Here is a 56980-nt window from a genome sequence, read left to right on the forward strand (position 1 = left end):
CACAGGCTGCTAAAAAACTGCACCACAAAAAAGCCGCTAAGAAAGCTGCTAAATAAGAGTTTAAACGGGCCTTCACCTTAGTCTGTTAACACAAACACCCGGTACGTCCGGGTGTTTCTTTTCTGGAGTATCGAATGATGGTGCGGCGCTATTTATTCGAAATTATCCTGGGTTTTATGATCATCTGTGGCCTGATCGCCTTCAGTTTTTACCTGTAACTGGCGCAGTCTGAACTTCCCTTTTAGCACTATCCGTCTATAGTTACTGGGTTATTACCCCCTGCACCGTCCTTAAAATCCTCCACTCAGAGAGAGATATGCGCCTGAAAGCTGTTTTTTTAATAGGATGTTTAGCTTTTTCATTTTGTAGCCACGCTGATGATGATGCTGAAAGCGCCCGGGACGTCACCACGCTATTTTTTGGCAAGGACGATCGCCAGCCGGTAACCGAAACAGCAAGCCAGCCGTGGGAAGCCATTGGCCAGCTGGAAACCGCCAGCGGCAATCTGTGCAGCGCCACGCTGATTTCTCCCCATCTGGCCCTGACCGCCGGACACTGTCTGCTGGCACCGCCCGGCAAGATCGATAAGGTCATTGCGATACGCTTTATTGCCCATAACGGCAACTGGCGCTATGAAATTCACGATGTAGAAACGCGAGTCGATCCCGCTTTAGGCAAAAAACTCAAGGCTGACGGCGACGGCTGGATCGTGCCTTCTTCTGCCGCGCCTTATGACTACGGCCTGGTTATTCTGCATAACCCTCCTTCCGGCATTACGCCCGTACCGCTGTTTGACGGCAGCCGCAGCGAATTAACCGCCGCGCTGAAAACGCAGCAGCGTCGCGTGACCCAGGCCGGCTATCCCGAGGATCACCTGGATACGCTTTACTCACACACTAACTGCCTGATCACGGGATGGGCGCAGAAAAACGTCTTGTCGCACCAGTGTGATACATTGCCAGGCGACAGCGGTTCACCGCTGCTGTTAAAAAGCGATAACGGCTGGCAGCTGATTGGCGTGCAGAGTTCAGCGCCGGCGGCAAAAGATCGCTATGAAGCCGACAATCGGGCGATTGCCGTTACCGCCTTTCGCGATAATCTGGAAGCGCTGGCGCAATGATGATCGGTAAATGTTTTTACGGCACAGCTTAAGCTTGTCGGCACACTATCGTACTCCAGCCAGGCAGTTGCTAACTGGAGTACGAATCAGCTCCCTTTTTTATATCACACCATCCATTTTTATCTGAAATAATAAACAGAGAAAATCGGCAATCCTCTCCTGGCTGTACATCATCTTAATTAAGAGAATTAAATTTATTTTAAATTTTATTTCCACTCTTTCACCAGATATAGTAAACAAACCAGAATCACCATTACTTTTCTCATAACCTACACGGTATAAGGTGAATTAAGCAATTATCACCACATCTTGCTTATGGCATTTTCACAGCAGCGCCAAACCAATGTATGATTATAAAAATTTCGACTTGAACAAATATTTAAAAGAGAGGGAATTTTGTTTAAACCATTCCAAAACAGCACGCATTCCCAGCCTTTTAAGTGGGACGGGAATATAACATTAAATGCTCCTGTTAACCAGGTGCAATTCTTCGAATCTTTTGAGCGCCGTCTTAAAAAGACTATTTTTGAAAGTAGCTTCAACTATTCATCCGGCGAAATCAACGAAGCGATGAAATGTGATTTAAACAGAATAAATTATTTTATAAATGGACAGCCTGTATGTGTGCCTTACAGTAAAGAATTAAGCTTAGAGAAATTTATTTTGACCGCGCAGCAACTCAATGCTGGCTGGCTGGATGAACATCTCCCTTTACTTTCTACAATCCTGCATCAAGGCCTGATGGTTGATATTTTAGACTCAATAAATTATTGGGAAACTGCCAGCAGAGAAAAATTATCGTTAAAAATGGTATCGACTGACTCTAAAAACAATACATTATCTATTTATATTAACACTTCTGGGGAGATAAAATTTATTGCAGCCGGTAAAATTAATAATATCATTACTGAAGATTTCAAAGTTTTGTGTGTAGATCGATACAAAAGTGAAATTGAAATGCAAATAACCTTCTTGTTAATTAGAGGACAGAAAGGCAGTGGTATGTTTATAAGTAGACGTAACCCAGCAGACCACGCTCAGTTACGTCTTTATAATCTGAAGCCCGTTTGATACTCCGACCAAATTCGCGAATGAACTTAAAAAGAAGCCCCGTTCATTCTCCTGATTAAAGTATGCAAAAATTACGCTGCATACTTTAATCCTGTTTTTACAACCATTGTAAGTATCAATGTGTATTAAGATAAGCTAATCCACAATCTCATCCATCGCCTGCTGAATACGTTTTTCCGATACCGGATAAGGCGTGCCCAGCTGCTGGGCAAAATAGCTGACGCGAAGCTCTTCAAGCATCCAGCGAACCTCCTGCACATCTGCATCATCACGGCGTACCGGCGGCAGCTTGTTATACCAGCTTTGCCAGGCCTGCTGAATTTTCTCTACTTTTACCATCCTGGCACGATCGCTGTGCGGATCGACCGGTAATTTCTCCAGTCGTCGCTCAATCGCCTGCAGATAGCGCAGCGTATCGGCAAGCTTGTGCCAGCCGTTGCCGGTGACAAAACCGCGATAGACCAGACCGTTCATCTGCGCTTTAATGTCGGAAAGCGCCAGCGCCATCGTCATATCCACGCGCCCTTTCAGCCGCTTGTTGATGTTAAATACGGCCGTCAGGATCTGCTCCACTTTTTTTGCAATGTCTACCACGGTTTCATTCAGTTCCGCGCGAACTTTTTCATGCAGCTGCTGGAAACCCTCTTCCTGCCAGGTTGGGCCGCCAAATTCCGCTATCAGCTTATCTACGCCGCAGGCGATGCAGTCATCGATTAAATCCAGCACCTTGCCGTAAGGGTTAAAATAGAGTCCCAGCTTGGCTTTATTCGGCAGTTTTTCATGCAGGTATTTAATTGGCGAAGGAATATTCAGCAGCAGCAGCCTGCGCAGGCCGCGCCACATCGCTTTTTTCTGTTCGTGTTCGGAATCAAACAGTCGAATCGCTACGCTCTCTTTTTCATCTACCAGCGCAGGCCAGGCCTTCACGCTATAGCTACCGCGCTTCTGCTCAAAATGATCCGGCAGATTGCCAAAGCTCCAGATATGCAGACCGCTTTGCTCCAGGCCATCATCGGCCACCAGCGACAGCGTTTCCTGCACTTTGGCTTTCAGCTGCTCTTTCAGGGCGTTAAGGTCGCGTCCTTCGGCCAGCTTGCGGTTATGTTCATCCACTACGCGGAAGGTCATTTTAAGATGATCGGGCACCTGATCCCACTGCCAGGCTTCACGCTCGATGGTCACGCCGCTCATGCGACGAAACTCGCGCTCCAGCGATTCTACCAGCGGCAGCTCCAGCGGCACGGCGCGCGCCAGGAAAGCCTCGGCATAGTTGGGCGCCGGAACAAAGTTACGGCGTAACGGCTTAGGCAAGGATTTGATTAACGCGATAATCAGCTCGCGGCGCACGCCAGGGATTTGCCATTCAAAACCTTTTTCTTCGACCTGATTAAGCAAAGGCAAGGGAATATGTACCGTAACGCCATCCGCATCCGTACCCGGCTCAAACTGGTAGCTGAGCTTCAGCTTGAGGTTGTTTTGCTGCCAGAAGTTGGGATAGTCCAGCTTGCTGACGTTTTCCGCGCCCTGGCGAATCAGCATCTCTTTAGCAAAGTTCAGCAGCTCTGGCTGTTCGCGGCTGGCCTTTTTCCACCAGCTATCGAAATGCCGCGCGGAGACGACCTCGTGCGGGATACGCTCGTCGTAGAAGGTAAACAGCGTTTCGTCATCGACCAGAATATCGCGACGGCGCGACTTGTGCTCCAGCTCTTCGACTTCTTCACGCAGTTTGAGGTTAGCGCGGAAGAAAGCATGACGCGTCTGCCAGTCGCCTTCAACCAGCGCATGACGAATAAAAAGCTCACGCGATAGTGCAGGATCAATCGAACCATAGTTGACCTTACGCGCCGCCACGATCGGCAAGCCGTACAGCGTCACTTTTTCACTGGCCATCACCGCGCCCTGGCCTTTTTCCCAGTGCGGTTCGCTGTAGCTGCGCTTGATTAAATGCTGCGCCAGCGGCTCGATCCAGTCAGGTTCAATGCGTGCTGCGATGCGGCCCCACAGGCGGCTGGTTTCGACCAGTTCGGCAACAATGGTCCATTTCGGCGGCTTTTTAAACAGGCCGGAGCCAGGGAAAATAGAAAACCTGGCGTTGCGCGCGCCGGTATATTCCTGTTTATCGGCATCTTTCTGGCCAATATGCGACAGTAAACCGGTCAGCAGCGCGGTGTGCACGCCTCTGAAATCTGCCGGTTCGCTGTTTAGTGGAATCCCCAGCTCGCGCACGACCTGACGAAGCTGAGTGTAAATATCCTGCCACTCACGTACGCGCAGGTAGTTGAGATAGTCGGTTTTGCACAGGCGGCGGAACTGGCTGGACGACAGCGCCTTTTGCTGCTCCTGCAAATAGTCCCACAGGTTTACAAAAGAGAGGAAGTCCGACTCTTTATCGGCAAAGCGCCGGTGTTTTTCGTCGGAAGCCTGCTGCTTTTCTACCGGACGTTCGCGCGGATCCTGAATAGAGAGCGCCGCCGTGATAATCATGACCTCACGCGTACAGGCGTACTTCTGCGCTTCCAGCACCATTTTCGCCAGGCGTGGATCGACCGGCAGCTGAGCAAGCGAGCGGCCAGAAGGCGTTAACTTATAGTGCTCATTATCCAGCGTAATCGCGCCCAGCTCTTCCAGCAGCCTGACGCCATCCTGAATATTGCGCTTGTCCGGCGCTTCGACAAAAGGAAAAGCGCCAATATCGCCAAGCCCCAGCGCGGTCATCTGCAAAATAACCGAGGCCAGATTGGTACGCAGAATTTCCGGATCGGTAAACTCCGGACGGCTCAGAAAATCTTCTTCTGAATAAAGGCGAATACAGATCCCTTCGGATACGCGTCCGCAGCGTCCTTTACGCTGGTTTGCCGATGCCTGAGAAACCGGTTCAATCGGCAGGCGCTGTACCTTGGTGCGGAAGCTATAGCGGCTGATACGCGCCGTGCCCGGATCGATAACGTATTTGATGCCGGGTACGGTCAGCGACGTCTCCGCCACGTTAGTGGCAAGCACGATACGTCTGCCGCTATACGACTGAAATACGCGGTTTTGCTCGGCGTTGGAAAGACGTGCGTACAGCGGCAGGATTTCCGTGTGCGGCAGATCGCGACGATTTAGCGCGTCGGCCGTGTCGCGGATTTCCCTTTCGCCGCTCATGAAGATCAGGATATCGCCACGGCTCTCCTGCCCCAATTCATCCACCGCATCAAAAATTGCCTGTAGCTGATCGCGCTCCGTATCGTCCGCGTCTTCCACAATCGGCCGATAACGCACTTCAACCGGATAAGTACGGCCAGACACTTCAATAACCGGCGCGTTGTGGAAATGACGCGAAAAGCGCTGCGGATCGATGGTGGCGGAAGTAATGACTACTTTCAGGTCCGGACGGCGCGGCAGCAGCTCCCGCAGGTAGCCCAGTAGAAAGTCGATATTCAGACTGCGCTCGTGCGCTTCATCGATAATGATGGTGTCATACTGCATCAGCAGGCGATCCTGCTGAATTTCCGCCAGCAGAATACCGTCGGTCATTAGCTTGACCTGCGTGGTTTCGCTGACCTGATCGTTAAAACGCACCTTGTAGCCAATGCAGCCGCCGAGCGTGGTTTCCAGCTCATCAGCAATACGGTCAGCAACCGTTCTCGCTGCCAGGCGGCGCGGCTGCGTATGCCCTATCAGCCCGGTAATGCCTCGGCCCAGCTCCATGCAGATTTTAGGGAGCTGCGTGGTTTTCCCCGAGCCGGTTTCGCCCGCAACAATCACGACCTGGTGATCGCGGATAGCGTCGGCTATTTCCTGTTTTTTCTGGCTGACCGGCAGGTTTTCCGGATAGCGGATGGTCGGTACGGCCGCGCGGCGTCGGGCAACACGCTGCTCGGCAACGGTAATCTCGTTGTCCAGCTCTTGCGCAATAGCCTGCTGGGCTGCGGGATTTTTGACTTTTTTCGCGCCGTGCAGACGTTTTTGCAGCCGCTGGCGATCTCTGAGCATCAGCGTATTGAGGCGCGGAATGAGCGTCGTCAGGGGCGAATGGGGTATATCAGACATAAAGAAGCTCGCTAATCGCCAGCAGGCTGGCAGAAAAAATAAAGTTATGTTAAAAATTTTGCGTATTGTAGCACAGACAAACACTTAGCTCTGATGACATCACGATAAGCTTGTTCAGTAAATTCGAACACGGGCTTCAGAATATTGCACTATCTCTGCGGCGGGTTTACCCATAGAGTGTAAATCATTGAGCGGAAACGTCCCCGCATAACATACAGGAAATTATCATGAGCAAAGTTCTAGTACTGAAATCCAGTATCCTTGCCGGTTACTCGCAGTCAAACCAGCTGGCCGATCACTTTGTAGAAGAGTGGAAAGCAGCGCACGGCAGCGACGAAATCATTGTTCGCGACCTGGCAGCAAATCCTGTTCCAGTGCTGGACGGCGAGCTGGTTGGCGCACTGCGTCCTTCAGACGCTACGCTTACGCCACGTCAGCAGGAAGCGCTGGCGCTGTCCGACGAGCTGATTGCTGAAATTCAGTCTGTCGATACCGTTGTTATTACGGCACCGATGTACAATTTCAATATCCCAACCCAGTTAAAAAACTATTTTGACCTGGTTGCCCGCGCTGGCGTCACGTTCCGCTACAGCGAAAAAGGCCCGGAAGGTTTGATCACCGGTAAGAAAGTAGTAGTGATTTCCAGCCGTGGCGGCATCCATAAAGATACCCCAAGCGACCTGCTGACTCCTTACCTGAAGCTGTTCCTGGACTTCCTGGGCATGAGCGACGTGCAGTTTGTCTTTGCTGAAGGCATCGCCTACGGTCCGGAAGTCGCTACCAAAGCAACCGACGATGCTAAAGCCGCGCTGAAGCAGCTGGTTGCGGCTTAACGGCCACGCAAGCATATAATGATTTCTCGGCCCGCGTCTTTACTGACGCGGGCCGTTTTTTTAGCCCGCCGGTATCTAAACAGCATTAATGACCCGCCGCATCCTGATTATCTTTCAGCAGTGTCTGCACATTCTTATCCGCCGTAATCTTAATCTCGTGCTCAATTTTAACGTTCATATCAATGGTAATCGGCTCTTTTGGCGCAACCACTTCAATACGCGGTACGCAGCCGCTGAGCAGCAGCACGCCAGCCAGCATCGGCAGACCTGTTTTCATTCTTTTTTTCCTTGCGTTGGCAGAGCGTCGTTTTGCTCAATCCAGGATTGCAAATTATCGCCAAAGCGCAAGCTGCGCCAGAGCTGAAAGAGATTTTCCTGCTGGGTATAGTTCAGCGATACGCGCTGGTTTCTGTTGCTGAAGCGGCTGAGGCCGTTGACCTGAGCTTGTAAAACCATCTCGCCATTACTGGCAATATTCAGCGTTCCCCAGCTGCGTGATATTTCCATATAGCGTAACCAGGACATTGCCGCACCCGTGGCCACGTTGCCTTTTGCCAGCGCATCGGCAAAATCTTTATCCAGCCGCAGCGTCAGCGGCCCGCTGTTGGCTATCCAGCCCTCTTTGACCAGCCAGGGCGAGTTTTCCAGCCACAGCGGCAGTGCGCCGTTAACCGAGCCCGACAGCGCAATTTTTTTAGGCTGGATCGCGGTAACCAGCTTGCTCATATTGATATTGCGCAGCCGTAGCGTAGCCGCTTCCGTTTGCGGCATCTGTAAGCTAACCAGGCTTATTTCACCGCCCAGAACCGCTACGCCGACGTTGCTTAACCGCAATGGCTGCGTCCGGCTCCACGGGTAGTAGCCCTGTAAATCAGCCCGAAGATCTTCCAGTAAAAACTGATTCTTTATCTGCTTAACGCGCAGTAAAACCGGCCCTTTCGCTCCAAAATACCACTGGCTTTCTTTCAGCCGGAACGGCAGTGAAAAATCGATGCCGCTGATATCGTTATCCGGCATCCGGACGCTGCCGTCGCTGACCACCCAGTTGCCTCCGGCGCTAAGCCCTTGCCCGCTGGCAACAGAAAAAGCCACCTGCGCTCTCAGCGTGCCGCCGCGAATTTTTATCTCCAGCTTATCGCTCAGCAGTGACTGAAAGACATCCAGCGGCTGCGAAGGCCACCAGAGCTGTCCGCGTAACCGTTGCCCATCCCAGCGGCCGCGCACCGTTATCGGTCCGACAGGATTTGCCGCCAGGCTCCCTTTCAACTGAAAAGCGGCGGGATCGCTGCCCGTGATGGCGAGCGCTAAGGCGGCGGGCGGCAGATAACCACCGCCTCTGAAATCAGTGCGTTGGGTATTAAGGTTAAATTCGCCGCTAAAAGAAGGATGGTCTTTATCGCGCAGCCAGCGAACCGGCGCGGTAAGCAGCAGCCTCGGCGTATGGACGTTAATGTTGCCGTAATTAATCTGGTTAAAGCCGGTCGATAATGAAGTCAGCTCCAGCAGTCTGTCGCGCCAGAATCCCTGGCCTTTAGCATCCCACTTTGCCGCCAGCGGCTTCATCACGCCGTTGCCCCAGTAGCGCCACCGCCATTCCCCCTTATCCGGCCAGAACCGGGTGGCGCGGCCGTCAAGATGCAGACGAAACTGCCCCATCTGTGGATTGTGGGCGGATAAAATGGCCTGTAGCCGCCCGTTGATACCTTCTGAAGATAAGGTCAGCCCGGAAAGCGGCCAGCGCGCCTCGTCCACTTCCAGCGTGGAAAGCAGGCGGCCACGCATCCGCAGCAGTGCGCCCGGTTCCAGCCGCAAAACAGGATCCAGCACCGCTCCCTGTAGCTCACCCGGAATAGCCGCGAAAAAGAGCAGCTGCTGTAGCTTGCTTTCACCCGTCAGGCGAAACGGCAGCCGGCTGTTGGCGGCATCCAGATGACCTGGCCCGACCGACAGCACGACGTTACCTTTGCCGCCGCGCCCCTGGGTCAGCACGTTCAGGCGGCCCGTGACGGTTGTTGCCGCCATACCCTGCTGCCAGTTATCAAGGGTTAGCGTAACCCCGCCCGCTAAGGGTTGTGCAGCATAAGGCCAGCGCCAGCGGCCATTACTGAAAGTGATGCGCTGCGGCGTAACCTGCCAGGGCAAACTCACTAAGGGTTCTGCATCCTGCGGTTTAATAGTCAATGTACCGCCGTTTTGTTGCCAGCTCAGGCTGGCCTGAAGCGGCTCCGGGATAGTTTGTAACCGTAAGCCTGCGCTCAATGTCCCGCTATCCGGTAGACCGTCGGGAATTTTCGGCAGCACCAGCTGGCCCGTGACGGTGACCGGCTGCGTAAAGCTTGCCGCGTTAAAAGTGAGGGACTGAATAGCCAGCTGTTGCCCACGAAGCGTACCTTGCAGAGCGATGCTTTCGCCCTGATACGCTATCGTCTGCTGCCGGGAATCGAGATCCAACCGCAGAGAACCGGACCATTGCTGCCAGGGCGTGACGATAAGCTGCGCAATGCTGACCCGCGCTTTCGGCAACATGGCCTGCCATTCTGCCAGCGAGCGCGGCGCGGCGGGCTGCTTGCTGCTGGCGGGAAACTGGCTAAAGCAGGCGCTGTCTATCTGTACCCGCTTTGCCGCCAGTGCCCAGCGTCCGGCCTGACGTCCCAGGCTTAGCTCTTTCACCGTGGCCAGCTCGCAGTCACCCAGCCGGTAGCGAATACCGGGCAGATAGAGCGAACCCGCCTGCCAGCGAGGATTGCCATCCAGCCTGATGGTCGTGGCGGCGGGTAGCCAGAATCCGGCAAGGCGCGGCAGCCACCAGCTCAGCGTCAACAGCGTGGAGCCGAGCAAAACCACAGCGGTAGCCGTCACAATAAGGAAAAGCTTCCAGCCTCGGGTCATATCCTCGGTGCGTTCCTTCGATAAATAAGCGTGAATGATGGCACGCAAAACGCACCGCGAAAAGATTTTAGCCTTAAAACTTCTGTCACGAAGGAAATATCACGGGGATAAACTGTTAGCTCACCTTCCGGGACTAATCCTTGTTATGCTTAGGTTATCTGAAAGTCACGGGAGAGACGGTATGAAGCTTGCGGTATACAGTACAAAACAGTACGACCGAAAGTACCTTGAACAGGTTAATGAAGGCTATGGCTATGAGCTGGAATTTTTCGACTTTTTGCTGACGGAACGCACGGCGAAGACGGCGGCCGGTTGCGACGGCGTTTGCATTTTCGTTAATGATGACGGCAGTCGCGAAGTGCTAAAAGAGCTGGCGGAGCTGGGCATTAAATTTATCGCGCTGCGCTGTGCAGGCTTTAATAACGTCGATCTGGAGACGGCGAAAGAGCTGGGGATCAAAGTGGTTCGCGTACCGGCCTACTCTCCCGAAGCCGTAGCCGAACACGCCGTTGGCCTGATGATGACGCTGAATCGCCGTATCCATCGTGCTTATCAGCGAACCCGCGACGCCAATTTTTCGCTGGAAGGGCTAATCGGCTTTAATATGCATGGCCGTACGGCCGGGATTATCGGCACCGGTAAAATTGGTCTTGCCACGCTGCGGATCCTCAAAGGCTTTGGCATGCGGCTGCTCGCCTTCGATCCTTACCCTAACCCGCAGGTTCTGGAGCTGGGCGCCAGCTACGTTGATATTAAAACCTTGTTCAGAGAATCTGACGTTATTTCGCTGCATTGCCCGTTAACGCCTGAAAATCACCACTTGCTAAACATGGCCGCCTTCCAGCAGATGAAAGATGGCGTGATGATTATTAATACCAGCCGTGGCGGACTGATTGATTCACAGGCGGCCATTGATGCGTTAAAAATGCAGAAAATTGGCTCGCTGGGCATGGACGTTTATGAAAACGAACGCGACCTGTTTTTTGAAGATAAATCTAACGACGTTATTCAGGACGATATTTTCCGTCGCCTTTCCGCCTGCCACAACGTGTTGTTTACCGGTCATCAGGCTTTTCTGACGGCGGAGGCGTTAACCAGCATCGCCGAGACAACATTACAAAACCTCAGTCAGCTTGCAAAGGGTGAGCCCTGCGCCAACGAGCTTACTGGTTAGCCGATACAGCTGCCGACGCCCGACGCCCTAACCGACTAGCGGATACAGCTGCCGACGGCCGACGCGCTAACCGGCTAGCGGATACAGCTGCCGCTGGCCAGCGCGCTTTCGCCACAGCGACGGCCGTTGGCCAACTGGCACATGCCGACAGAACTGCCATCCAGCTGGCGTGAAAACGCTAGCGTCCCTCCGGCCCCTGAACAGGCGCTGGCCGCCAAATCAGACATCTCTACTTTAGGTTGAACGTGGGCGCTGGTGGCCTGTTGCGGCGGTTCGTTGTCGGTATTGCTGCTGCAGCCAGCCAGCAGTGTACAACCCACAAACAGAAAGGTCGCTGCTCTCATCAGGAAACTCCGGGACAGGTAATAGGGCGTGGGTCAGCATAAGCTACGTTCAGGCCAGGGTCGAGTGCCGTCACGAATATTTACCAAAATTAAAACGATAAATAGCAATAGCCGCTGGTCTTATTTTGTTACTTCTTCACTTTCCTGCCTGATACTATTACGGCGTCACTTCAGTAATGCTCTGACTTACCTGAGAATAACCTGCCTGAATGTGACGGCGTCACTAATTTTAAACAGCACATATTTCCCCTGCTTTTTATCGGCGCAGGCGATAAAGTCTTATCATTAATGGCAACATAAATCGAAGGAGAAAGGAATGAGCGACAATATTCGCATCGTGGCAAAATTTACCGCCAGAGCAGGCAAAGCAGACGAACTGAAAAAAGTGCTTAACGCAGGCGTAAAGCCAGCTCGCGCGGAAGAAGGCTGTGTGCATTACGATCTGTACCGCAGCGTAGAGGACGGCAACGTGTTTTTATTCCATGAAACCTGGAAAGATGCAGCCGCCGTCGCAATTCACGGCGAGCAGCCGCATTTTAAAACGCTGATGGCAGAAGCCGAGCCGTTGCTGGCGCAGCCGCCGGAAGTGCATAAATTCTAAAAAACCGAGGCCGCGGACAAAGCATTTCAGGTTTACCCGCGGCCTGTGGGCTTACTTCAGCAATCTGACACGGCAGGTTTTGCCTTTAATTTTCACCTGCTGAAGCTGTTTCATTACCTGTCGGGCGCTCTCCTGACGGATAGCTACATAGGCCTGGGTCGGGCCAATATCAATTTTACCGATAGCGTCACCGCTTAGCCCTGCTTCGCCCGTCAATGCGCCTAAAATATCTCCGGGCCGGATTTTTGCCTTGCGGCCGCCGTCGAGACTCAGCGTGACCATTTCTGCCGGCAGCGGACGCGCAGCGATGCCGGTCAGCTCCGCTACGTTATGCCAGCTCAGCTTTTGCTGCAAAAAATCTTCCAGCGCGTGTGCGCGGATCATCTCGTCCGGCGCAACCAGACTGATGGCCGTCCCTTCCGCGCCTGCACGCGCCGTGCGGCCAATACGGTGTACGTGCACTTCCGGATCGTAAGAGAGCTGGTAATTCACTACCATTTCCAGCGCTTTAATATCCAGCCCGCGAGCAGCAACGTCCGTCGCCACCAGCACGCGACAGCTGCCGTTGGCAAAACGAATCAGCACCTGATCGCGATCGCGCTGTTCCAGATCGCCATGCAGCGCCAGCGCGCTGATATTTTTATGGCTCAGCTCACCCGCAATATCGTCACATTCACGTTTGGTATTGCAGAACACCACGCAGGAAGCGGGCTGCTTTTCGCTAAGTAAGCCAATTAACGCCGGTAATTTTTGACGCCCGCCGGCCTCATAAAACTTTTGTTCGACGGAAGGCAGATCGCTGACTACGTCCGTTTCCACGCTCAGCGGATCGCGCTGGATGCGCTGGCTGATCTGCGCAATGTCCTGTGGCCAGGTGGCGGAAAACAGCAGCGTTTGCCGGGCTGTCGGGCAGTGGCTGATGATGGCATTGATATCATCGCGAAAGCCCATCTCCAGCATGCGGTCGGCTTCATCCAGCACCAGCGTGGCAATACCGTCCAGCTTAAGCGTCTCACGCTTCAGATGGTCAAGAATACGGCCCGGCGTACCGACAACGATGTGCGGCGCGTGTACCAGCGAATCGCGCTGGGCACCCATTGGCTGGCCGCCACACAGTGTTAAAATTTTAATATTGGCCGTAAAACGCGCCAGGCGGCGCAGCTCTTTGGCCACCTGATCGGCCAGCTCGCGTGTCGGACACAGTACCAGCGACTGGGTGACAAACTGCGCGGCATCGATGCGGTGCATTACGCCAAGGCCGAACGCAGCCGTTTTGCCGCTGCCCGTTTTTGCCTGCGCACGAACGTCGCGCCCCTCCAGGATTGCGGGCAGCGCCGCCGCCTGAATGGGAGTCATAGTGTGGTAGCCCAGCTCGTTAAGATTAGCGATCTGGCTGGCTGGCAGGGAAGTCAGGGTTGAAAAAGCGCTCACAAATTACTCTCTGAAAAACCGGAGGGAGGATTGACGCTGAGTGTAACAGAAAAGCGCGGACGGTCGTTACTGTCAACCGCGCGTTTGTATCGTAAACAAAGGGGAGCGGAACTCCCCTTTTGCTTCAAATATTGGTGACGTCGATAAACATCGACTTATCAATATTGGTAGAAGAAACGGTAGCTTCGGTAAAGGCGTACTCTTCTCTTTCCCCTTCACGATCCAGCGGCAGATTAACAAAATCGAACAGGTTACGATCCGCAAGCTGGCTTGGGCTGACGTTTTGCAGCGATTTAAAGACGCTTTCGACGCGGCCCGGCTCTTTTTTATCCCACTCTGACAGCATCGCTTTGATTGACTGACGCTGTAGATTCTCCTGGGATCCACACAGGTTACACGGGATTATCGGGAAATCTTTCTGTTCCGCGTAAGCAATCAGATCCTTTTCGCGGCAGTAAGCCAGCGGGCGGATAACCACGTTGCGACCATCGTCAGAGCGCAGTTTTGGCGGCATCGCCTTCATGCGCGCGCCGTGGAAAATATTCAGAAACAGCGTCTCAACGATATCGTCCAGATGATGGCCCAGCGCGATTTTTGTCGCGCCGATACGTTCCGCAAAGGAATAAAGCGTGCCGCGACGGAGCCGCGAACAAAGCCCGCAGGTAGTTTTTCCTTCCGGAATTTTTTCCTTCACTACGGAATAGGTGTCCTTATCAACGATGTAATAAGGAATATTCAGGCTTTCAAAGTAGTCCGGCAGAATGTGTTCAGGGAAACCAGGCTGCTTCTGGTCGAGGTTAACGGCAACCACCTCAAATTTTACCGGCGCGACCTTCTGCAAACCGAGCAGAATATCTAACATGGCAAAGGAGTCTTTGCCGCCGCTCATGCAGGCCATCACCACGTCGTTTTCTTCGATCATGTTGTAGTCGCTGATGGCGTTGCCGACGTTTCTTCTGAGCCGCTTTTGCAGCTTGTTGAACTCCAGCGTCTCTTTTCTTGTATCAGTCTGATTCATAAATACTTATTAAGCCAAAAGGTGAACCTTCAGGCGAATTCCTGGTTGGGCATTGGTCTGGCGCGGATTATACGGGTTTTTCACAGAGGTGGAAATATTCGGCAAGAGGACGGAATGGCCGGTTTCATCAACCGGCCAACTTTTTACATGTGCGGTGGCGGATCGGTAATCGGGTCTGGCACATCCGGCGGCGGATCGGGCATCGGCTGCGGTGTTGGAATCGGGTCCGGAATGGGAACGGGATCGGTCGGAATCGGATCGGTCGGCATCGGGTCTGACGCCAGAGGTGTATCCATTACGTTGTTGAACAACATATCTTCCTCCTCAGACTTAAGGTGAACTTTAAGCATAGGCACCACCCACCGCGCTGGCAAACGCATAAAAAAAAGCCGGCTTGCGCCGGCCTGTATGAATTATAAATGCTATGCAGTAATTCAAAAAAGGAAGTAAGACAATATGGAGCGCAACGCCCATCGCTTGACGTTGCATTCACCTGCGAAAGAGAGTTTGCCCCAGCCATCGACAATTTTTATTGATATCGATCAGCTTTGCGCGCCCTTTTCGCGCTTTATCGCTGCAGAGTCGTGATAAGTTACAGCCATTTACGTCGACGCAACCACCAGGCAACACCCAGCACCAGTACCACTAACAAAAAGCAGAAGGTAGAAAAACCATAATGCCAGTTACCGCCCGGAATGCCGCCCAGGTTAACGCCAAACAGGCCGGTCAGGAAGGTGGTTGGCAAGAAAACCATCGCCAGCAGCGACATGGTATAGGTGCGACGGTTCATCGCTTCCGCCATCACCGTACTGATTTCGTCCGCCAGCACGGCCGTTCGCGCTACGCTGGCATCCAGATCGTCCAGCCCTCTTCCCAGCCGGTCTGAAATGTCCTGCATGCGGCGGCGGTCATCGTCGCTCATCCAGGGCAGACGTTCGCTGGCGATACGTGAAAATACGTCGCGCTGCGGTGCCATGTAGCGCCGCATGATAATTAACTGTTTGCGGATTAACGCCAGCTCGCCTCTTGGCGGCACCTGCTGATCGACGACGGCATCTTCCAGCTCAATGATTTTATCATGCAGCTCTTCGATAAATTCGCTGGTGTGGTCGGTCAGCGCGTCGCACACGTCCACCAGCCAGCTTCCGCCGTTGGTTGGCCCGTTACCGTTTTGCAAATCGGTTAACACCTCGTCAATGGCGAAAACCTTGCGCTGACGCGTTGAAACAATCAGCTTTTCGTTAATAAATACGCGCACAACAACCAGCTGATCCGGCCGCGATTCGCTGTTCAGATTTACGCTGCGCAAGGTAATCATCGTGCCGTCGCCCAGCCGATTGACTCTGGGGCGCATGCTGTCGCCGCCCAGCGCATCACGTACCGCATCCGGAAGCAGTGGCGTCGAGATCAGCCACTCCGCGCTTTCACGATGCGTATAGTTAAGATGCAGCCAGCAGGGCTTGTCGCAATGGATCACATCTTTGTCATCAATCGGAATTAATCCGCCCTTTCCATCCAGCTGACAGGAAATAATGGCATCCGATACCTGTAAGGCTTTGCCTGCTATAACGTCCACAGCTGCTCCACAATTAGCATAATCAATACGATGCAGTGTAGCCTGAGCCGCTGCTGCTGCAAAACAGCGATCCTGTCCCGCCGCGTTAAAAAGCATGTCATTCTGCAAATAAAATTGCGATGAGGTTCACGAATCGCGCAATTGCCGCGCCGCCTCTCTTGTTATCTGGCCGCTATCAGGTCATTTTCTGTCTGTCTATTCAGGATTGTTACTGTTCAAACAGGCAAAACCTGAACCGCTTATCCCTTTACGGGTGCAGGCGGTTCAGGTTTTTTTTTGGCTTTTCGCCAACGATGGCATTAAGGGAGCTAATTTATGAACTATCAGCCATTGGCCCAACAGATCCTCAAGGGCGTTGGGGGCAAGGAAAATATTCAGTCGCTGGTGCACTGCGCCACCCGTCTGCGCTTTAAGCTTAACTCACTGGCAAAGCCCGATACCGAAGCACTGAAGCAAAACCCGGGTGTTATCACTGTCGTGGAAAGCGGCGGCCAGTACCAGGTTGTGATTGGCAACCACGTAGGGGAGGTTTACCAGGCACTGCTGGCGGAAGGAGGCCTGAGCGAAGGCGAGCAATCGACGGCGACGGCAGCAAAGCAGCCGCTGTTTAACCGGTTTATCGATATCGTTTCCGGTATTTTTACGCCATTTCTCGGCGTGATGGCCGCATCGGGCATACTAAAAGGTTTGCTGGCGCTGTCGCTGGCTGCAGGCCTTTTAAAAGAGCAAAGCGGCAGCTATCAGATTTTGTTTGTCGCCAGCGATGCCCTGTTTTACTTCTTCCCGATAGTGCTGGGCTACTGTGCGGGCAAAAAATTTGGCGGCAATCCTTTTGTCTCAATGGCGATTGGCGCTGCGCTGGTGCATCCGGTCATGTTACAGGCTTTTACCCAGGAGCAGGCTGGCCAGGCTTCAATGCATTTTTTCGGCGTCCCGGTCATTCTGATTAATTACGCTTCGTCAGTCATTCCCATTATCCTTGCTGCCTGGCTTGCCAGCCTGCTTGAACGCTGGATGAATCCACGCATGCCTGGCGCCATCCGTAATTTCATTACGCCGCTGGTTTGCCTGGCCGTGGTGGTACCGCTAAGTTTTCTGGTTATCGGCCCGGTCGCCACCTGGCTCAGCCAGCTGCTGGCAAACGGCTACCTGTGGATTTTCGGCCTGAGTCCGCTGGTGGCAGGCTTGTTTTTAGGCGGGTTCTGGCAGGTGTTTGTCATCTTTGGCCTGCACTGGGGCCTGGTGCCGCTGATGATTAATAACCTCAGTATTTACGGTCAGGATTCTATTCTGCCGCTGCTGCTTGCGGCGGTAATGGGCCAGGGCGGCGCAACGCTGGGCGTTATGCTGCGCACGCGGGACGCCAGATTAAAAGGCATTGCGGCTTCCGCCTTCAGCGCCAGCATTTTTGGCATTACGGAACCGGCGGTCTATGGCGTGACGCTGCCCCATCGTCGCCCCTTTATCTTTGGCTGTATCGGTGGCGCGCTGGGTGCCGCGCTTATCGGTTTTTATCACGCCAGCACCTATTCCTTTGGCCTTGCCAGCATCTTCACCCTTTTTCAAAGCGTGCCTAAAACCGGGATCGACGTGACCGTTTTTGCTGTACTGGGCGGCTCACTGTTTTCACTGGTTTTTGCCGCTCTCGCTTCTTACTTTTTTGGTTTGAACCAGGCTACGCCGCCGGTAACAAAAAGCGCAGAAGCCGCTACGCCGGAGCAGGCCCCGCTAATAAAAACGCTGACGTTAAACAGCCCGCTGAGCGGCAAAGTTATTCCGCTGGAAAAGGTGGCGGATGAAACGTTTGCCAGCGGCCTGCTGGGTAAAGGCATCGCTATTATTCCGGAATCAGGCCGCGTGATCTCACCCGTGGACGGCACCGTTGCCTCCATATTTCGTACCGGCCATGCGGTTGGGCTTATTGCTGAGAACGGCATTGAAATCATGGTCCACGTAGGGATGGATACCGTGCAGCTTAACGGCAAACATTTCACTGCGCATGTGACGCAGGATCAGGCGATACGCTGCGGCGATGTGCTGATTGAGTTTGATATTCCTGCCCTGCGCGAGGCCGGTTATGACCTGACGACGCCGGTCATCGTGACCAACAGCGATGATTATCTGGATGTTCTGCCCGCCAGCGAGCAGGAATATGTTTCAGAAAATAAGGCGTTAATAAGCCTGATTGTTTAACTTCTACAAGGAACCCGTTATGAACAGATTCCCACAGACTTTCCTTTGGGGCGGCGCCGTTGCCGCTAACCAGGTTGAAGGTGCCTGGCAAGAGGATGGCAAAGGCGTTTCTACCTCCGACCTTCAGCCACAGGGTATTTTTGGCGCACGCGTGGAGCGGCAGCCCGGTGATTTCAATATTAAAGATGTCGCTATCGACTTTTATCATCGCTATCCGGAAGATATTAAGCTGTTTGCGGAGATGGGTTTTACCGTCTTGCGCATCTCTATCGCCTGGACGCGTATATTTCCTCAGGGCGACGAAACGCAGCCCTGCGAAGCGGGACTGGCTTTTTACGATCGCTTATTTGATGAAATGGCCAAATACCATATTGCGCCGATGGTCACCCTTTCCCATTATGAAATGCCTTATGGGCTGGTTAAAAATTATGGTGGCTGGGGCAATCGCCAGACCATCGATTTTTTTGAACGCTATGCGCGCACGGTATTTCAGCGCTATCAGCACAAGGTGAAATACTGGCTAACATTTAATGAAATCAATATGTCGCTGCATGCGCCTTTTACCGGCGTTGGCCTGCCGGAAGAGAGCAATAAGCAGGCCGTCTACCAGGCGATTCACCATCAGCTGGTCGCCAGCGCCCGCGCGGTTAAGGCCTGTCACGAGATTGTGCCCGAAGGTAAAATTGGCAATATGCTGTTAGGCGGCCTGCTTTATCCGCTGACCTGTCGGCCGGAAGATATGCTGGAGACGCTGCAAAAGAACCGCGAATGGCTGTTCTTTGGCGATGTTCAGGTGCGCGGCGCTTATCCGGCCTATATGGCGCGTTTCTTTAAGCAACAAGGGATTACGCTGGCCATCACTGAACAGGATCGTGCTGAACTGCGCCAGCCCGTAGACTTTATCTCATTCAGTTATTATATGACCGGCTGCGCGACGGCGGATAAAACGTCGGATCGGGCCCGCGCCAATATCCTGGATATGGTGCCTAACCCGCATCTTCCCGCGTCTGAATGGGGCTGGCAGATTGATCCACAAGGTCTGCGTCTGTTGATGAACGAGCTGTATGACCGTTACCAGAAGCCGCTGTTTATTGTCGAAAACGGGCTGGGTGCCAGAGATAAACCAGAAGCGGATGGTGCCATCAATGATGACTATCGTATCGCCTATCTCAACGACCATCTGGTTCAGGTCAGGGAGGCAATAGAAGATGGCGTAGAGGTCTGGGGCTACACCAGCTGGGGTCCGATCGATCTGGTCAGCGCCTCTAAAGCGGAGTTTTCCAAACGCTACGGCTTTATTTACATCGACCGCGACGATCGAGGCAAGGGTACACTTGCCCGCAGCCGTAAAAAAAGCTTCTGGTGGTATCAGGAAGTGATAAAAACCCAGGGGGCCAGTTTGAAACAGGCGAAATCTGGCTAACTATTTGTTAAGGCAGGCGTTACCGGTACTGGAATGGCGAGTGCAGACGGCTCGCCTTCAGAACCTGGCAGGGCAACACAGCATGGGTAAAAAAGCGTTTACTGACGATCGGGAGCTTGATGGTTCTCAGCGCGGGCTCCCTGTACGGCTGGTTTTCAGCGCAGGCTGCCAGCCATCAGGCTTTATCTTCCCGCTCCCCCAGCGTCAGCCCCTCTCAGACTTCGTCTTCCTGCTCCTCCAGCGCCAGCGCCTCTTTTCTGACGCGCTCTATATGGATAGTCAAAAACATGCGCTCCTCCGTCCCTAGCGTATAGGCGTAATGCCTGACGACGTGCCGGTCGATCTTTTCTACGCAGCGATAGGCCTGTGGATAGCGGCTGCGCACCAGGTCATGCAGTGAGCGGTCGTCGCTGGCAACGCCCTTTTTTCCCAGCATGCGCTGGGCGAAGAACTTCAGGTGGGTGACGAAACGGTTATAGCTCAGCGAATCAGGCTGATACTCGATTTTCAGCTGATATTTTACGATATCCAGGATCTGCTGCATAAAGCGGGTGATATACAGAACTTCTGGCATATCGCTGTGCAGTTGCGCGTTAACCAGGTGCAGGGCAATAAACCCGGCCTCATCTTCTTCCAGACGCACGCTAAGCTGTTGTGCGACGATCTCCAGCGCCTTCAGCCCGATGGTATATTCCTGAGGATAGAGCGAGCGGATCTCCCAGCGCAGTACGTTACGCAAGGGCATCTGTTCCCGCTGGCGCTGTAGCGCAAAATTAATATGATCGGTCAGGCCAATCACCAGGCTTTCATGTAGCTGATTGGTCAGCGAGGTTCGGGCCAGTGCGATAATGGCTTCGCTGACCGCGATAACCTCCACGGGGATTTCCTGCAGCAACTCGCCCAGCCTGCCCGTCAGGGTGTTGTCCTGCAAGGCAAAGACTTTTTCAACCTGAGCGGCATCAAGCACGTCACCGACGCGTTTATGGAACGCCAGACCACGCCCCATAACTACCTGTTCTTTTCCTCGATCGTCATGCACGATCGCCACGTTGTTATTGACTATTTTGCTGATTTTCATCTTATGGCCCGCAAATAAAAAAACCCGATCGCGGAAAGCTCCGGCGATCGGGTTTTGCCTGCAGAGAAGCAGTAGCAATCCAGACGCTACCTTAATCTATTGCGGGGACAGCTCAAGGCTCTACGCAAAGAAGTGTGAGATGTCTCGAAATTTGTAATGAAATCAGCTATGCAGCAGCGTTGGACACTTCGTTTTTTCCAGCGCTTTTAGCTCATTCATGCGTTTGTCGGCATGCTTCTGCGCAAGGCTTTTTGCCACGCCGTTACCGATACCGAAATCGCCGATAAAGCCCAATACGGTCAGCCCGTCAAACTGCCCGGTTTTGTCTATCTGGCTCTGTACCTGCTGCTGGCTGGCAATCTCTTTCTCAATGGCCGGACAGTCCAGCGTGGTTTTCTGCACCTCGCTGACCGGTGGCGAGGAAGGATACTGCTTTAACGCACAGCCGGATAAAAGCAGTAAAACAGACAGCACTACTCCGATTTTAACCATAACGCACCTGATAACGAGAAGTCTCTGGTGGTCATTATCTGCCACCAGATAAATAACGATGCGCAAAGCATCGGCACTAATTGCTGGTTTATTGCGCGTTAGCCGTCACCCCTGGAAGGCTGCAACTTTCCCTTCCCGCCCTCTTTCAGTTATGCCTGACGATATACAACGTTCGGCTGTAGGCGACATCTTCCGGATTAGTAATCGGATAGCCTTTTACCCACGGCTTAATCAGTCGCCCATTGGAAAGCTGATAGATGGGCGCGATTGGCGCTTTATCGGCAAGAATTTGCTCGGCGCGATTGTAGTCCTGATTGCGGGCTTCGCTGTTTGTTTCGCGGCTGGCCTGCTGCAGCAGGTCGTCATAGGCCGCATCCTTGAAGCGCGGAATATTGCCGCTGTGGCTGGAGGTCAGCAGGCTTAAAAAGGTGGACGGTTCGTTATAGTCACCCACCCATGAGGCACGGATAACGTCAAAGTTGCCGCTGTTGCGGCTGTCGATGTAAGTTTTCCATTCCTGATTCTGCAATTTTACGCTAACGCCCAGATTCTTTTTCCACATAGAGGCCACGGCAATGGCGATCTTCTGGTTATTTTCCGAGCTGTTATACAGCAGCGTCAAATTAAGCGGATGCGTGGGCCCATAGCCCGCGGCCGCCAGCAGCGCTTTGGCCTGCTCGTTCAGTTCGGCCTGGCTGTGCTGCTGCAAAAGGCCAGGCGTCGGCTTAAAGCCAGCGGTCACATCGGCAGTGAAATGCCAGGCAGGTTTTTCACCCGTGCCCAGCACCTTTTCAGCGATGATTCGCCGATCGATGCTCCACGACAGCGCCTGACGTACGCGGACATCTGCCGTCGGGCCTTTTTGCGTGTTGAAAGCATAGTAATAAGTGCCCAGCTGATCCGGCGTATAGACCTCATTCGGGATTTGCTTTTTCAGCAGGCCGTACATGTTTTTGGGAAAGGATTCGGTGATATCAATATCACCAGCGCGATAGCGCTTGGTGGCGCTCGACTCTTCATTAATCGGTAAGAAGGTAACCTTATTAATGACGCTATGGGCATTGTCCCAGTAGCTTTCATTACGCACCAGCACCAGCTTTTCGTTAACGACGCGATCCTGCAATTTATAGGCACCGTTGCCCACCAGATTTCCCGGCTGCGTCCAGGCACTACCCCATTTAGCAATAGCTTTCCCGGACACGGGATAGAGGCTGAAATTTGCCGTCAGGCTAACAAAATAGGGCACGGGTTTGTCCAGCGTGACTTTTAAGCGATAGTCATCCAGCGCGGTTACGCCAAGCTTATCGGCCGGCATCTCTCCCTTAGTGATGGCCGCCGCATTACTGATACCCGCAAGCTCGGCAAACCAGGCGAAGGTAGAAGCGGTATGCGGATCGACCAGACGTCGCCAGCTATACACAAAATCGCGGGCCGTGACGGCATCGCCGTTAGACCAGCGTGCATCCTTACGCAGCGTAAAAATCCAGGTTTTATTATCCGTTGTCTGCCACTGCGTCGCGACGCCCGGCACGATATGGCCCTGAGCATCCTGATTGGTTAGCCCTTCGAAAAGATCGCGGATTACCTGAATCTCCGGCAGGCCGACGGCTTTTGCCGGATCGAGCGAGGCGGGTTCATCTTTAATATGCCGGACAATTTCCTGACGGTCGGCCAGCGCGGTGCCGGGCGGTACGTCAGCAGCATACAGAGAAGCGCTAACGGCCAGTGCCAGGAGCGTCAGCGTACAACGAAAAGCAGTCCTCATCAGGATACCTCGATCGGAGCAGTGAAAATATCTGTGAACTCTAACGCAAATTATTGCCATTACTACAGCATTTTCCGGCTCTTATGCGATCAAGATTGAGCATTAATTCTCTTTCCTGCGCTTTCCTCTGCTATAAAAAGGTTTTGGCGAAACAGAACGGAGTCACCATGCCTCAAAATCATCCACGCCCGCAGCGCGGCAAACTGAATGCGCCCTTTCAGCGTTATGGCAGTAGTGTATTGGGTGCGCCCCTGTTGTGGTTTCCCGCGCCACAGGCAGACGAGGAAAGCGGACTGATTCTGGCAGGCACGCACGGTGACGAAACGGCCGCCGTTATTACGCTTTCATGTGCGATGCGGACATTGCAGGATATGCATCGCCGTCACCATGTGGTGCTGGCCGTTAACCCGGACGGCTGCCAGCTTGGCTTGCGTTCAAATGCGCGGGGCGTCGATCTAAACCGTAACTTTCCAGCCGCGAACTGGCGCGCAGGCGAAACGGTCTACCGCTGGAACAGCGTGGCGGAGGAGCGGGACGTGGCGCTGTCGGCGGGAGAAAGCGCCGGTTCCGAGCCGGAAACGCAGGCGCTGTGCGCGCTGGTTCACCAGCTCAAGCCCGCCTGGGTTATCAGTTTCCATGAACCGCTGGCCTGTATTGAAGATCCGCATGCCAGCCCGCTGGGCCACTGGCTGGCGGCCAGAATGGCTTTGCCGCTGGTCACCTCGGTTGGTTACGCTACGCCCGGCTCTTTTGGCAGCTGGTGCGCTGACCTGAATTTGCCGGTGATTACCGCAGAACTACCGCCCGTTTCAGCCGACGAGGCCAGCGAAAAATATCTGGATGCGCTGGTGGCCTTGCTAAGCCACGGCATTTGACAGCCTGATCCCGCCGCAGCAAAAAGGCAGTGCTGGCTCCGCGTCGTCAGCCAGCCAGGTTGGGCCATCCAGATCGACAAAGCGCGACAGATTGACCAACGGCAGCGCGGCGCGGATAGCCCTGGAGGTGCAAAGCATGCAGCCCAGCATCACTTCCAGCCCGGCCTCTTTTGCCGCCGCCGCCAGCGCCAGCGCCTCGGTCAGGCCGCCTGTCTTATCCAGCTTGATGTTGATCATTTCGTAGCGTCCCGCCAGCGCGGGCAGCGTTGCTCGCGTATGGCAGCTTTCGTCTGCGCAGATCGGTAACGGATGGATAAAGTTTTCCAGCATGGCGTCATCGTCAGCAGGCAGCGGCTGCTCCAGCATCACGACGCCTAAATCCGCCAGCAGCTGACAGCGTGCCGCAAGCCCCTCGCTATGCCAGGATTCGTTGGCATCTACCACCAGCACCGCTTGCGGCACGGCAGCACGTATCGCCACCAGCCGCTCGGTAATCAGCGAGTTATCCATCTTGATTTTGAGCAACCTTGCACCATTCTGCCACAGCGCCAGCGCGCTGCTTGCCATCACTTCTGGCGCTTCCAGGCTTATCGTCTGCGCCATTTCAATCGTATCCGGCTGAGCCATTGCGGTAAGCTGCCATAAATCGCTTTGCTGCCTGCGAGCCTGAAGATCCCATAATGCCGAGTCGATAGCGTTACGCGCAGCGCCTGCCGGCAGGGCCTGCTGTAGCTGTTCCCGCGTCATTCCCTGCTCCAGTTCGCTAATTAGTCCGGCAATTTGCGCCTGCACCGATGCAGCCGTTTCGCCATAGCGCGGATAAGGGGTACATTCGCCCACGCCTTTAATGCCCTCTTCTTCCACCTCAACCACCACCACGCCCGCCTCATTTCGCTCACCGCGAGCGATAATAAAAGAGGTGCGTAACGGCCAGCTTTCCGGCCAGACCTTAACTCTTCTCATTAGCGGTTCCTTTTGGCAGAGAACATCTTTACCCAACACCATAGTCATTCCATGTGGGACACACAATAAAGCGCGAAATGTTGCGCTTTTATCTGTTGGAGTTTAGCGCCATGTCTTACACTCAAGACAATGTTTACTGCGCTTATAAGGAAAGATTATGACTCAGACCGTACATTTCCAGGGCAACCCTGTTGCCGTAACGGGCCAGCTGCCGACGCCAGGCGAGACGGCAAAGCCGTTTTCACTGGTTGCCAAAGATTTTTCTGATGTTGCGCTCTCTCACTTTGCGGGCAAGCGCAAGGTGCTGAATATTTTCCCGAGCGTGGATACCGGCGTCTGCGCCGCATCGGTGCGCAAGTTCAACCAGCTGGCGGGTGAAATTGATAACGCGGTGGTACTCTGTATCTCTTCCGATCTGCCTTTTGCCCAGTCACGCTTTTGCGGTTCAGACGGGCTAAGCAATGTGATTACGCTGTCCACGCTGCGCGGCGATGAATTTAAAGAGGATTACGGCGTGGGCATTAGCGAAGGCGCGTTAAAGGGCCTGACTGCCCGCGCGGTGGTCGTGCTGGACGAACACGATAAGGTTCTCTACAGCCAGCTGGTGGATGAGATTGCTACCGAGCCAGACTATGACAGTGCATTAGCCGCGCTGAAGTAATTTTTAAGGGCCGATCGGGTATCGGCCCTTGTCGCATGTTTAATCCGCAGGCTTTACCAGCTGTAACTCTACGCCCAGACATATCGCCTGTCTGGCATTGGTAACGCCGAGCTTTTTAACGATATTGGCAATATGAAATTTTATTGTGGTGGTTTTAATACCTAAAATCGTTCCGGTTTCGTCATAGGTTTTCCCCAGGCTAACCCAGTACAGGACGGCATTTTCTCGTTTAGTAAACAGCGCCAGCGGGGAGCTTTTATTTTCTTCAACTGACGAAGCCAGCGACAGATATTTTTCATGCAGGCTCGCCAGAAACAGATTCAGTCGGCCCTTATGAAACTTAATGATATGCGCCATTTCTTCCGCTACGTTGCCGTCATTAATTAGCGTCAGCGTAACCAGATTATTATTGTAGTCATGCAGTACAAACGTATAACCCTGACGAATATTGTAGCCTGCCGCCTTTTCGAACACGTCATCGCCATGATGATAGTTGCCCGACTTCATGTTTTCATTCCAGGCAAAGGGCGTCACGCTTTTTAGCGCGGTACTGACGACCGGATCGGTACACTGCAGGTTATTATCAAAATAGTGCTGTACCCATTCTTGCGGATAGTTAGTGGCGTAGAAATTTAACACCATGCTTTTCTTTTCTAAAACGACATAGGCCCAGCTAAAATTACCAAAACGGGCCAGCTCCGTTTCAATGTATTTCTGGATGACGTGAGCGTCTTTTTTCATTAACCGCTTCTCTTTTTATTGATGGGTACGCTACCGGTAGCATGCGTACCCTGGCTGCACGCTATTTTTCGTCACTGTCCGCTTTTTTACTCAAGCCATACTCGCGCAGCTTATTGGCGATAGCGGTATGCGAAACGCCAAGGCGCTTCGCCAGCTTGCGGGTACTGGGATAGGAAAGATAGAGTTTGGTTAATACCGAACGCTCAAAGCGGCTGGTAATGTCGTCCAGCGAACCTTCCATCGCCTCTTCGCCCAGCTGAATCGCCATTGTAGATTCGGGCAAAATGATATCCTGCGGCCGCAGCTCGTAGCCCTCCAGCTGCGTGAGCGCCCGATAAAGCGCGTTTTTCAACTGGCGCACGTTGCCAGGCCAGGTATAGCGGCTGAGAAAGGCGTTAAGCTGCGGAGAAAGCTTCGGCCTTGGCACGCCCTGCTCGTCAGCAAAACGCGCAACGAACATCTCTGCCAGCGGCAAAATATCCTGCGGACGGTCGCGCAGCGGCGGCAGGTTTAACGTCAGCACGTTAAGCCGATAGAAAAGGTCCTCACGAAACTCGCCGCGCTGCACCATTTCCGTCAGGTTTTTCTGCGTCGCGCAGATAACCCGCACGTTGACGTGCACTTCATGCTCTTCGCCAACGCGACGAAACGTGCCGTCATTAAGAAAACGTAGCAGTTTGGTTTGCATGCGCGGCGACATTTCGCCAATCTCATCCAGCAGCACCGAGCCGCCGTTGGCCTGCTCGAAAAAGCCCTTTTTACCTTCCAGCGCGTTGGGATAGGCCCCTGCCGCGTGACCAAAAAGCTCGCTTTCGGCCACGTCGTCCGGCAAAGAGGCGCAGTTCAGCGCCAGGAACGGTTTCTTGCCGCGCGCGCTACGTAAATGACAGGCGCGAGCCAGCATATCTTTACCGGTGCCGGTATCACCAACAATCAGCAGCGGCGCATCCAGCATCGCCAGCTTGCGCGCCTGATCGACAACCTGCCGCATTTTCGGCGTTACCGCGACGATGTGCTGGAAGTCACTGTCGTCGTTAACCACCAGGTTTTGCAGCTGCTGGCCCATTCGTGCCGTAGATTTCAGCATCACTACCGCGCCCGCCAGCTCGTTTTCGCTGGCGGCAAAAATGGGCGTCACCTCCATCAAAAAGTCGCGGCCCTGAATAACAACGTGATGCGCCTGCGGTTCCCTGTGCTCGCTCTCCAGCCAGCGAAGAAAGTTAAAGCCGCTGATTAGCGCGCCCGCGCCGTAGTTGCGCATCTTTTCTTCATTAAGTGAAAACAGTGCCTGCGCCGCCGGATTGGCCAGCTCAACCTTACTTTTTAAATCGATAGAGAAAACCGGCTCCGGCAGCGCTACCAGCAGCGCGCTTAGTGCCCTGTGCTCGCGCTCGGAAGGCAAAAAGGCGATAGTGCGGACATCCGTCACGCTAGGGATACGGCGGATTTCCGCCATCAGCTGGCTGAACTGCTCGAAAGCCACGGCGGAAAAATTCAGGTAAATGCGCCCGATAGGGGCAATTTCGATGCCGCGCAGGTCAATGTTTCTTTCAACCAGCAGATCGAGCAGTTCGCGAGTCAGACCAAGTCGGTCCTGGCAAAAAACTTCCAGACGCATGTGTAAACCTTTATCAATTCCGGGCGAACGTTGATAATACCCCATTGACGCAGGGGTCAGAAGCGTTGCGGAAGCAAAAGTTGACAGTCGGCTATTTCTGCAACGTTTCTTTAAGTTTAACCACCAGATCGCGGCGGAAATCGCCTAACTTCGGCTTGTCACCCTCAAGCCAGGGCAGCGGGCGGCAAAGCTCCATCGTTTTAATCCCCAGACGCGCGGTCAGCAAGCCAGCCCCGATCCCTTGAGCCGCGCGGGCAGAAAAGCGCGCGGCCAGATCCTGCGACATCCAGTCCATGCCGACCTCTCTGATCAGTTCCGAAGCGCCCGCGAAGGCAATATTCAACAGCACCAGACGAAACAGGCGGATACGGCTGAAATAGCCCAGCTCAATGCCGTAAAGTGCGGCAATACGGTTGACCAGACGCAGATTGCGCCAGGCGATAAAAGCCATATCAACCAGCGCCAGCGGGCTGACCGCAATCATCAACGTCGATTCTGCGGCGCTACGGCCGATTTCACGACGAGCCTGATTATCCAGCACCGGCTGCACTATTTGCGCATAGAGCGCCACGATTTCGCGATCGTTATGGGTTTCGTGCAGCGCCGCATGCCAGCTTTGTAGAGCAGGATGGCTGCGATCCAGTCCCGCCTGCCGCGCCAGCTTTTCGCAAAACTCGCGGCCTTTGCCCATGCTCTGGCTGGCTAACAGCTCGCGGCCAATATCACGTTCTTCGGCGCGCTCGCGCAGGCGATAGAGCCGTCGCCATTCGCCGATTAACGAACCCGCTCCGGCGACCACTATTAAGCCTCCGGCCGCGCAGCCGCCCAGTCCAATCCAGTCCTGAGCCTGCCAGGCGTGATAAGTCCACTGCACACCTTGCGCCACTACGCTTGCGCCAAACAGCGCCAGCCCGGTTTTTACCAGCGTGCGCCACAGGCTGCGTTTCGGCCTGAGCGCTGCCTCCACCGCTTTTTCGCCCGCATCTTCTTCTTCCGGCTGTTGCTCCGGATCGACAGCGATAAAACGTTCATCCTGTTGGGCAAAAAAGCGCGCGGCTTTAATGGTCTCGGTTTTTTCTTCCGTCAGCGGCTGTGCGAAATCTATACGTGGTTTAAGCGGTGCGTTCATCGCAGTTTATCTCCCAATAAAAATTCCAGCGCCGCGTCCAGACGAATATGCGGTAATGGCCGATCGGTTTCCGCCTTTTGCGGCCTGAACTGTTCAAAATGAAATCCCTGCTGCTGCCAGAACGCGTTATCCGGCAGGCGCGGCGGCACTTCTCCCGGATAAACGGTCAGCGATTCGTTGTCGGCCAGACGATGGCCACGCAGCGCCGGAATTTTTTCACCCTGATGATCGACCAACCCGCTTTGCGTTGCCTGTACCGACGCCAGTCCCAGACAGTCCATGGTAATGCCTTCGAAAGCGGCATTTTGCCAGGCATCCTGTACCAGCTGTTGCAGTAGCGAAACCAGGTTGACATGCTGATCGCCGGTAACGTGATCGGATTTGGTGGCGGCAAACAACAGCTTGTCGATCACGGGTGAAAACAGACGCCTGAATAACGTCCGCTGACCGTAAGAGAAGCTTTGCATCAGCTGCGTCAGCGCCAGCCGCATATCATTAAAAGCCTGCGGGCCGCTGTTTAGCGGTTGCAGACAGTCGACCAGCACAATTTGCCGGTCGAAGCGCAGAAAGTGATTTTTATAAAAACCTTTAACTACATGCTGACAGTAATAGTTGTAACGCGCGCGCAGCATGCCGATATTGCTGCTGGCGTCGGCCTGCGCCAGCCTGGACTCGCCCATTTCCTCGACCTGCGGCCACGGGAAAAACTGTAAGGCCGGTGCGCCAGCCATATCGCCAGGCAAAACAAAACGGCCCGGCTGGATAAAATGCAGCCCTTCTCTTTTACACTTGAGCAGATAATCGGTCCAGGCTGCGGCGATCTCAGCAAGCCGGTTTTCATCAGCCGCCGCCAGCGGGTCTAACCCTTCGCAAAGCTTGCGCCACGTCATCGACCAGCCCGCACGATCGCCCTGGAGCAGGCTGGTCATCTGGCGCGACCAGCTCAGGTAATCCTGCGCCAGCATCGGCAGATCCAGCAGCCATTCGCCGGGATAATCGACAATTTCCAGGTAGAGCGTGGAGGTTTCTTTAAAATGGCGTAGCAGCGACTCGCGCGAGCGGTAGCGCAGTGCAAGACGCATTTCGCTTACGCCACGGGTGGGCGTGGGCCAGGCAGGTGTATCGCTATAGAGCTGCGCCAGCCCTTCGTCATAGGTAAAGCGCTGGATGCCCATATCGCGCTGGGGCACGCGTTTTACGCCCAGCAAACGGCCTTCGCGCGCGGCGGAAAACATCGGCAGGCGCGCACCGGCGTTGACGTTAAGTAGTTGGTTGACCAGCGAGGTAATAAAGGCGGTTTTGCCGCTGCGGCTCAGGCCGGTAACGGCCAGGCGCAGATGCCGATCTGCGCCCCTGTTCATCAGCGACAGCAATTCTGTCTGAAGTCGTTTCATTGGTCAGTATCCTTAAGACCGCTCCGTTTTGCGGCTCAGAATAGCATAGCCGCGACGATCAGGGTTTTTGCCAGCGTGCCGTGGCGCCGCGCAGCACGCGACGAATTAAAGGTTCCAGCGCCCAGGCCAGCACGATTTTCAGCGGGCGGCGGGCCACGGATTTCACCGCCCAACCCGTTAAGCCAGCCGGGCCGTAGCTCAGCACGCCCAGCAGGACAAATTTACCGGCCTTTTTCAGCGTGGGCGCGGCGTTACGTTGTAAAGCAGATTGCCAGTTGCGCATAACAGTTCTCCGGTAAATTAACGTCCTTACAGCTGGCGAAATCGGCTCCGCACGCTGAAAGTCTCTGAGGTTACATAGCGCTCAATATCGCGCAGATGCGTTTCTCCACCCTGCAGCTCCGCTTCGAGCTTGTCCAGCAGCTGGTGTGCCGTCGGCGCTTTTTCGCTTTTTTCTTCACTTTCCGGCATTTCATCCAGCACAAACGCCAGAATAAAGTAGGCCACCAGCGTGACCATAAACAGGCCAAAAATCATCGACAGCACCACAATTACCCGCACCAGCCGCACCGGGATATCCAGATAGTCGGCAATACCGGCGCAAACGCCTTTGACCTTACCGCGAGCGGGAATGCGGTAAAGTTTTTTACTGCCGTTCGCTATCATGGCTGCCTCCAGTTGGGATGTTCAGCATCCAGAATCTCTTCCAGCGCCTGAATACGTTCCCGCATGCGGCGAGCATCCTGAGTCATCTGCTGTAGCCGTTGCAGTTCGCTTTGCGACAGTGTGGCATCACTGTTCTGACGGTTACTGTAGTGCAGCCATAGCCAGACCGGCGCCACAAACAGCATAAATATCGTCAGCGGTATCGCCAGAAATAACGCGCTCATTCACTCTCCTTGCTTGCATAAAACCGGGCATTCCACAGAATGCCACCGGGTAACAGTTACTCACTACGGTTCATTTTTGCTTTCAGCGCGGCCAGCTGTTCAGAAATAGCATCATCGGCCTGCAGTTCCGCAAACTGCTGATCCAGCGTTTTTGGTTTACCAAAACCGTGGCTTTCCGCTTCGGCTTCCATACTGTCGATGCGGCGTTCAAAAGATTCAAAGCGAGCCATCGCTTCATCAATCTTGCCGCTGTCCAGCTGGCGACGCACATCGCGAGAGGACGAAGCGGCCTGGTGGCGCAGCGTCAGAGCCTGCTGGCGGGCGCGAGTTTCGCTTAGCTTTTTCTCCAGCTCGCCGATTTCACCCTTCATGCGGCTTAACGTCTCTTCTACCTGTTCAACTTCACGCGTTAACGACGTGGTCAGATCGCTCAGCTTCTGTTTTTCGATCAGGGCAGCGCGAGCCAGATCGTCTTTATCTCTGCGCAGCGCCAGCTCCGCCTTTTCCTGCCATTCAGCCTGCTGAACTTCTGCCTGCTCAATACGACGCAACAGCTGTTTCTTTTCTGCCAGCGCCCGCGCCGACGTAGAGCGAACTTCCACCAGCGTATCTTCCATTTCCTGAATCATCAGGCGCACCAGCTTTTGCGGGTCTTCCGCTTTTTCCAGCAACGAGTTGATATTGGCGTTCACGATGTCGGCAAAACGAGAAAAAATACCCATAATCACAATCCTCTTCATTCACTATTATTGGTGACCTGCTAACTACTATTCAAACGGCGTGCCAACTTTTATCTTGTTGATTTTATGTAAATTAACTGATTTACTTCTCGCGGCTTCTTGTCTAAGGTGGTGTAAATAACTAACACCTGGTGAAATTAATGGAAAAAGAGACGCTGCTGGGCGAGTCGAACAATTTTCTGGAAGTGCTGGAGCAGGTTTCTCGTCTGGCGCCGCTAAATAAGCCGGTGTTGGTTATCGGCGAGCGTGGGACGGGTAAAGAGCTGATCGCCAGCCGTCTGCACTATCTTTCCGAGCGCTGGCAAGGTCCTTTCGTTTCGCTAAACTGCGCGGCATTAAACGAAAACCTGCTGGACTCCGAGCTTTTCGGCCATGAGGCCGGGGCTTTTACCGGCGCTCAAAAACGCCATCTTGGCCGCTTTGAGCGCGCCGACGGCGGGACGCTGTTTCTGGACGAGCTGGCTACGGCACCGATGCTTGTGCAGGAAAAACTGCTGCGGGTAATTGAATATGGTCAGCTGGAACGCGTCGGCGGCAGTCAGCCGTTGCAGGTTAGCGTCCGGCTGGTTTGCGCCACTAATGCGGATTTGCCGCGCCTGGCTGAAGAGGGAAAATTTCGCGCTGACCTGTTAGACAGGCTCGCCTTTGATGTCGTCCAGCTACCGCCGCTGCGCGAGCGCCGTAGCGACATTCTGGTAATGGCGGAACATTTTGCTATTCAGATGTGCCGCGAGCTGGGCCTGCCTTTTTTTCCTGGTTTCTCTATCCGTGCGCGGCAAACGCTGCTGGCTCATCACTGGCCAGGCAACGTCCGCGAGCTAAAAAACGTGGTGGAGCGCTCTGTCTATCGCCACAGCGACACGGAACAGGAACTTGATGCGATTGTTATCGATCCGTTCCAGCGCGCTTATGCCCCGGGTCCTACTGAAGCCGTCAGTGAGCAGCCGACGCTGCCGCTGGATTTACGCCGCTGGCAGCATCAGCAGGAAAAAGATTTGCTGCACAAGAGTCTGCATCAGGCGCGCTTTAACCAGCGGCGGGCGGCAGATCTGCTTGGCGTCACCTACCACCAGCTACGGGCCATGATGAAGAAGCATAACGTTGAGATAAAGACGGATGATTAATTTACGACTTTATGCCCTGCTTAACGCGTTGAGACTATGGCCGGAAGGCTTCTAGAGCTTATCCAATAAATCACGGTAAATAGCGTAGTTTTCCGGCTCAAAGCAGACGATGTTTACGGCCTCAATATCGGCGCTGGTTCTCTCCAGAATAACTTCTACAGCAATCTGCGCCGCCAGCTTTTTGGGAAAACGATAGATCCCGGTACTGATGTTTGGGAAAGAGAGTGTCTTGATGGCGTACTGGTCTGTTAAATCAAAGCAGCGATGATAAGCGCTGCGCAAAACGGCAGGCTCACCGTTTTGCCCGCCGTGCCAGACTGGGCCAACGGTATGAATTACGTACCGGGCAGGAAGATTGCCAGCGCCGGTAATAACAGCATCGCCTTCATTGCAGCCACCCTGACGATCGCGGATAGCCTGACATTCCGCCAGAATCGTTTTCCCGCCGGCCCGATGGATCGCGCCATCTACGCCTCCCCCGCCCAGCAGGGAAGAATTGGCCGCGTTAACGATCGCCTCGGCCGCTATTTTCGTAATATCACCTTGTAACAGCTTGATTTTATCTGACATAAGCGCCTCCTGTGTCTGTCAGTATAGCTGGCTAACCTGGTTTTGCCGTACGGGAGAATCGTCAAACGCGGCGTTTCTGACGCAAAAAAAAGCCCGCGCAAGGCGGGCTAAAAATACTGGAAGCAATGTGAGCAATGTCGTGCTCTTCTTCGGTAGAGCCACCGTTGAAGCGCAGGAGAATAATAATCATTCGCACTCTCGCTTGTAAAGCTTTTTGTTGATAATAATTCTCATTACCACAATAAGATCAGGCCTGTTCGGGCAACGCGATAGCCGATTTCTTCCGCAAACCGCCTTATCAGGCACTTGCGCAATAGCAGATGTCCTCCGCAAACAGCCTTATCAGACACCTGGCGATAGCAGATTTCTTCCGCAAACCGCCTTATCAGGCCCTGATAGCGCCATTAACATAAACCATAAGGCTGACAGCGGTCATCGAGACGATGCGTCAGCATGAAAAAGCGCCAGTTGTCCCGGCAAACTTTGGGGGTGACCGCAGAGTGCGGTACACTCACCCTATTGCCTGATATTTCAGATGACTTATGCGCACATTATTCCGTACTTTTCTTGTGGCACTTAGCCTGTTTAGCGCTTCGGTGGCGGCCAAAGCGCCAGACGATATTCGCCAGAGCGGATTCGTTTATTGCGTTAATGGCTCGGTGACAACCTTTAATCCGCAGATGGCGAGCGGCGGCCTGGTGGTGGATACGCTGGCCGCGCAGCTTTACGACCGCCTGCTGGATGTCGACCCCTATACTTATCGATTAATTCCTGAACTCGCTGAAAGCTGGGAAGTGCTGGATAATGGCGCAACCTATCGTTTTCACCTGCGCCACAACGTTGCCTTTCAGAAAACGGCATGGTTCACGCCCACGCGCTCAATGAATGCTGATGACGTGGTGTTCAGCTTTCAACGCGTTTTCGACCGTAAATCTGCCTGGCATAACGTGAACGGCGGCAGCTATCCCTATTTCGACAGCCTGCAGTTTGCCGACAGCGTCACCAGCGTGAAAAAAATTAACAGCGATACGGTAGAGATCCGCCTGAATGGCCCGGATGCTTCCTTTCTCTGGCATCTGGCGACGCACTACGCGCCGGTTCTTTCTGCCGAATACGCTGCAAACCTGACCAAAAAGGATCGTCAGGAGCAGTTGGACCGTCAGCCCGTAGGCACCGGCCCTTTTCTTCTCAGTGAATATCGCGCCGGCCAGTTTGTTCGCCTTGCACGTAACCCTGACTACTGGAAAGGCCTGCCGCGTATGTCGCAGGTAGTTATTGATATGGGCGCAGGCGGCACCGGACGACTTTCCAAGCTGCTGACGGGAGAGTGCGACGTGCTGGCCTATCCGGCCGCCAGCCAGATTTCCGTGCTGCGTGACGACCCGCGCTTAAGGCTGACGCTGCGACCCGGTATGAACATTGCCTATCTTGCTTTTAATACGCGTAAGCCGCCTCTGGATCGCCCGGAGGTTCGCCAGGCGCTGGCGCTGGCGATTAACAACGAGCGGCTAATGGAGTCGGTTTATTATGGTACGGCGGAAACGGCGGCCTCAATACTGCCGCGCGCTTCCTGGGCCTATAACAATGAGGCCCGCGTAACGGAATACAATCCTGCGAAAGCGCGCGAGCAGCTTAAAGCGCTGGGGGTGGAAGATTTGCAGCTGTCGCTATGGGTGCCTGCCGCCTCACAGGCGTGGAACCCCAGCCCGCTTAAGGCCGCCGAACTGATTCAGGCAGATCTGGCGCAGGTCGGCGTCACGGTGAAAATTGTGCCGGTAGAAGGACGTTTTCAGGAAGCGCGCCTGATGGAGATGCATCATGACCTGACGCTCACCGGCTGGGCCACTGACAGTAACGATCCAGACAGCTTTTTCCGCCCGTTACTGAGCTGTGCCGCAATTGGTTCACAAACCAACTACGCGCACTGGTGCGATACGGAGTTTGACGACACGCTGCATAAAGCGCTGCTGTCACAACAGCTGGCATCGCGAATTGAGTATTATTCCAGAGCGCAAAGCATGCTGGCGCAGGCGTTACCGGTATTGCCACTGGCCTATTCGCTGCGACTTCAGGCTTATCGTTATGATATTCACGGGCTGGTGCTTAGCCCGTTCGGCAACGCCTCTTTTGCTGGTGTGTACCGCGATCGGGAGAGTAAATAACCGTGATTATTTATACCTTAAGAAGACTGGTGCTGTGGCTGGTAACGCTTGCCCTGCTGACGCTGGTGGGCTTTAGCCTGAGCTATTTTACGCCGCATGCGCCGCTGCAGGGCGCGTCCTTTACTGACGCGCTGATATTCTGGTATCAGGGATTACTACAGTTCGATTTTGGCGTCTCGAGCATTAACGGCGAGCCTATTGCAAAAGAGCTGCTGGAGGTTTTCCCGGCCACGCTGGAACTCTGCATCCTGGCCTTTGGCCTGGCGATGGCAACAGGGATTCCGCTGGGCATTGCGGCGGGCGTGATGCGCAATAAATGGCAGGATAAAACCATCAGCGTGCTGGCGCTGTTGGGTTTCTCTATGCCGGTTTTCTGGCTGGCGCTGCTGCTGACGCTCTTTTTCTCGCTGGATTTAGGCTGGCTGCCGGTTTCCGGCCGTTTCGATTTACTTTATCCGGTTAAGCAGGTTACCGGATTCGGCCTGATTGATGCGTGGCTTAGCCATTCCCCCTGGCGCAACGAAATGATGAAAAGTGCCCTGTTGCATTTGATTTTGCCCGTGACGGCGCTGGCGGTTGCGCCCACTACAGAGGTGGTGCGCCTGCTGCGTATCAGCACGCGTGAAGTTATGGAGCAAAACTATATTAAGGCAGCGGCAACGCGTGGCCTTTCAAGGCTGGCGGTTATTCGCCGCCATGTGCTGCATAATGCGTTACCACCTGTTATCCCACGCCTGGGATTACAGTTTTCTACCATGCTCACGCTAGCCATGATTACGGAAGTGGTTTTTAGCTGGCCTGGGCTGGGCCGCTGGCTGGTCGATGCTATTCGGCAACAGGATTACGCGGCCATCTCCGCTGGCGTGATGATGGTCGGCGGCCTGGTGATTACCGTAAACGTGCTGGCCGATATTCTGGGCGCGCTGACAACACCGCTTAAGCATAAGGAATGGTATGCGCTGCGCTAGCGGGCTTTTATAAATAAATAACCCGCTAGCGCGGGTTACAATAAGCTTTGCCGAATGTATTATCGTGGAACCTGTAAAGCGAGAGGTTGAGATTTAGCACACCCTTTATCGGAATAAATTTGATTCAGTTTTTTCAGGCGTGTTTTAGCAGCATTGCTCTCGACAGAATGAGCATCACTTGTATCAATAAAGAACAGGGGAATAAGTAAGAACACGCCTGTTACGCCCAGGATTGAGTTAGTAGCAACTTGTTTAGTATGGTCGCTGTCACTTTCTTTAACTTCATTAGTCATATTTCCCATCTCTGAGATAATTGACTGGCATGACATAATCTCGTCGCCAGGCTGCGAGATTTGAACCGGCATGGGAGTAGTGTGTAAGCATCCAGATAAAAGAGCACAAGATACAGCTAAAGCGACCAACCTTTTCATTTTCTTCCTTTAATACATTTCAATAAGTAACCATTTAAGAATAATCCTAAAGCGTTAAATAACAAAGAAATTTTATAAAAAATTTATTATTTGTGTTAAATCGGCTCTATATCTCTCCTAATATTAATTTATCTTTTTCTTGCACTGTAATCCTTTAGCCTGAATTTCCTTTAAGATTTTCTTGTGATAATTTTATGAATGATATACCGCCTCTGGTTAACTGTATCGACGTTACTGATACCTTACGTAGCATCATCTTGAGCTACACCGAAGAATGCATCACTCTGGATGTAAAATGTACACCCTTACAACAAGTGCTACGGACTGCGGCAATCTCACCTACTCAAAAAAAACCATATCTCCAGAAATAAAAAGCATAAAGTATCCGAATTGAAGAGGACAGAAATCGCTATAAGATACATGCATTGAAAGCCGATTTTTAACTCCGGATAAGAAATTTTTGGACAGAATTAAATTCTGCTTTTCAAGTTTTTGTTGATATTTAGTAAATTATGTTATTGATATGCCGGTGCTTTAGTAATAAAGTTCTGAAACAGCAGACGCAATTCATTGCAATAAACTATTGTAAAAAAGGGAAGCGTTAATGAAATGGAACAAACAGGCCGCAGTCAACTACCTGAGATTGCATGCATTGAAGATGTCTCATAGCCAGTGTGCTAAATATACCCGACAGGCCATAGAAGCTGGCGGCATTAAATTAGAGCGTACTCATCATGCTAAAGACTACGGCGATATTTTACTTCGTGCCGGCTTCCGTGAGGTTCCTTCTGCCTTCCCTGTAATGGCAGGAGATGTTGCCATCATTCAACCTTATAATGGCGGAAATCCCAGTGGGCATATGACGATGTATGATGGCACAAAATGGATTTCGGATTTTACACAACGCGGTATGTATCCCGGGCCAGGATACAGAAGAATGCACCCAGCTTTTAAAATCTACAGGATGTACTGATGAGAACCCTATTGTTTACCGTAATCTTTATTATATCTTCCTGTGCTTTTGCAAGCGCCGGACAGGATGCCAGGGCACAGGCGGAAGCGTTTTACAAAGCCTATTTGACAGCTTTGTCCAGCAATAGTGACGGTGCTTACTCACCCGCGCTGCTTCGCAAATATGTCGCTGCTGACACTATTAAACGACTCAACCAAATTCGGCAACTACCGGAGCAAGAGGTGCTGGAAGCCGATTATTTCACTTATTCTCAGGATTATGATCCCTCCTGGATCCCCGCTCTTAAAATTGAAGATGCAAAACCTGCACCCGGGGGCGAAGAAGTCGTGGAGGTTTTTTTGGGGATTGAGGACGGTAAAAAACTTCATCTCGAAGTATTTATGAAGAATGAAGATAGTCACTGGAAAATTTATCGGGTTCGTGACGTGACAAACAATTATGAGTCACCCATATTTGATGACTCTGTTCTGGCGCCTTAATAACCCTGGCGTAGCATTATCGCCATTCCGGGCAACAATGCTAATGCTGGCCATGATCACGGAAGTGGTTTTTAGCTGGCTCAGGCTGCTGGCTGGTAGATGCTATTCGACAACAGGATTACGCGGCGATCTCCCCAGGCGTGATGATGGTCGGGAGCCTGGTGATTACCGTAAACGTACTGGCCGATATTCTGGGTGCGCTGACAACGCCGCTTAAGCATAAGGATGCTTACCGGGAAAGGTGCAGAATTTGCCGTGTCGTTTTCAGTGCAGAATCAAATGGCGCGGTCGTCCGAACGATTTTTACCATTACGCTTGCCCCCATCCAGAGCTGGTAAAGGCTTTCAGCCACCTCTTCCGCTTCATTTTCAAGCGTTAACGACCCTTCTGCAGCACCAGCTTTAAGCGCAGCAGCCAGACGAGAAATAATACCTGCGGTGCCGCGCATCAGCGTCACGCGCATCTTGTCGGACAGGTCAGCTACCTCAGCGCCCAGCTTGACGGCAAGACACTTGCCCTGGCAATCGTAGAAGGATTGCGACTCCTGCCAGTTACGCCAGTAGTTTATTAGCCTTTGGGCATAGCTAATCCCTGACTGGTTGAGCGTTTCATCAAGTTCAGCAAGATAGGCATCGAAATAGCTTTCCAGCATCGCAACGCCAAAAGCTTCTTTTGAAGTGAAATAGTAATAAAATGACCCTTTAGGCACGTCGGACTCATCCAGAATTTCTTTCAGACCGACCGCCGAAAACCCTTTGCCCGCCATGATGCGCTGGCCCGTGGCAAGAAGATGTTCGCGAGTTTGCTGGTTGTGCTGCTGCGTCACTGTTTTCATTCGCTTACTCTATCAACAAACAGACCAGTCGTCTACGAAATGGCGTGTGGCAATGCCCTCAGGAAGAGCGTCAGATGCAGCTTACAGAAAGAAAAAAAGCTTATTAAGATTGTGAGCTTTAAATATTCTCATTCTGCCTCTGTCAAGGCAGCGCTCTAATGGTGCGGATTATCAAAGCTGAGGCAGCGAATTTATCGCCACCTCAGAGGTTCAGGCATGATTTATTGAGCCAGTTTATGCAGTAACTGCTCGGCCGTAGCCGCAGAAGAGGTCGGGTTTTGGCCTGTAATAAGCTGACCATCGGTGACCACGTATGAACTCCAGTCAGGGCCTTTTGAATAAAGACCGCCTTTTGCAATCAGCTCATCTTCTACCAGAAACGGCACCACCTGAGTCAGCCCTACTGCTTCCTCTTCCGAGTTAGTAAATCCGGTGACCTTACGGCCTTCTACCAGTGCTTTGCCTTCCTGTGTTTTTACATGGCGCAAAACGCCTGGCGCATGACAAACAAACGCAACGGGTTTTTCGGCAGCGATAAAAGCTTCAATCAGAGCGACAGAGTGCTTATCTTCCGCCAGATCCCATAGCGGGCCGTGGCCGCCAGGATAGAAAACGGCGTCAAAATCAGCCTGTGAAACAGTGTCGAGTCGAACGGTGGCAGCCAGTTGTGCTACTGCCGCCGTATCTGCCTCAAAGCGATGTGTGAGTGCGGTCTGGAAATCGGGTTCGTTACTTTTCGGGTCAAGCGGCGGATTTCCACCCTGCGGCGAGGCCAGCACGATCTCTGCGCCCGCATCTTTAAAGACATAATAAGGCGCGGCCAGTTCTTCAAGCCAGAAACCTGTTTTACGGCCGGTGTCACCCAGTCGATCGTGTGAGGTCAGTACCATAAGGATCTTCATCGTTTTACTCCTGCCTGTATCATTGATTTATATTAGACCGGTCGACTATAAATCTTATAAAAAAAGTCGACCTACTGTCGGTTTATATAACGCCTTTCTGTTTTCCCGTGCCCTGTGCGGCTGATAAAGAGCCTGTTGATGTAAAATTACTTTTACCAGCATTCCAGATTCGTGTCAGGTTATCTGCTTTGCTATCAGCTATGCGCTAACTCAGTATTTAAGCTAGCACCTAATAGACCGGTCGTCTACAAGCAAGGCAATAAAATTTTGTGCACCTGACTTTTCCTCGCGCTGCTGCCCTGTTCCCGTCCCACGCTGCTTAAACGCGGACATAGTGTCATCACAAGGGTATTCCTGCATAATCTTCCCTGCTTTTTATCTGTCCTGAATGACTTCTTAGGTCAAATCGTAACCTTCATTAACCCAGGCTCGAAATTGCTGCCCGCGTTTCCTTGCCTGAGACCGCGTTATCGAAGGATAATCGCCTATGCTAAGTGGTAAGGTTGTACCTTTCCGGCACACAAAAAGAGATTAAATCACTGATAATATGGTAAATTGTGAAGTGACTCTAAACACACTAAAACAACACAAAGCGATATCGTATGCCCTCCGATAATATCTACGCCGAAAAACGGCTACCCAGCACGTTTCGCAATGCCTGGCGGCTGTTCTATCGCGACACGTCCGCCATGATCGGCTTTTACACTTTTATCGCGCTGATTTTGCTGTGTCTTTTTGGTCGACTGCTGGCTCCCTATAATCTTGACCAGCAGTTTTTAGGCTACCAGCTGTTGCCGCCCTCCTGGTCCCGATACGGTGACGTTTCCTTTTTCCTCGGCACGGACGATTTAGGCCGCGATTTACTGAGCAGGCTGCTGAGTGGCGCGGCACCTACGGTAGGTTCGGCTCTGGTTATTACCCTGCTGGCCTCGTTGTGCGCCATGATATTGGGTGTTTTTGCCGGTCTGACTCGCGGGCTGCGTTCTGCCGTTATGAATCATATTCTGGATACGTTTCTTTCCATCCCCTCGCTGCTGCTGGCGATTATTGTGGTAGCGTTTTTTGGGCCGGGACTCAGCCACGCCTGGCTTGCGGTTTTCCTGGCCATTATTCCTCGCCTGGTGCGTTCTGTTTATACTGCCGTGCACGATGAACTGGAAAAAGAGTATGTAACCGCCGCCCGACTGGATGGGGCCAGCAGCATGAATATTCTGCGCTATGCCATTTTCCCCAATATCCTGGCGCTGCTGGTATCGGAGTTCACCCGCGCGCTGTCAATGGCCATTCTGGATATCGCCGCGCTGGGTTTTCTGGATCTTGGCGCGCAGTTGCCTTCTCCTGAATGGGGAGCCATGCTTGGCGATGCGCTGGAACTGATTTACGTCGCGCCCTGGACTGTCATGCTGCCCGGCGCGGCCATCATGCTTAGCGTCCTGATTGTTAATTTGTTAGGTGACGGCATTCGCCGGGCCATTGTTGCGGGAGTTGAATAAATGCCGCTGCTCGATATACGTAACCTGACCATTGAATTTATGACTGCCGACGGGCCGGTAAAAGCAGTCGATCGCGTCAGTATTACACTGAGCGAAGGCGAGGTCCGCGGGCTGGTTGGCGAGTCTGGTTCCGGCAAGAGCCTGATTGCCAAAGCCATTTGTGGCGTCACCAAAGAAAACTGGCGCGTGACGGCCGATCGTATGCGCTTTGACGATATCGACCTGCTAAAGCTTTCACCGCGCGAAAGACGCAAGCTGGTCGGTCATAATGTCTCAATGATTTTTCAGGAACCGCAGTCTTGTCTGGATCCTTCCGAAAGCATTGGCAAACAGCTCCGGCAGGCTATCCCCCGCTGGACCTGGAAAGGCCGCTGGTATCAGCGCTTTCGCTGGCGGCATCGCCGTGCTATCGAGCTGTTACACCGCGTCGGGATTAAAGATCATAAAGATATTATGCGCAGCTTTCCTTACGAGCTGACTGAAGGCGAATGCCAGAAAGTGATGATCGCGATTGCGCTGGCCAACCAGCCGCGGCTGTTGATTGCCGATGAGCCGACCAATGCGATGGAGCCGACTACCCAGGCGCAAATATTCCGCCTGCTTTCACGCCTTAACCAGAACAACAACACGACTATTTTGCTGATTAGCCACGACCTGCAGATGCTAAGCCACTGGGCAAACCGCATCAACGTAATGTATTGCGGACAAACTGTTGAAACGGCGCTTAGTGAAGATCTGATTAGTACGCCGCATCATCCTTACACCCAGGCGCTCATCAGGGCCATGCCCGATTTTGGCCGTTCGCTGCCGCATAAAAGCCGCCTGAACACGCTGCCCGGCGCTATCCCTTCGCTGGAGCATTTGCCTATAGGCTGTCGGCTGGGGCCGCGCTGTCCCTATGCACAGAAAAAGTGTATTGAAACGCCCCGTCTGACCGGTAGCAAATCACATCTGTTTGCCTGTCATTTCCCGCTCAATATGGAGAGCCAGTGATGATAGAAACGCTGCTGGAAGTGCGTAACCTCAGTAAAACCTACCGCTACCGCACCGGCCTTTTCCGGCGACAGCATGTGGAAGCGGTAAAGGAAGTCAGCTTTACGCTGCGGGAAAAGCAAACGCTGGCGATTATTGGTGAAAACGGGTCCGGGAAATCAACGCTGGCTAAAATGCTTAGCGGCATGGTTGCGCCGAGCGCGGGCAATATTTTAATCGACGACCATCCGCTGGAATATGGCGATTACGGCTACCGCAGCCAGCGCATTCGCATGATCTTTCAGGACCCTTCTACCTCGCTTAATCCGCGCCAGCGTATTGGGCAAATTCTGGATTTCCCGCTGCGGCTGAATACAGATCTTTCCGCTAAAGAGCGGGAAAAACGCATTATCGCCACCCTGCGCCAGGTTGGATTGCTACGCGACCACGCCGCTTATTATCCGCATATGCTGGCACCGGGACAGAAACAGCGTGTAGGCCTGGCGCGCGCGCTGATTTTACAGCCGAAAGTGATCGTTGCCGACGAAGCGCTGGCCTCGCTGGATATGTCAATGCGCTCGCAGCTGATCAATCTGATGCTGGAGCTACAGGATAAGCACGGTATTGCTTATATCTACGTGACGCAGCATCTGGGCATGATGAAGCACATCAGCGATCAGGTTATCGTGATGCACCAGGGCGAGGTGGTTGAGCGCGGCAGTACCGCCGACGTGCTGGCTTCTCCGCTGCACGATTTAACCAAACGGCTGATTAACAGCCACTTTGGCGAAGCGCTGACCGCCGACGCATGGCGCAAAGACCGGTAAATCCTTCTCCCCAGACCGTTTATTCTGCCATGAATAAGCGGTTATTCCACATAATACGCTGAACTCCCTCTCTTTATGCTTTTATGCTATTTATTAGCACCTATTGGTCTTTGGTCTGCCTTTTAGCTTGCGCGAGGATAAGCACAGCTAATACTAGAAGGAATGACTATGGAACAGCGTCGGCCAGAAAGCCACAGCCACTGGTATCACGAAACACAGTCTACCCGTGCCACTCAGGCACAGCCGCTGGTTCCCGAGGCCGCCGAAATTGAAGATCGCTTTTTACTGGGCCTGGCAGCGCTGTGCAAAAATGATCTGCACGAAACGCTCCAGGCCGCCCAGCCTGCGTTGCTGGCCTCCAGAGATCTTTACCAGCTGTTTTTTCCTCAGGATCTTGTTACCTCTTTAACGCATACGCTAACGCTGTACGACCGGCTCAGCACCGCGCTGACCGTAGCGCAGGTGACCGGCGTGCAGCGGCTGTGCAACCATTATGCCGCTCGCCTGAATCCTTTAAGCGGCCCGGACTCGTCGCGGGAAAGCAATCGTCGCCTCACGCAAATTACCGAGTATGCTCGCCAGCTGGCTACCCAGCCGACGCTGATTGACGAAGCGGCGCTGCAAAGACTGGATGAAGCAGGCCTGACCGCCCCCGATATTATTACCTTTAGCCAGGTCATCGGCTTTGTCTGTTACCAGGCGCGCGTGGCGGCTGGCATCCATGCGCTGCTCGGCCTGCCGGTACGCTGGATACCCGGCGTAACTATCCCGCCGGATGCAGAAGCGCTTTGCTTTGCACGGCGGCCGGCCTGGCGCCCCAGACTGTCGGCGGTTGAACTGCGCTATGCCTCTGACAGCCAGCTGGAAGCCTTAACCTTTTGCCAGCCGCAGCGAGCGGTGAGCGAAAGCGCCTGGCTGTTGGCACACGATGGCGATGCGCTGTATGGCTGGAGCAAGCTGATTAACGAACTTGAAGGGAAAATTACCTCGCCGGAAGGCCAGCTTGCCGCCGCTGTCGCCGCCCGCATTAACGGCAGCCCGGTTTGCTTTTATCGCTATGCGCCAGAGAAGCTGCGCGATTTGTTGCAGGCGGGGATTGAAGAAGCGGCCGCGTCGGCTTCTGCAAAGGATAAAGCTATTATTCAGGCAGCGGCGCAGCTCACCCGTTCGCCGGAGCGTTTTAGCGCAGCCCATTTACAGCCGCTGACGGAAGCAGGCTTTTCGCAGCCGCAAATTTTCAACGTTATTTTCAGTACGGCCCTGGCGGCCTGGAACAACCGGCTGATGCAGTCGCTCGGCACAGGTTAAACGCACGTCGCGCAGGCTTGCGGAGAAACTGCCTGGCCCGTTTCCCCTCAGGCCTGAAGATAACAGAGCCAGTTCACCGCTGACTTAACCAGCGGCGCACCTCGTCAAAAAAGTGCTGCGCCAGCGGCGTGGCCCGCCCCGGTTCAGCAATAACCACAGCGGCCTGACGCGTCATTGGTGCAATCGCCAGCGGACGTGCCTGCAGTTCCGGCGTCATGGAAGGGAGCAAATGCCCTCGCGGCGAAATCAGGCAGCCTAAACCGACCTGTGCGCCCTGGGTCAGCAGGAAAACAGAAGTTGTTTCCAGAATTACCCGTAAATGGATACCGGCTTCGCGGAAATGGCTGTCCAGATAGCGCCGGAAGTAACGCGTTTGCTCTGCCAGGCAAAAAGGGATCTCAGTGAGTGCATTCAGCTCAAGCGGTTCATCCCCCGCCAGCTGAGGAAAATGATCGGGATGAAAGACCACTTCAACCCCGCCATCCTGCAGTAGCTCGGCCTGAAAATGCAGTTCGCGTAGCGTGGCCAGCTCAAAGAAACCGATGCCGACGTCCACCGTATAGCTATTAAGCGCATCCAGTAGCTGATCGGCGCTCAGTACAGAGACGCGATAGTCAAGCTGCGGATAGCGTTCCTGAATGCCCTTCAGTACTACCGTCAAAGAGATGCTACATTGCGGCACCACGCCAATACGCAGCGTGCCGGAGACGCCATGCTTAAGCGATTCGACCTCCAGCTTGAGCCCTTGATATACCGAAACGATTTCTCGCGCCCACGTCAATACGCGTTCGCCTTCAGGGGTAAAACCGTCAAAATTATTGCTGCGATTAATTAACGATAATCCCAGCTCGCGCTCCAGATTTTTCAGGCGCATAGAGAGCGTCGGCTGGCTGACAAAGCTGGCCTCCGCCGCACGACCAAAATGGCGTTCGCGTTCAAGATTGCACAGGTAAATAAGCTGTTTTATATCCATTTTCTTATTTTTCAATGTATTGACTTTGTGGATCGCGGCCAAACCGGATGGTGTGTACTTAATGATGTACTAAATAAAAATCTACCTGCCAGGCGCGCTGCCGCTTTGCGGATGAAGAGTGATATCGTGCCAGATTTCACACATTATACTTAGTAATGAATGCGTTATGACTATACAAAAGGCAGGACAAGGTGGGTTAAAGAGCCGAGTTGCCGTACTGCTCAGGGTTTTCCGCAGGCTTTTTTACTCAGCTACTATAGAACTTTTTAATACTTATTGCCCCCGATTCCGGAGGCAATAGTCGTCAGAGATTAAAAACTTTCCCAGTTTCCTGCCGCGCTGACTGCTTCCTGCGGCTGGAGACGCGTGACGGGCTGCTTAACAAAGCGATCGCTCTTTTTACTGCCTGATTCTGAACTTAGCTTAAACGCGGATACCAGCGCGCTGAGCGTCTCCGCCTGCCCTTGTAAAGATCGGGATGCCGATGAAGCTTCCTCGACCAGCGCGGCGTTCTGCTGGGTCACTTCATCCATTTGCCCCATAGCCAGATGCACCTGCTCAATCCCGCGGCTTTGCTCGGCGGCAGAAGTGGCAATTTCATTAACGATGGTCGCGACCTGATTAATTGAGCTTGTCACTTTCTCTGTATTTTCACCCACGTTTGCCGCCTGCAGCGTACCGCTTTCAACGTGTTGCACAGAGGCAACGATCAGTTCTTTAATTTCTTTCGCGGCTGACGAAGATCGCTGGGCAAGATTACGCACTTCGCTTGCCACAACGGCAAAACCACGTCCGTGCTCACCGGCTCTGGCAGCTTCTACTGCGGCATTGAGTGCCAAAATATTTGTCTGGAATGAAATACCTTCAATCAAGCCCGTTATTTCAGAAATTTTTCCGGAACTGGTGCGGATATCTTCCATCGTTAACAGCATCTCTTTCACCGATCTGCCGTTTTCAGCAGACAGCTTATTGGCATTGTCAGCTAAATCGCTTGCCCGGCTGGCGCTGGAGGAGTTGGTTTTAACCGCGTCACTTAAAGTGGCCATGCTGGCTGAAGTTTGTTCAAGAGATGCTGCCTGCTCTTCCGTACGAGAAGACAGGTCTTCGTTCCCTGCTGCAATCTGCGACGAACCCGCGCTGACCGACAGTGAAGAACTGTGTACCGCAGACAAGGTTTCGGAGAATTTAGCTAACAGCTTATTAAAAGCTGCGGCGGTTTTACCCACCTCGTCGGCACGGCTTTCATCTGCCAGACAGGTAAGATCCAGCGTTTCGCTGGCAGCGATCATCGTTCTTTCCATGCTGGACAAGCTTTTTCTGATATTCAATATCGTTTTAATGGTAAAGAAGCTCAAAATAATAATAATGAAGGCGATAGCTATCGACATGGTCCAGATGGTTTTCTTATAGATACTTTCGTTAATCAGCTTCAGGTTATCGCCAATATTAACATTAAATTCAATCTGCTTATTTAAGTCGTCCGTTAATTTACGGCCATTCTTACCAATCCCCGCATCACCCTGCAGCAGGGAGTTCGACAAACTATTATTATGAACACGTGCGGCGCTGAGAAAATCAGGTAGCGAGGCACGGATTGCATCAATATCGTGATATATCTGCTCTGTCATGCCACGATCTTCATCATTAGAAATATCGTTTGCCATATAATTGTCGGCTGATTTTTTTAAATCATCCAGAACGGCATTGATTTTTAATTCGATGGCCGGGTACTGGGTGTCATCCGTCACTGACTGATACTTGTAAAGAGACAATCCTAAGTTATTTGCTGCGCTTAGTGATTTATTCAGATCCTTGATGCTGGGAATAGAGTTGTTTTGCACATATTCAAAGCGGGATTGAAAACCGGATATGATCGTTAAAGAGACAACAGACAGCGTACATAACGCCATAACTAATAAGGTAAATGTTGAAAATAAACGCTGCGTGATAGTCATGTATACCTCAGACCCGACAATTTTTATGAAAAAATAGTACCCCTGTTCTTCGCCTAAGGTTATCGGCCTGCGCGTATAAAAATTTAGCTTTAAGCCCTGCTTTTCTACGTTTTTCGATCGGGTGATGCAACTGCTTATTTATGCTGGTTTATTATTTTTTGCGTACCGCTTTTATCGATAGCTGATGAGACTTTTGTTTATTCGGTCCAGCTACTTTTGCACAGTACGGTTACACCTTTTACAATTTTTGCGCTGCTTTCAGGGTTGCCTCTAACCTTCGGGCAATAAAAGGCGCGGCCTGAGCTTTCGCCTGTTGCAGCTGTTCTGGCGACGCCTGCCGGGGCGAACCGCAGGAAAAAGGCGGAGCGGGATCGTACTCCATATGCAGCTGGATATTTTGTGCAGTTTCACTGCCATAGAGCGCAGCGACAACGCTCAGGGCAAAATCGATACCGGACGTTACCCCTGCGCCCGTTATACGATTGCTATCCTGTACCACTCGTTCACTAACCGGCTGCGCCCCTAACAGAGCAAGCTGATCGAGTGAAGCCCAGTGGCTGGTAGCCCGATACCCCTGCAATAACCCTGCGGCTCCCAATATCAGCGAACCGGTACAAACAGAGGTAATCAGGCTGGCCTGCTCGCTTTTCTGACGAATAAACGTCAGCGTTTCTGCATCCTCCATTAATGCAATTTGTCCCGGCCCTCCCGGAACGCAGATGACGTCCAGCGCCGGGCAGGTAGCAAAAGTTGCCGTAGGCAAGATGGCCATTCCCCGATCCGAAACCACTGGATCAAGTGTTTTCCAGATAAGATGCACCTCGGCAGCTGGCGCGCGCGCGAAAACTTCGAAGGGACCCGTTAAATCGAGCTGGGTAAGACCGGGGAAAAGTAACAGGCCAATTGAAACTGAGGAAGCGCTCATTGTTTAATCCGCAAGTTTAAAACATTACTTTTGTCAGAATTTTCAGGTAGAAACAAGCTTTAAAGTGGGTTAATTGCGAGAGTGAGGGTAATGAAAGGGAAAAAGCGGCGGAATAGCCAAAAATAAATCACCATCAGAAACTATCAATCGCGATATGAGTTTTATTGCCTCTGTTGCTATTAAATAGCGCCCTGCCGCCCAATGATAGTACTGGTCTGTTGCCGTTATAAAATGCCCAACGATACATTTAATCAGCCACATAAAAAAACCCGCCGTTCCTGGCACAGAGGAAAGCGGGTTTAGTAACGGCATAATTACGAAAAACAATTACCCGTTATGTTCAGCAATGGTAATTTACTTTACCGGGCAGATGAAATCACTCTGTTCCCGTATAAAGCGCGCTAGCTGCGGCGGCTTGACTGCCCGCCCTTTTTGCCAGCTTCAGAGGCCTTTTCGCGGTCATTTTTAAAACTGCCGCTGCCGCTACTCTGTCCGCCTTTTTTACCTGCTTCTGATGCTTTTTCACGATCTTCGGCAAAGTTGCCGGAATTTCCACGATGCTGAGTCATAATAGCTTCCTCTTCGTGTATCAAATTTCTCACCGGATAATCTGTAGCTCGGTTAACGCTTTTTTACCGAACGCCGGTGAACGTCGTGCATGAATAACTATAGCCAGGCTCAGCTTATTTTCAAGAAACCGGCCTTATTTTTTTTAATAAAAATCCACCCTCACCTTTACTGAAGGAAATATCAAGGCGTTAGCGCGCCACACAGAAAAATAAGCGAAGCCGTAAATGTAAAATTTATTTTCCGCTTATATAATGATGTTTATCGTGATGAATTTTATTATCCCGACAAAGCGATATACCCTGTAAAATAACAGGGTTTGCCGTTTACCCCATCCCTAGCGCGGCTTTAACCTCAATGGCAATCTTCTCGACCTGCGGGCCGTAAATAACCTGGATATCGCGATCGCTGACGTGGTTGATGCCATTAGCACCGGTGGTCATTAACGTCTGGTCGACAACTTCCTTCATCTCTTTTACCCGCACGCGTAAACGGGTGAAGCAGCAGTCAACATCCTCAATATTTTCTTTTCCACCCAGCCCGCTGATAATGACGCGGACACGTTCATCAGCCGCAACCGCTTTTTCCGTCTCTACCTCTTCCGCTTCCCTGCCCGGGGTTTCTACGCGCATGCGTAAAATCACAAAGCGAAAGCCATAATAGTAAACCGGTACATAGATTGCGCCCAGCACCAGCGTCCACCACCACTGCGTCCTGCTGCCGCCCAGAATCCCAAAGACCACCAGATCGATAGCGCCGCCCTGAATATTGCCAATCATCAGATGCAGCATGGACATCAACATAAACGAGAGGCCGCTGAGAAAAGCGTGCAGTAAATAAAGTACGGGCGAAACGAAGATAAAGCAGAACTCCAGCGGCTCCGTAATACCGGTAGTAAAAGAGGTGAGCGCACCGGCCATCATCAACGCTTTCACGCGCTGCTTATGCTCTGGCCTGGCACAGTGGTAGATCGCCAGCGCTGCGGCAGGCAGGCCAAACATCATTACCGGAATCTTGCCCTGAGCCAGAAACTGCGTGGCGTTGCGAATAATGGCATCCGGTACTGAACCAGGATGCGTGAGCGCGGTATTAAAAATATTGAGTGCGCCAACAATGGTCTGGTTATCGACCGTGGCGATCCCGCCGATCGGCGTAAAACGCACCGTTTCGTTGAGGATATGATGCAAGCCCGTAGGGATAAGCAGTCTTTCGCTGGCACCATACAGAAAAGCGCCATACTGACCGCTTTTGCCGATCAACTCGCCAACCCAGGCGATACCTGCTCCCACGGTTGGCCAGATTGCAGCCAGGAGTACACCCACCAGCGGCAACACCAGTACGGTGACTATGGGTACAAAACGTCGTCCACCAAAGAAGCTGATAGCCGTGGGTAACTGGGTGGTATAGCAGCGATTATGGATTGCCACGGTAACCAGACCTGCAATGACGCCCCCCAGCACGCTCATGTTATAGGTAAAAATGCCCAGCATCTGGATATATTCCGCCGAAGTCATCATGGCGGCCGTTTGCGCCATGCCTTTGGCCTGCAAGGCTTCTGGGGTGGTGGTCATCGCCGTCAATCCCTGAGCCGCAAGCGTGGCGCTGACGCCAACGTGCATAGCGATAAAACCAATCACGGCGGCAAAGGCGGCGGTCGGCTTCTCTGCTTTCGCCAGTCCCGTTGCGCTGGCGACGGCAAAAAAGAGCGGCAGATTGGCAAACAGCGCGCCAGCGACCTTGCGAATAAAACCGATAATCAGCTGTGGTACGTGAAGGCTGGCAAAAGCTTCGCCGGTGATAGCCGGGTTTTGCATGGCCGCCGCCACGCCAAGAAAAATACCGGCAGCGGCAATGACGGAGATGGGCATCATCAGAGCTTTGCCGAAGGCGTGGATAAGGCTGACGAACTCTTTCACGGGCGGCTCCATCGTGGACGGAAAACCTCATTATTAGCCATCACGGCAGGCCCGTGAGGCATGACTGCCCTGTTCCATTCTGTTCTTTGATTTAGCTCACGCTTTAGCGATAAACCAGAGCTATCGCATGATTAAAGTAATCAATTAGACAATTTTTTTAAGAAGTCACAGACTGTGCCGATAAAAGAAGCAATAACTTCTTAACAAGACAAAAACATTCACATCACCTGCGAAGCAATATGAAATTTAAAACTGCAATCAAACCCTACCAGGCGGCGGCGGGCGGCTGGGGATCCCTGGAAGCAACGACCCGCTTCGTTTTTGACAGCAAGCAAGTTCTGAAAAATATGCGCAACCTGATGCGCATGAACAAGGCAAAAGGCTTTGACTGTCCCGGCTGCGCCTGGGGCGATGATAATAAAAGTACGTTTAGCTTCTGTGAGAACGGCGCCAAGGCCGTGACCTGGGAAGCGACGCGCCGTTTTATTGATGCCGGCTTTTTTGCACAACATAGCGTTTCTGCACTTTATAAGCAGAGCGATTACTTCCTGGAATACCAGGGTCGCCTGACCGAGCCGCTGCGCTATAACCGCGAAACCGACCATTATGAGCCGATTAGCTGGGACGATGCGTTTGCCCTGATCGCCAGCCATATCAAAGCGATGGACAACCCTGACCAGATGGAGCTTTACACCTCTGGTCGCGCCAGTAACGAAGCCTCCTGGCTTTACCAGCTGTTTGGCCGCATGAACGGCAGCAACAACTTCCCTGACTGCTCTAATATGTGCCACGAAGCCAGCGGTACCGGCCTGAAGCGCAGCATTGGCGTAGGTAAAGGCACTATCCGTCTGGATGACTTTGATCATGCAGATGCCATTTTCGTTTTCGGACAGAACCCGGGCACTAACCACCCACGCATGCTGCACAGCCTGCGTCATGCTGCCGATCACGGCGCAAAAATTGTTACCTTTAATACCCTGCGCGAACGCGGTCTGGAACGCTTTGCCGATCCTCAAAAACCGCTGGAAGTGGTGACCAGCAAAGCGGGCACCATCAGCTCTACCTATTATCAGCCAAATTTAGGCGGTGATATGGCAGCGGTGCGCGGTATGGTAAAAACGCTGGCGGAAACCCACTTTGCGCGCATTGCCGCCGGTGAGCCGGGCCTGTTTGACGAAGTCTTTATTAATGCAAAAACCGAGGGGATGGAGGCATACCTTGCCGCCGTTGCCGCTACGGAATGGTCGCACATTGTGCAGCAGTCTGGCCTGACCGAGCAGCAGATCCGCGAAGCCGCCGCCATCTACCAGAGCGCAGAACGTGTAATCTGTACCTGGGCAATGGGCGTTACGCAGCATAAACACTCTGTGGATACCGTGCGTGAAATCGTTAACCTGCAGCTGCTGTTTGGCCAGCTGGGTAAAAAAGGCGCAGGCCTTTGCCCGGTGCGCGGACACAGTAACGTTCAGGGTAACCGCACCATGGGTATCGATGAAAAGCCATCTAAAGCTTTTCTCGACAGCCTGGGCAGCCACTTTGGCTTTGAGCCGCCGCGCGAAATCGGTCATAACACCGTAGAAGCGCTGGAAGCGATGCTGCGCGATGAAATCAAGGTGCTGATTGCGCTGGGTGGTAACCTTGCCGCTGCTGCGCCTGATAGCCCGCGTACCGAAGAAGCGTTAAGGCGCTGTGGCCTGACCGTGCAGATCAGCACCAAGCTGAACCGTAGCCACCTGTGCCCCGGCGCGAAAGATGCGCTGATCCTGCCAACGCTGGGTCGTACCGAACAGGATATTCAGGCCAGCGGTCCGCAGTTTATTACCGTAGAAGACTCGTTCAGCATGGTTCACGCCTCTGAAGGCGTGGGTAAACCTATTGCTGATACTCAGCGTTCTGAAACGGCTATCGTTGCCGGTATCGCGCACGCCGTACTGGGTTCAGAGAAAGTGGACTGGCTGGGCCTGGCAGCGGATTACAATTTGATCCGTGACCATATCGCCGCAACCATTCCGGGCTTTGCCGATTTTAATGCGAAGTGTGAAATCAAAGGTGGTTTCTATCTGGGCAACGCGGCGGCGGAGTTCCGTTTCAATACGTTAAACAACAAAGCGCAGTTCAGCGCCGCCAGCCTGCCGGACTCGCTGTTCCCGCAGCTGGATGTGGAAGTGCCGTTTACGCTGCAAACGCTGCGTTCACACGACCAGTACAACACCACGATTTACGGCCTCGATGACCGTTACCGTGGCGTGTACGGCCAGCGCGAAGTGCTGTTTATCCATCCGGATGACATGGCGAAGCTGGGCCTTTCTGCGGGCGACAACGTGGATATTGAAACGCTGTGGAACGATGGGATCACACGTAAAGTTACCGACTTTAAGCTGGTGCCTTACAACATTCCACAAGGCAACCTGGCGGCTTACTATCCGGAAACGAACCCGCTGGTTCCCCTTTCCAGCTTTGGTGACGGCAGCGGTACGCCAACGTCAAAATCCGTACCGGTAAAAATCACCCTGTCCGAAGCGAAAGCAGGCCTGCGCATCGCCTGATTAACAACGCGGTCAGAGTAAACTAAGCCGGGAGCAATCCCGGCTTTTCGCTTTTAACAAACTCATCTTCAATTTTTATCGGCGGGTTCCGCGTCGGTGGGAGAAGGAGTTAACGTATCGCTGCGGGCGCTATCTTCCTTTTCTTTTTCTTTGAATTTTGTATAGGTATCCGTATCAAATAACGATATCCCTTCTACTTCCTCTTTAGGAATAAGCGTTCTGAAATCATCCAGCGTAACGGCAGAACCGCTAACGCCACCGATAATGCCGTTATCAATATAGTGCCGCTTATAGTTAGTCGTGACGTGAATAGTCAGCGTATCTTCTTTGCGATAGCCGCTTAACAGAGGCAGCAACTGCAAAAAATCGGCCTTGCCGTGTTCAAAGCGGGGACATTCAACGATGCCGACATAAAATTTACGGGATTTAAGAGTGATAATAACGGGAAAGTTTCGTACGGCGGCTTCAATCAGCAGGCTTTCAAGCGGATCGTGATGGACGGCTTTTACTAGCGCATCAATCCAGCGATCTTCTTTTCTGTATACCCACCACTGCTTCAGCCTGCCCACACACCACGCCAGCAGCATCGAGATAATACCAAAGAAGGCGAACTTTAAATCAGCAAACTTAAATTCCAGCGCCGGAGAGAGAGGAAAAACGCGGGTCAGTATCGTTTTGTCAATAATACCGTGGGACAGAAGAAAGCTATAGCTCCAGCGGAAGGCACCAACAATGCTCAGCGCCGAGCAAATCAGCCAGGCGGAAATAGTAAAAAGCACGCCCCAGGCCGCCACATAAAAATAAGCGTCCCAGCCTGCGGAACGCTTAAAGATATATCTGGAGGGAACGGACTGCGTCACAAACAGGTAGCCGCTAATCAGCACAATCGCCACGATGATAGTGTTCATCAGCTAGTTCCGTTGTCGCTGCGGCTCTTCCTGTATGTTAGCCATTTTTTTGATCTGCTCTTCAAGCGCTTTGACAACGTCGGCGTTATTCATATTAAGAGAAACGTAACCATCCCGGCTGATGGTGTAGTTGTTACGGTTATCTTTCAAAGCCTTGGTTAATCTTTCTTTTGAGCTAAACATTGCTGTTGTACCATATAATTTATGCGCCACGGACATAAAAACCTCCCTGCTTTTATAACGTAGTACAAGATTTAAAAAATCCTTTTAAATCAGTCCCGGAATAAGAGAGCCGGACCGTTTTTTCTAAAGTATAGAACATCACAACCGGCTACAGGCTGGCCTGCTGCTCCATTGTGTATAATAAAGCAGCAGCTCAGGCAACCCTTTTTGCCAAAGCCGCCCTGCCGGAGGCACGTTTTGCTTTTGCTGCCTTCACGCTTCCGGCTTTTTACCCTGATAAATTGTAACCCTTATCACAGAGCGCCAAAAGCTTTTAACGCTGTTTATCCCGATTCCCCAATCCGGCTTTTTACTTGCCGCGAGACGGTTAATCGCGTAAAACTGTCTGCCGCTCTTAGGCCACGAAAACGTTGAGATTATGTTCCAGGATAACCCGCTGCTCGCGCAGCTCAAAGAGAAACTCCACTCCCAGACGCCGCGTGTTGAAGGTGTGGTAAAAGGCACCGAAAAAGGCTTCGGCTTTCTGGAAGTCGATGCACAGAAAAGCTATTTTATTCCGCCGCCGTTTATGAAAAAAGTCATGCACGGCGACCGTATTATTGCGGTGCTGCAAACCGATAAGGATCGTGAAGTCGCCGATCCGGAAAAACTCGTTGAGCCTTTTCTGACGCGTTTTGTGGGCCGCGTGCAAAAGAAAGACGACCGTCTTTCCATCGTTCCCGATCATCCGCTGCTGAAAGACGCTATCCAGTGCCGTCCTGATCGTAACTGCAAGCATGATTTTCAGGCTGGCGACTGGGCCGTAGCGGAGATGAAACGCCATCCGCTGAAAGGCGACCGCACTTTCTATGCCGAGCTGACCACGTTTATCACCAACGCTGACGACCATCTGGCGCCGTGGTGGGTCACGCTTTCTCGTCATAACCTGGAACGTGAAGCGCCGCAGGCGGCTACCGGCGAAATGCTGGATGAGCAGCTGGAACGGGAAGATCTGACCGGACTGGATTTTGTCACTATCGACAGCGCCAGCACTGAAGATATGGACGATGCGCTCTACGTTGAAGCGCTGCCGGAAGGCCAGCTTCGTCTGACCATCGCTATCGCCGATCCTACCGCCTTTGTCGCTGCTGACAGCGAGCTGGATGCTATCGCCGCCGAGCGTTCGTTTACCAATTATCTGCCGGGCTTTAATATCCCGATGCTGCCCCGCGAGCTGTCTGACAATGTCTGCTCGCTGCGACCAAACGAGCGTCGTCCGGTGCTGGCCTGTCGCGTAACCGTGGCAGCCGACGGCACGCTGGGCGAAGATACCCAGTTTTTTGCGGCCTGGATCGAGTCTAAAGCCAAACTGGCCTACGACAACGTTTCTGACTGGCTGGAAAACAGCGGCGGGTGGCAGCCGGAAAGCGAAGCGATTGCTGAGCAGATCCGCCTGCTGCACCAGCTGTGCCTGGCGCGCAGCGAATGGCGTAAAACCCATGCGCTGGTCTTTAAGGATCGTCCGGACTTCCGCTTCCTGCTGGGCGAGAAAGGCGAAGTGCTGGATATTATTGCCGAGCATCGCCGCATCGCTAACCGCATCGTTGAAGAAGCGATGATCACCGCCAATATCTGCGCCGCCACCGTGCTGCGTGACAAGCTGGGCTTTGGTATCTACAACATTCATCACGGTTTTGACCTGGTGAATGCTGAACAGGCCGCCAGCGTGCTGGAAAACCACGGCGTGAAGGTCGACCCGCAGGCCATCGCAACGCTGGAAGGCTTCCGCGTGCTGCGTCGCGAGCTGGACGCGCAGCCGACCCAGTTCCTCGACAGCCGCATTCGCCGTTTCCAGTCCTTTGCCGAAATCGGCATTGAGCCAGGCCCGCACTTTGGTCTGGGACTGGAAGCCTATGCGACCTGGACCTCACCG

54 protein-coding genes and 1 pseudogene (2 of these 55 cut by a window edge) are annotated in these 56980 nt (G+C 52.9%); 23 read left to right on the plus strand and 32 right to left on the minus strand.

What is annotated here, in order from left to right; genetic code table 11:
• From asr to KUE00_RS09610, 4 genes are all read left to right on the plus strand, one after another.
• Window positions 1-56, plus strand: the 3' portion of a protein-coding gene (asr, locus tag KUE00_RS09600) for an acid resistance repetitive basic protein Asr (protein ID WP_246759754.1). 466 nt of this gene lie to the left of the window's left edge; the window shows 56 of its 522 coding nt (coding positions 467-522); its start codon lies beyond the left edge, outside the window; it ends in the stop codon at window positions 54-56.
• Window positions 57-137: 81 nt separating this feature from the next.
• Window positions 138-218, plus strand: a complete 81-nt coding sequence (gene ydgU, locus KUE00_RS22050) for a small membrane protein YdgU (protein WP_484840044.1) — start codon at window positions 138-140, stop codon at window positions 216-218.
• A gap of 98 nt (window positions 219-316) precedes the next feature.
• Window positions 317-1120 (plus strand): trypsin-like serine peptidase, encoded by an 804-nt coding sequence (locus KUE00_RS09605; RefSeq protein WP_246759595.1) that lies wholly within the window; start codon window positions 317-319, stop codon window positions 1118-1120.
• A 396-nt stretch (window positions 1121-1516) separates the two neighbouring features.
• Complete coding sequence (locus KUE00_RS09610) at window positions 1517-2191, plus strand: hypothetical protein (RefSeq protein WP_246759596.1); 675 nt, start codon at window positions 1517-1519, stop codon at window positions 2189-2191.
• A 135-nt stretch (window positions 2192-2326) separates the two neighbouring features.
• Here KUE00_RS09610 and hrpA read toward each other — a convergent pair whose 3' ends face one another.
• Window positions 2327-6223, minus strand: coding sequence for an ATP-dependent RNA helicase HrpA (gene hrpA, locus KUE00_RS09615; protein WP_246759597.1), 3897 nt, complete (start codon window positions 6221-6223; stop codon window positions 2327-2329).
• Window positions 6224-6450: 227 nt separating this feature from the next.
• On the opposite strand from hrpA, the gene KUE00_RS09620 reads away from it, so the two are divergent.
• Window positions 6451-7056 (plus strand): FMN-dependent NADH-azoreductase, encoded by a 606-nt coding sequence (locus KUE00_RS09620; protein WP_246759598.1) that lies wholly within the window; start codon window positions 6451-6453, stop codon window positions 7054-7056.
• An 85-nt stretch (window positions 7057-7141) separates the two neighbouring features.
• On the opposite strand, the gene KUE00_RS09625 is transcribed toward KUE00_RS09620, so the two are convergent.
• A complete protein-coding gene (locus KUE00_RS09625; protein WP_246759599.1) occupies window positions 7142-7333 on the minus strand; it encodes a YnbE family lipoprotein in 192 nt (63 codons plus the stop codon).
• On the minus strand, window positions 7330-9945 hold the full coding sequence (locus KUE00_RS09630; RefSeq protein WP_246759600.1) for a YdbH family protein: 2616 nt from the start codon (window positions 9943-9945) through the stop codon (window positions 7330-7332). Before KUE00_RS09630 ends, KUE00_RS09625 begins: the two co-directional genes overlap by 4 nt.
• A gap of 181 nt (window positions 9946-10126) precedes the next feature.
• Here KUE00_RS09630 and KUE00_RS09635 point away from each other — a divergent pair, with 181 nt between their 5' ends.
• Entirely contained in the window at window positions 10127-11119 is a 993-nt protein-coding gene (locus KUE00_RS09635) for a 2-hydroxyacid dehydrogenase (protein ID WP_246759601.1), read from the plus strand.
• A gap of 74 nt (window positions 11120-11193) precedes the next feature.
• Here the strand turns inward: KUE00_RS09635 and KUE00_RS09640 are convergent, their stop codons facing one another.
• The gene (locus KUE00_RS09640) at window positions 11194-11463 is read right to left on the minus strand and encodes a putative hemolysin (RefSeq protein WP_246759602.1); all 270 of its coding nucleotides are present in this window, start codon (window positions 11461-11463) and stop codon (window positions 11194-11196) included.
• A gap of 316 nt (window positions 11464-11779) precedes the next feature.
• Here KUE00_RS09640 and KUE00_RS09645 point away from each other — a divergent pair, with 316 nt between their 5' ends.
• Window positions 11780-12064, plus strand: coding sequence for a putative quinol monooxygenase (locus tag KUE00_RS09645; protein ID WP_246759603.1), 285 nt, complete (start codon window positions 11780-11782; stop codon window positions 12062-12064).
• A 51-nt stretch (window positions 12065-12115) separates the two neighbouring features.
• On the opposite strand, the gene dbpA is transcribed toward KUE00_RS09645, so the two are convergent.
• The 4 genes from dbpA to zntB form a co-directional block, all read right to left on the minus strand.
• Window positions 12116-13495 (minus strand): ATP-dependent RNA helicase DbpA, encoded by a 1380-nt coding sequence (dbpA, locus tag KUE00_RS09650; protein ID WP_246759604.1) that lies wholly within the window; start codon window positions 13493-13495, stop codon window positions 12116-12118.
• 124 nt (window positions 13496-13619) lie between these two features.
• Window positions 13620-14513, minus strand: a complete 894-nt coding sequence (gene ttcA, locus KUE00_RS09655; RefSeq protein ID WP_246759605.1) for a tRNA 2-thiocytidine(32) synthetase TtcA — start codon at window positions 14511-14513, stop codon at window positions 13620-13622.
• A 143-nt stretch (window positions 14514-14656) separates the two neighbouring features.
• Window positions 14657-14863, minus strand: coding sequence for a proline-rich small protein YnaL (gene ynaL / locus KUE00_RS09660; protein ID WP_425523574.1), 207 nt, complete (start codon window positions 14861-14863; stop codon window positions 14657-14659).
• A 242-nt stretch (window positions 14864-15105) separates the two neighbouring features.
• A complete protein-coding gene (gene zntB, locus KUE00_RS09665; protein ID WP_246759608.1) occupies window positions 15106-16089 on the minus strand; it encodes a zinc transporter ZntB in 984 nt (327 codons plus the stop codon).
• A gap of 315 nt (window positions 16090-16404) precedes the next feature.
• Between zntB and bglF the strand changes: the two genes are divergently transcribed.
• On the plus strand, window positions 16405-18282 hold the full coding sequence (bglF, locus tag KUE00_RS09670; RefSeq protein ID WP_246759610.1) for a PTS beta-glucoside transporter subunit IIABC: 1878 nt from the start codon (window positions 16405-16407) through the stop codon (window positions 18280-18282).
• 19 nt (window positions 18283-18301) lie between these two features.
• Window positions 18302-19705, plus strand: coding sequence for a glycoside hydrolase family 1 protein (locus KUE00_RS09675; protein ID WP_246759611.1), 1404 nt, complete (start codon window positions 18302-18304; stop codon window positions 19703-19705).
• A 214-nt stretch (window positions 19706-19919) separates the two neighbouring features.
• On the opposite strand, the gene licT is transcribed toward KUE00_RS09675, so the two are convergent.
• From licT to KUE00_RS09690, 3 genes are all read right to left on the minus strand, one after another.
• On the minus strand, window positions 19920-20783 hold the full coding sequence (gene licT / locus KUE00_RS09680) for a BglG family transcription antiterminator LicT (protein ID WP_246759612.1): 864 nt from the start codon (window positions 20781-20783) through the stop codon (window positions 19920-19922).
• A gap of 162 nt (window positions 20784-20945) precedes the next feature.
• Window positions 20946-21275 carry a hypothetical protein gene (locus tag KUE00_RS09685; protein WP_246759613.1) on the minus strand — a complete coding sequence of 110 codons (330 nt, stop codon included), beginning with the start codon at window positions 21273-21275 and terminating at the stop codon, window positions 20946-20948.
• Between the two features lie 145 nt (window positions 21276-21420).
• The gene (locus KUE00_RS09690) at window positions 21421-23040 is read right to left on the minus strand and encodes a peptide ABC transporter substrate-binding protein (protein WP_246759614.1); all 1620 of its coding nucleotides are present in this window, start codon (window positions 23038-23040) and stop codon (window positions 21421-21423) included.
• Between the two features lie 167 nt (window positions 23041-23207).
• Here KUE00_RS09690 and mpaA point away from each other — a divergent pair, with 167 nt between their 5' ends.
• On the plus strand, window positions 23208-23915 hold the full coding sequence (gene mpaA, locus KUE00_RS09695) for a murein tripeptide amidase MpaA (RefSeq protein ID WP_246759615.1): 708 nt from the start codon (window positions 23208-23210) through the stop codon (window positions 23913-23915).
• Here mpaA and ycjG read toward each other — a convergent pair.
• A complete protein-coding gene (gene ycjG / locus KUE00_RS09700) occupies window positions 23898-24878 on the minus strand; it encodes an L-Ala-D/L-Glu epimerase (RefSeq protein WP_246759616.1) in 981 nt (326 codons plus the stop codon). The two genes, mpaA and ycjG, sit on opposite strands and share 18 nt — an antisense overlap.
• Before the next feature lie 157 nt (window positions 24879-25035).
• Between ycjG and tpx the strand changes: the two genes are divergently transcribed.
• A complete protein-coding gene (tpx, locus tag KUE00_RS09705) occupies window positions 25036-25539 on the plus strand; it encodes a thiol peroxidase (RefSeq protein WP_246759617.1) in 504 nt (167 codons plus the stop codon).
• A gap of 39 nt (window positions 25540-25578) precedes the next feature.
• Here tpx and KUE00_RS09710 read toward each other — a convergent pair whose 3' ends face one another.
• The 8 genes from KUE00_RS09710 to pspA all read right to left on the minus strand — a co-directional run bounded on the left by KUE00_RS09710 (window position 25579) and on the right by pspA (window position 32033).
• Window positions 25579-26280 (minus strand): LuxR family transcriptional regulator, encoded by a 702-nt coding sequence (locus KUE00_RS09710; protein WP_246759618.1) that lies wholly within the window; start codon window positions 26278-26280, stop codon window positions 25579-25581.
• Between the two features lie 61 nt (window positions 26281-26341).
• Window positions 26342-27898, minus strand: coding sequence for a transcriptional regulator TyrR (gene tyrR / locus KUE00_RS09715; RefSeq protein WP_246759620.1), 1557 nt, complete (start codon window positions 27896-27898; stop codon window positions 26342-26344).
• A 91-nt stretch (window positions 27899-27989) separates the two neighbouring features.
• Window positions 27990-29027 carry a YcjF family protein gene (locus KUE00_RS09720; protein WP_246759621.1) on the minus strand — a complete coding sequence of 346 codons (1038 nt, stop codon included), beginning with the start codon at window positions 29025-29027 and terminating at the stop codon, window positions 27990-27992.
• Complete coding sequence (locus KUE00_RS09725; RefSeq protein ID WP_246759623.1) at window positions 29024-30421, minus strand: YcjX family GTP-binding protein; 1398 nt, start codon at window positions 30419-30421, stop codon at window positions 29024-29026. The genes KUE00_RS09720 and KUE00_RS09725 overlap by 4 nt, the downstream gene beginning before the upstream one ends.
• Before the next feature lie 58 nt (window positions 30422-30479).
• Complete coding sequence (pspD, locus tag KUE00_RS09730; RefSeq protein ID WP_246759624.1) at window positions 30480-30704, minus strand: phage shock protein PspD; 225 nt, start codon at window positions 30702-30704, stop codon at window positions 30480-30482.
• Between the two features lie 26 nt (window positions 30705-30730).
• Window positions 30731-31087, minus strand: coding sequence for an envelope stress response membrane protein PspC (pspC, locus tag KUE00_RS09735; protein ID WP_246759625.1), 357 nt, complete (start codon window positions 31085-31087; stop codon window positions 30731-30733).
• Window positions 31084-31311 carry an envelope stress response membrane protein PspB gene (gene pspB, locus KUE00_RS09740; RefSeq protein WP_246759626.1) on the minus strand — a complete coding sequence of 76 codons (228 nt, stop codon included), beginning with the start codon at window positions 31309-31311 and terminating at the stop codon, window positions 31084-31086. Before pspB ends, pspC begins: the two co-directional genes overlap by 4 nt.
• 56 nt (window positions 31312-31367) lie before the next feature.
• On the minus strand, window positions 31368-32033 hold the full coding sequence (gene pspA, locus KUE00_RS09745; RefSeq protein ID WP_246759627.1) for a phage shock protein PspA: 666 nt from the start codon (window positions 32031-32033) through the stop codon (window positions 31368-31370).
• 158 nt (window positions 32034-32191) lie between these two features.
• On the opposite strand from pspA, the gene pspF reads away from it, so the two are divergent.
• The gene (gene pspF / locus KUE00_RS09750) at window positions 32192-33175 is read left to right on the plus strand and encodes a phage shock protein operon transcriptional activator (RefSeq protein WP_246759628.1); all 984 of its coding nucleotides are present in this window, start codon (window positions 32192-32194) and stop codon (window positions 33173-33175) included.
• Between the two features lie 51 nt (window positions 33176-33226).
• On the opposite strand, the gene KUE00_RS09755 is transcribed toward pspF, so the two are convergent.
• Both KUE00_RS09755 and KUE00_RS21850 read right to left on the minus strand, forming a co-directional pair.
• The gene (locus KUE00_RS09755; protein ID WP_246759630.1) at window positions 33227-33745 is read right to left on the minus strand and encodes an O-acetyl-ADP-ribose deacetylase; all 519 of its coding nucleotides are present in this window, start codon (window positions 33743-33745) and stop codon (window positions 33227-33229) included.
• A 61-nt stretch (window positions 33746-33806) separates the two neighbouring features.
• Window positions 33807-33935, minus strand: a complete 129-nt coding sequence (locus tag KUE00_RS21850; RefSeq protein ID WP_281434553.1) for a hypothetical protein — start codon at window positions 33933-33935, stop codon at window positions 33807-33809.
• Between the two features lie 352 nt (window positions 33936-34287).
• On the opposite strand from KUE00_RS21850, the gene sapA reads away from it, so the two are divergent.
• Window positions 34288-35907, plus strand: coding sequence for an ABC transporter substrate-binding protein SapA (gene sapA, locus KUE00_RS09760; protein WP_246759632.1), 1620 nt, complete (start codon window positions 34288-34290; stop codon window positions 35905-35907).
• A gap of 2 nt (window positions 35908-35909) precedes the next feature.
• The gene (gene sapB, locus KUE00_RS09765) at window positions 35910-36875 is read left to right on the plus strand and encodes a putrescine export ABC transporter permease SapB (RefSeq protein ID WP_246759634.1); all 966 of its coding nucleotides are present in this window, start codon (window positions 35910-35912) and stop codon (window positions 36873-36875) included.
• Between the two features lie 59 nt (window positions 36876-36934).
• Here sapB and KUE00_RS09770 read toward each other — a convergent pair whose 3' ends face one another.
• The gene (locus KUE00_RS09770) at window positions 36935-37306 is read right to left on the minus strand and encodes a hypothetical protein (protein WP_246759636.1); all 372 of its coding nucleotides are present in this window, start codon (window positions 37304-37306) and stop codon (window positions 36935-36937) included.
• A gap of 604 nt (window positions 37307-37910) precedes the next feature.
• Here KUE00_RS09770 and KUE00_RS09775 point away from each other — a divergent pair.
• From KUE00_RS09775 to KUE00_RS09785, 3 genes and pseudogenes are all read left to right on the plus strand, one after another.
• Window positions 37911-38279, plus strand: a complete 369-nt coding sequence (locus tag KUE00_RS09775; protein WP_246759637.1) for a hypothetical protein — start codon at window positions 37911-37913, stop codon at window positions 38277-38279.
• Entirely contained in the window at window positions 38279-38758 is a 480-nt protein-coding gene (locus KUE00_RS09780; protein WP_246759638.1) for a YqhG/Tai3 family protein, read from the plus strand. Before KUE00_RS09775 ends, KUE00_RS09780 begins: the two co-directional genes overlap by 1 nt.
• Before the next feature lie 31 nt (window positions 38759-38789).
• Window positions 38790-39000, plus strand: a pseudogene (locus KUE00_RS09785) (peptide ABC transporter permease); the annotation flags it as partial.
• Here the strand turns inward: KUE00_RS09785 and KUE00_RS09790 are convergent.
• Window positions 38988-39593 (minus strand): TetR/AcrR family transcriptional regulator, encoded by a 606-nt coding sequence (locus KUE00_RS09790; protein ID WP_246759640.1) that lies wholly within the window; start codon window positions 39591-39593, stop codon window positions 38988-38990. The pseudogene KUE00_RS09785 and the gene KUE00_RS09790 sit on opposite strands and share 13 nt — an antisense overlap.
• Before the next feature lie 221 nt (window positions 39594-39814).
• Window positions 39815-40495 carry a type 1 glutamine amidotransferase domain-containing protein gene (locus KUE00_RS09795; RefSeq protein WP_246759641.1) on the minus strand — a complete coding sequence of 227 codons (681 nt, stop codon included), beginning with the start codon at window positions 40493-40495 and terminating at the stop codon, window positions 39815-39817.
• A gap of 602 nt (window positions 40496-41097) precedes the next feature.
• Between KUE00_RS09795 and sapC the strand changes: the two genes are divergently transcribed.
• From sapC to KUE00_RS09815, 4 genes are all read left to right on the plus strand, one after another.
• Entirely contained in the window at window positions 41098-41988 is an 891-nt protein-coding gene (gene sapC / locus KUE00_RS09800) for a putrescine export ABC transporter permease SapC (RefSeq protein WP_246759642.1), read from the plus strand.
• On the plus strand, window positions 41989-42981 hold the full coding sequence (sapD, locus tag KUE00_RS09805; RefSeq protein ID WP_246759643.1) for a putrescine export ABC transporter ATP-binding protein SapD: 993 nt from the start codon (window positions 41989-41991) through the stop codon (window positions 42979-42981).
• A gap of 2 nt (window positions 42982-42983) precedes the next feature.
• A complete protein-coding gene (gene sapF / locus KUE00_RS09810) occupies window positions 42984-43787 on the plus strand; it encodes a putrescine export ABC transporter ATP-binding protein SapF (RefSeq protein ID WP_343215884.1) in 804 nt (267 codons plus the stop codon).
• A 168-nt stretch (window positions 43788-43955) separates the two neighbouring features.
• Window positions 43956-45095 carry a CMD domain-containing protein gene (locus KUE00_RS09815; RefSeq protein WP_246759644.1) on the plus strand — a complete coding sequence of 380 codons (1140 nt, stop codon included), beginning with the start codon at window positions 43956-43958 and terminating at the stop codon, window positions 45093-45095.
• A 73-nt stretch (window positions 45096-45168) separates the two neighbouring features.
• On the opposite strand, the gene KUE00_RS09820 is transcribed toward KUE00_RS09815, so the two are convergent.
• The 5 genes from KUE00_RS09820 to KUE00_RS09840 all read right to left on the minus strand — a co-directional run bounded on the left by KUE00_RS09820 (window position 45169) and on the right by KUE00_RS09840 (window position 51386).
• Window positions 45169-46068 carry a LysR family transcriptional regulator gene (locus KUE00_RS09820; RefSeq protein WP_246759645.1) on the minus strand — a complete coding sequence of 300 codons (900 nt, stop codon included), beginning with the start codon at window positions 46066-46068 and terminating at the stop codon, window positions 45169-45171.
• Window positions 46069-46379: 311 nt separating this feature from the next.
• Window positions 46380-48023 (minus strand): methyl-accepting chemotaxis protein, encoded by a 1644-nt coding sequence (locus KUE00_RS09825; protein WP_246759647.1) that lies wholly within the window; start codon window positions 48021-48023, stop codon window positions 46380-46382.
• Between the two features lie 238 nt (window positions 48024-48261).
• On the minus strand, window positions 48262-48948 hold the full coding sequence (locus KUE00_RS09830; RefSeq protein WP_246759648.1) for a DJ-1/PfpI family protein: 687 nt from the start codon (window positions 48946-48948) through the stop codon (window positions 48262-48264).
• A gap of 401 nt (window positions 48949-49349) precedes the next feature.
• On the minus strand, window positions 49350-49517 hold the full coding sequence (locus tag KUE00_RS09835) for a con-10 family general stress protein (RefSeq protein WP_246759649.1): 168 nt from the start codon (window positions 49515-49517) through the stop codon (window positions 49350-49352).
• 324 nt (window positions 49518-49841) lie between these two features.
• Window positions 49842-51386, minus strand: coding sequence for a PTS transporter subunit EIIC (locus tag KUE00_RS09840; RefSeq protein WP_281434569.1), 1545 nt, complete (start codon window positions 51384-51386; stop codon window positions 49842-49844).
• 284 nt (window positions 51387-51670) lie between these two features.
• Here KUE00_RS09840 and KUE00_RS09845 point away from each other — a divergent pair, with 284 nt between their 5' ends.
• Window positions 51671-53977, plus strand: coding sequence for an FdhF/YdeP family oxidoreductase (locus tag KUE00_RS09845; protein ID WP_246759651.1), 2307 nt, complete (start codon window positions 51671-51673; stop codon window positions 53975-53977).
• A gap of 68 nt (window positions 53978-54045) precedes the next feature.
• Here KUE00_RS09845 and KUE00_RS09850 read toward each other — a convergent pair whose 3' ends face one another.
• Both KUE00_RS09850 and KUE00_RS09855 read right to left on the minus strand, forming a co-directional pair.
• Window positions 54046-54885 (minus strand): hypothetical protein, encoded by an 840-nt coding sequence (locus KUE00_RS09850; RefSeq protein ID WP_246759652.1) that lies wholly within the window; start codon window positions 54883-54885, stop codon window positions 54046-54048.
• A 3-nt stretch (window positions 54886-54888) separates the two neighbouring features.
• On the minus strand, window positions 54889-55104 hold the full coding sequence (locus KUE00_RS09855) for a hypothetical protein (protein ID WP_246759653.1): 216 nt from the start codon (window positions 55102-55104) through the stop codon (window positions 54889-54891).
• Between the two features lie 382 nt (window positions 55105-55486).
• On the opposite strand from KUE00_RS09855, the gene KUE00_RS09860 reads away from it, so the two are divergent.
• On the plus strand, window positions 55487-56980 hold the 5' portion of the coding sequence (locus tag KUE00_RS09860; protein WP_246759655.1) for an exoribonuclease II. 441 nt of this gene lie beyond the right edge of the window; the window shows 1494 of its 1935 coding nt (coding positions 1-1494); the start codon lies at window positions 55487-55489; the stop codon falls past the right edge of the window.

Source organism: Erwinia phyllosphaerae (assembly GCF_019132875.1).
GTDB lineage: Bacteria > Pseudomonadota > Gammaproteobacteria > Enterobacterales > Enterobacteriaceae > Erwinia > Erwinia phyllosphaerae.

What these genes read in the sequence shown, in the direction of transcription:
- ydgU (WP_484840044.1), top strand. Translation starts at nt 138, where the DNA reads ATGGTGCGGCGCTATTTATTCGAAATTATCCTGGGTTTTATGATCATC.
- KUE00_RS09605 (WP_246759595.1), top strand. Translation starts at nt 317, where the DNA reads ATGCGCCTGAAAGCTGTTTTTTTAATAGGATGTTTAGCTTTTTCATTT.
- hrpA (WP_246759597.1), bottom strand. Translation starts at nt 6,223, where the DNA reads ATGTCTGATATACCCCATTCGCCCCTGACGACGCTCATTCCGCGCCTC.
- KUE00_RS09620 (WP_246759598.1), top strand. Translation starts at nt 6,451, where the DNA reads ATGAGCAAAGTTCTAGTACTGAAATCCAGTATCCTTGCCGGTTACTCG.
- KUE00_RS09625 (WP_246759599.1), bottom strand. Translation starts at nt 7,333, where the DNA reads ATGAAAACAGGTCTGCCGATGCTGGCTGGCGTGCTGCTGCTCAGCGGC.
- KUE00_RS09630 (WP_246759600.1), bottom strand. Translation starts at nt 9,945, where the DNA reads ATGACCCGAGGCTGGAAGCTTTTCCTTATTGTGACGGCTACCGCTGTG.
- KUE00_RS09635 (WP_246759601.1), top strand. Translation starts at nt 10,127, where the DNA reads ATGAAGCTTGCGGTATACAGTACAAAACAGTACGACCGAAAGTACCTT.
- KUE00_RS09640 (WP_246759602.1), bottom strand. Translation starts at nt 11,463, where the DNA reads ATGAGAGCAGCGACCTTTCTGTTTGTGGGTTGTACACTGCTGGCTGGC.
- KUE00_RS09645 (WP_246759603.1), top strand. Translation starts at nt 11,780, where the DNA reads ATGAGCGACAATATTCGCATCGTGGCAAAATTTACCGCCAGAGCAGGC.
- ttcA (WP_246759605.1), bottom strand. Translation starts at nt 14,513, where the DNA reads ATGAATCAGACTGATACAAGAAAAGAGACGCTGGAGTTCAACAAGCTG.
- ynaL (WP_425523574.1), bottom strand. Translation starts at nt 14,863, where the DNA reads ATGCTTAAAGTTCACCTTAAGTCTGAGGAGGAAGATATGTTGTTCAAC.
- bglF (WP_246759610.1), top strand. Translation starts at nt 16,405, where the DNA reads ATGAACTATCAGCCATTGGCCCAACAGATCCTCAAGGGCGTTGGGGGC.
- KUE00_RS09675 (WP_246759611.1), top strand. Translation starts at nt 18,302, where the DNA reads ATGAACAGATTCCCACAGACTTTCCTTTGGGGCGGCGCCGTTGCCGCT.
- licT (WP_246759612.1), bottom strand. Translation starts at nt 20,783, where the DNA reads ATGAAAATCAGCAAAATAGTCAATAACAACGTGGCGATCGTGCATGAC.
- KUE00_RS09685 (WP_246759613.1), bottom strand. Translation starts at nt 21,275, where the DNA reads ATGGTTAAAATCGGAGTAGTGCTGTCTGTTTTACTGCTTTTATCCGGC.
- KUE00_RS09690 (WP_246759614.1), bottom strand. Translation starts at nt 23,040, where the DNA reads ATGAGGACTGCTTTTCGTTGTACGCTGACGCTCCTGGCACTGGCCGTT.
- mpaA (WP_246759615.1), top strand. Translation starts at nt 23,208, where the DNA reads ATGCCTCAAAATCATCCACGCCCGCAGCGCGGCAAACTGAATGCGCCC.
- ycjG (WP_246759616.1), bottom strand. Translation starts at nt 24,878, where the DNA reads ATGAGAAGAGTTAAGGTCTGGCCGGAAAGCTGGCCGTTACGCACCTCT.
- tpx (WP_246759617.1), top strand. Translation starts at nt 25,036, where the DNA reads ATGACTCAGACCGTACATTTCCAGGGCAACCCTGTTGCCGTAACGGGC.
- KUE00_RS09710 (WP_246759618.1), bottom strand. Translation starts at nt 26,280, where the DNA reads ATGAAAAAAGACGCTCACGTCATCCAGAAATACATTGAAACGGAGCTG.
- tyrR (WP_246759620.1), bottom strand. Translation starts at nt 27,898, where the DNA reads ATGCGTCTGGAAGTTTTTTGCCAGGACCGACTTGGTCTGACTCGCGAA.
- KUE00_RS09720 (WP_246759621.1), bottom strand. Translation starts at nt 29,027, where the DNA reads ATGAACGCACCGCTTAAACCACGTATAGATTTCGCACAGCCGCTGACG.
- KUE00_RS09725 (WP_246759623.1), bottom strand. Translation starts at nt 30,421, where the DNA reads ATGAAACGACTTCAGACAGAATTGCTGTCGCTGATGAACAGGGGCGCA.
- pspD (WP_246759624.1), bottom strand. Translation starts at nt 30,704, where the DNA reads ATGCGCAACTGGCAATCTGCTTTACAACGTAACGCCGCGCCCACGCTG.
- pspC (WP_246759625.1), bottom strand. Translation starts at nt 31,087, where the DNA reads ATGATAGCGAACGGCAGTAAAAAACTTTACCGCATTCCCGCTCGCGGT.
- pspB (WP_246759626.1), bottom strand. Translation starts at nt 31,311, where the DNA reads ATGAGCGCGTTATTTCTGGCGATACCGCTGACGATATTTATGCTGTTT.
- pspA (WP_246759627.1), bottom strand. Translation starts at nt 32,033, where the DNA reads ATGGGTATTTTTTCTCGTTTTGCCGACATCGTGAACGCCAATATCAAC.
- pspF (WP_246759628.1), top strand. Translation starts at nt 32,192, where the DNA reads ATGGAAAAAGAGACGCTGCTGGGCGAGTCGAACAATTTTCTGGAAGTG.
- KUE00_RS09755 (WP_246759630.1), bottom strand. Translation starts at nt 33,745, where the DNA reads ATGTCAGATAAAATCAAGCTGTTACAAGGTGATATTACGAAAATAGCG.
- KUE00_RS21850 (WP_281434553.1), bottom strand. Translation starts at nt 33,935, where the DNA reads ATGATTATTATTCTCCTGCGCTTCAACGGTGGCTCTACCGAAGAAGAG.
- sapA (WP_246759632.1), top strand. Translation starts at nt 34,288, where the DNA reads ATGCGCACATTATTCCGTACTTTTCTTGTGGCACTTAGCCTGTTTAGC.
- KUE00_RS09770 (WP_246759636.1), bottom strand. Translation starts at nt 37,306, where the DNA reads ATGAAAAGGTTGGTCGCTTTAGCTGTATCTTGTGCTCTTTTATCTGGA.
- KUE00_RS09775 (WP_246759637.1), top strand. Translation starts at nt 37,911, where the DNA reads ATGAAATGGAACAAACAGGCCGCAGTCAACTACCTGAGATTGCATGCA.
- KUE00_RS09780 (WP_246759638.1), top strand. Translation starts at nt 38,279, where the DNA reads ATGAGAACCCTATTGTTTACCGTAATCTTTATTATATCTTCCTGTGCT.
- KUE00_RS09790 (WP_246759640.1), bottom strand. Translation starts at nt 39,593, where the DNA reads ATGAAAACAGTGACGCAGCAGCACAACCAGCAAACTCGCGAACATCTT.
- KUE00_RS09795 (WP_246759641.1), bottom strand. Translation starts at nt 40,495, where the DNA reads ATGAAGATCCTTATGGTACTGACCTCACACGATCGACTGGGTGACACC.
- sapC (WP_246759642.1), top strand. Translation starts at nt 41,098, where the DNA reads ATGCCCTCCGATAATATCTACGCCGAAAAACGGCTACCCAGCACGTTT.
- sapD (WP_246759643.1), top strand. Translation starts at nt 41,989, where the DNA reads ATGCCGCTGCTCGATATACGTAACCTGACCATTGAATTTATGACTGCC.
- KUE00_RS09815 (WP_246759644.1), top strand. Translation starts at nt 43,956, where the DNA reads ATGGAACAGCGTCGGCCAGAAAGCCACAGCCACTGGTATCACGAAACA.
- KUE00_RS09820 (WP_246759645.1), bottom strand. Translation starts at nt 46,068, where the DNA reads ATGGATATAAAACAGCTTATTTACCTGTGCAATCTTGAACGCGAACGC.
- KUE00_RS09825 (WP_246759647.1), bottom strand. Translation starts at nt 48,023, where the DNA reads ATGACTATCACGCAGCGTTTATTTTCAACATTTACCTTATTAGTTATG.
- KUE00_RS09830 (WP_246759648.1), bottom strand. Translation starts at nt 48,948, where the DNA reads ATGAGCGCTTCCTCAGTTTCAATTGGCCTGTTACTTTTCCCCGGTCTT.
- KUE00_RS09835 (WP_246759649.1), bottom strand. Translation starts at nt 49,517, where the DNA reads ATGACTCAGCATCGTGGAAATTCCGGCAACTTTGCCGAAGATCGTGAA.
- KUE00_RS09840 (WP_281434569.1), bottom strand. Translation starts at nt 51,386, where the DNA reads ATGATGCCCATCTCCGTCATTGCCGCTGCCGGTATTTTTCTTGGCGTG.
- KUE00_RS09845 (WP_246759651.1), top strand. Translation starts at nt 51,671, where the DNA reads ATGAAATTTAAAACTGCAATCAAACCCTACCAGGCGGCGGCGGGCGGC.
- KUE00_RS09850 (WP_246759652.1), bottom strand. Translation starts at nt 54,885, where the DNA reads ATGAACACTATCATCGTGGCGATTGTGCTGATTAGCGGCTACCTGTTT.
- KUE00_RS09855 (WP_246759653.1), bottom strand. Translation starts at nt 55,104, where the DNA reads ATGTCCGTGGCGCATAAATTATATGGTACAACAGCAATGTTTAGCTCA.